Raw genomic sequence first — 56,463 nt, forward strand, 5'->3', positions numbered from 1 at the left:
TATGTTGTGCCGCCACGTAGATAGGGAGCTCGTCGCTCAGTCGTTTGTCGCCATAGTAATTGCTCATATTGTGGCCCGATTGCGTTATCAGTTGTCCATTGGCAGTTAGCTATGACTCAATTCTACAGGCAATCTACGGTTTTCATCCATCGCAAGGAAAAACCATGACGGCAATCGATACGGAAAGCGTGCTGGAGTTGGTGCGCGAGGTCGGCGCCGACCTGTGCGCCACCTTCTGGCGCAGTGCGCCGCTGGTGGACATGGACGCGGTGTGGACCGCCAACGAAACGCTGCGGCGTGCGCTGGCCGCACAGTATCCGCTGATCGCCTGGGCCGACGGCCAGCTCAGCGAAGAGTATGCGCAACGCGGCGAATACTGGATCGGCGACGCCATCGACGGCGCGGTGCAGTTCCTGCGCGCGATTCCCCAGTGGTGCATGTCGCTGACGCTGATGCGCGAAGGCGTGCCGGTGTTCACCGTCGTGTATGACGCCATGCATGACGAACTATTTCACGCGCTGTGGGGCCACGGCGCCTGGTACAACGGCCAGCCGATCCGCGTCAGCGCGCGGCAGCAGCAGGAACTGGTGGCGACCCGCAATCTCGGACCGACCTCGCTGCAACTGGCTTACGTGGCGTGTGGCCGGCTGGATGCGTTCTGGCAGGATGGCGCAGACGGTTACCTCAGCATCGGCGGCACGTTGCTGATCCAGGAGGCGGGCGGGGTGGCGACGCAGGCCGATGGCAGGCCATATCGCCTGACGTCGCCGAGTATCGTGGCGGCGCCACCGGTCCTGCATGCGTCCATGCTGCAACGCCTGCAAGACCGGAAGGCGGCGTAACACTACTGTTTGTTGCCGCCCTTGGCCGATTGCTCGGAAGCGACGCTGCGGTTTTTCTCCGCGTTGGCGCGGGCGGCGGACTGGCGGCTTTCACCGCCTTTGCGACCGATGGCCGCCATGTGTTCGCGGTCGCGGCTGACCGCCTCGCCGCCTTTCTGTCCGGCCCGGCGCGCTTCTTCCGAGTCAAACTCGTGCGCCGTGCCTTTCTGGTGCGCCGCTTGCCCGCCTTTGCTGGCGATGGCGCGCTGGGTGGCTTCGTCCATGGCGGCAAAGCCGCGCTTGGCCGTGCCCTTGGGTTTTTCGTTCGTCGTATTGTTGGCCATATAAACCTCCGTCAAATGGGAAAGAAACAGCAGCGTCCCTGCTGTTCTGTGTGGTTAGAGTTGCAAGGTTGACGGAAGTTCCAGTTAATGACGCAGTTGGCTGCCGGGTTGGAAGCGCGCCAGTTGTTCGGCGGCCTGGGCGGTCTGGCGGCTGGCTTCCTGCAGCAGGTCGTCGGCCATGGCGGTGGCCGAGCGCCGCACCGCCGGCATGCGGTCGGCAGCGGTCTGTGTGATCACCGCCTGGCAGCGGCTCATCACCTCGGACACGCCGCGCTGATAGTTGACTAAGGCCTGGCTACCGGGCGTGAACTGGGCGATGAGGGCGGAACCGAACTGGCCGGCGCCCTGGCTGGCTAGCACGCGTTCGGTGCGGGCGCCGGCTTCGGCGATCAGTTCGCGGCCTAGTTGGAGATTCAGCGCGCTTAGGCGATGCACGGTTTCAAACATGCATTGCGACATGCCGACATAGAGGTCGAGCACGTTGTCGATGTGGGAGCGGACTAGGGGATTGGGAAATTGGGAAAACATGGTGGTCCTCGGCGTGGTGGCGGTACTTGAATAGACGCCGAGGCGGGCGGAAGGTTCCGCAGTTTTATGGCGTCGCCACCTGCAGCACCAGCTTGCCGAAGTTTTTCCCTTCAAACAGCATGTTCAGCGCCTGCGGGAAGTTCTCCAGTCCCTGCACAATGTCTTCCTTGCTCTTGATTTTGCCGTCCTTCATCCAGCCGGCCAGCGCAGCGATGCCGATGTGGTAGCGGTCGGCGTAGTCGAACACCACGATGCCTTCCATGCGGGCGCGGTTGACCAGCAGCGCCAGGTAGTTGGATGGTCCCTTGACCGCCGTGGTGTTGTTGTACTGCGAGATGGCGCCGCAGATGACAATGCGCGCCTTCATGTTGATGCGGGTGAGCACGGTGTCGAGGATCTCGCCGCCGACGTTGTCGAAGTAGACGTCCACGCCTTGCGGGCAGTGCTGCTTGAGGCCGTCCTTGACCGAGTCGTTCTTGTAGTCGATGCAGGCGTCGAAGCCCAGCTCGTTGACGACGAAATCGCACTTTTCCTTGCCGCCGGCAATGCCGACCACGCGGCAGCCCAGCTGCTTGGCGACCTGGCCGACGGTCTGGCCGACCGCGCCGGCAGCGCCCGACACCACCACGGTATCGCCGGCTTTCGGCTGGCCCGACTCGATCAGGCCGAAGTAGGCGGTCATGCCTGGCATGCCGAGCGTGTTCAGGTAGGTGGTCAGCGGCGCCAGTTTCGGATCGACCTTGTGGAAGCCGGCCTGCTTGTCGTCGCCGGCGCCGGTCCAGTAGCGCTGCACGCCGGTGCCGCCCTGCACGTGGTCGCCCACCGCGTACTTCGGCGACTTCGATTCCACCACCACGCCGACGCCGCCGGCGCGCATCACCTCGCCAATAGCGACCGGGCGGATGTAGGATTTGCCTTCGTTCATCCAGCCGCGCATGGCCGGATCGAGCGACAGGTACAGCACTTTGATGCGGATTTCACCGTCGGCCAGTTCGCGCAGCGGTTCGGTCACTTGTTGCCAGTCGCTGTCCTTGACCATGCCTACCGGACGCGCAGCCAGGCGGAATTGCAGATTTGTCTCCATGGATTTTCTCCTTGTGTGGGGTGGGAATGACTATATCTCAAATTGCACGAGCGTGCTATTTTTGTCGTGAATGGCAAGGCATGCGACAATAGATCTCTTTTGTCCACATCTTCTACGGTAGTCATGAGTCATCCCGAATACATTTTGACACTCTCTTGCCTGGATCAGCGCGGAATCGTGCATCGCGTGTCGGGCTTCCTGGCCGAGCACGGCTGCAACATCATCGATTCAGCCCAGTTTGGCGATAGCGAATCGAAGCTGTTCTTCATGCGCGTGCATTTTTCGGCGGAAGACCGCAACATCAACGACGATTTGCTGCGCGCCGACTTCAGCCTGCTGGCTGCCGATATGAAGCTGGACTGGGAACTGCGCGACGCTCACTACAAGCCGCGCGTGATGCTGATGGTGTCGAAGATCGGCCACTGCCTGAACGACCTGCTGTTCCGCTACAAGAGCGGGCTGCTGCCGGTGGAAATTCCGGCCATCGTCTCGAATCACATGGACTTCTACCAGCTGGCCGCCAGCTACAATATTCCGTTCCATCATCTGCCGCTGGCGACCGGTGCGCCGGCCGAAGACAAGCTGGCGCAGGAAGCCAAGATTATCGACCTGATGAACACCCACAAGGTCGACCTGGTGGTGCTGGCGCGCTACATGCAGATCCTGTCGCCGGGCCTGTGCACCGCGTTGAAGGGCAAGGCGATCAATATCCACCATTCCTTCCTGCCGAGCTTCAAGGGCGCCAAGCCGTATGCGCAGGCGCATCACCGCGGCGTCAAGCTGATCGGCGCCACCGCGCACTTTGTTACCGGCGACCTGGACGAAGGTCCGATCATCGAGCAGGACGTCGAGCGCGTCGATCACTCGATGGATGCGGATACCTTGTCGGCGATCGGCCGCGATGTCGAGTGCGTGGTGCTGGCGCGTGCAGTGAAATGGTTTGTCGAACACCGCATTTTGCAAAACGGCGATAAAACCGTCGTCTTTAAGTAATAAGAGAATCGAATGGCACTCAAGGCAACAATCTATAAAGCAGAACTGTCGATTGCGGACATGGACCGCAATTACTACGAAACCCATCAACTGACGCTGGCCCGCCATCCGTCGGAAACCGACGAGCGCATGATGGTGCGCCTGGTGGCGTTTGCGATTCACGCGAACGAAGCGCTGACCTTCACCAAGGGCTTGTTCGACGTTGAAGAACCGGACCTGTGGCACAAGGACCTGACCGGCGCCATCGAGCTGTCGATTGAGGTCGGCCAACCGGACGAGAAAGTGATCCTGAAGGCCTGCGGCCGTTCGGAACACGTCTACGTGTACAGCTACGCCGCCACCAGTCACATCTGGTGGAAGGCGCTGGCCAACAAGGTCGAGCGCTGCAAGAACCTGACCGTGGTGGATCTGGACGCCGCCGCCACCGAGCAGCTGGGCAAGATGGCGCAGCGCACGATGCAGTTCCAGTGCACCATCCAGGACGGCCAGATCTGGCTGACCGACGGCACCGAGACCGTCGAAATCACCCGCGAAGTGCTGAAAGCCGAGCGCTAATTTCCCTTCACCACGGCGCCGCCCTTCATGACCCACTGGACTTGCTCCAGTGCGCGTACATCGTTGAGCGGCTGGCCGTCCACGGCGATCAGGTCGGCATACTTGCCGGCCTCGATGCTGCCGACCTTATCGCTCCATCCCAGTAAATCGGCGGCATTCACGGTGGCGGTGCGGATCGCCTGCGCCGGTGTCATGCCCAGCTTGACCAGCACGGCGAATTCGCGTGCGTTGAGGCCGTGCGGATAAACCGCAGCGTCGGTGCCGAAGGCGATCAGCACGCCGGCCTTGATGGCCTTGGCGATGTTGATGCGCGCCTGCGGGATCACCACCTTGGCTTTTTCCACCAGCGGTTTGGGCAGCCGCATCGCTTCGGCGTTCTCCAGCAGCCAGTCGCCCAGATAGAGCGTGGGCACCAGGTAGGTCTTGTGCTCCTTCATCAGCTTGATGCCTTCGTCGTCGATGTAAGAGCCGTGTTCGATCGAGTCGACTCCGGCCAGCACCGACAGCTTGATGCCATCGCCGCCGTGCGCGTGGGCCGCAGTCTTGCGACCGAGGCGGTGGGCGTCGCCGATGATGGCTTTCAATTCTTCCAGCGTGTATTGCGAGGTGCGCGGATCGTCGCCGAAGGACAGCACGCCGCCGGTGGCGCAGATCTTGATAACGTCGGCGCCGTACTTGATGTTGCGGCGCGTGACCTTGAGCGCTTCGTCGACACCGTCGGCGACGCCGAGTGCGCTGATGTTGTATTCAGGCGCGTGCCGGGTGTCGTCGCAATGGCCGCCGGTGATGCCGAGTGCGGGACCGGCGGCCAGGATGCGCGGGCCGGGGACGTCGCCGTCGTTGATGGCGTCGCGCAGGCCGATGTCGGCATAGCCGTAGGCGCCGAGGTCGCGGATGGTGGTGAAGCCGGCGCGCAGGGTGATGAGCGCGTTTTTAGCGCCGGTCAGGGTGATGCGCGGGACCGATTTGGCGATGAAGCCGTAGCCGGCGTCCTCGGCCCTGGCGGTGATGTGCGTGTGCGCGTCGATCAGGCCGGGCAGCAGGGTTTTGTTGCCGAGGTCGATGATGGTGGCGCCGGCCGGGATCGTCAACTGGCTGCCGGCGGCGGTGATGCGGTCGCCGCTGATCAGCACCACGGCGTTGTCGACCAGGGCGCCGCTGCGCACATCGACCATGTGGGCGGCTTTGATGGCAGTGATGGCGGGAGCGTCGGCGGCGAATGCGCTGGCGCTGGCGAGTAGCAGGATGAAAGAGGCGATTGCGTTCAAGTGTTTCTCCCTTCTCGTAATGTTTTATTGAGGAGAGCCAAACCACGCTCAGCACCTAGCGTACCCGGCAACGACAGCCAACGCTAGAATATTTTTTCATGGCCTCCCATGGTATGGCGCGCGCGGATTGGTGGCGAGTGGGTGTACGTGTATATCCTGCTGGAGTTCCAGACGCGGCCGGATAAGTGGATGGCTTTGCGGATGCAAGTGTATGTCGGCTTGCTGTACCAGGATCTGGTGGCGCAGCACCGCTTGAGCAAGCATGGCAAGTTGCCGCCGGTGCTGCCGATCGTGCTGTACCACGGTCGCCGCCCATGGCGCGCGGCGACCGAGCTTGCCAGATTGATGCTGGTGCCGCCGATAGGGCTGGAACGCTATCAGGCGAATCAGCAATATCTGCTGATCGACCGTCATCACGCTGGCGCGCGCGGCGATATCGTCAGCTTGTTATTTGGCTTACTGCAATCCAGGAGTGAGGTCGAGATGCGCGCTGCCATCGATGCATTGACGAAGCGTGTGCGTCAGCCAGATATGGCGGCTGTGCGGGAAAGCCTGATGAATTGGTTGCAGCTCACCTTGCAAGACGCTTCCAGCGACACTAGCATGAATGTGGAGGAGGGATTTGTCATGGAGATGGAGAGAAAATTCACGTTCAAAGAGATGTTTGATCCGCAAATGTTCGAGCGGCCACGCAAGGAGGGCCATGAACTTGGTTTGAAAGAAGGACGGGAAGAGGGGCGCCAGCAAGGCTTGCAAGAGGGCCTGCAGGAAGGCCGACAGGAAGGTCTTCAAGAAGGCCGTCTGGCTGGTGAGTTGCTTGCGTTGCGAGGATTGTTGCGTAACTTGTTGGCCGACGCGACGTTGCCGCCGGAAGCTGCGGCGAAAATAGGGACCGCCGATTCGCACCAGCTCAATGACTGGATCAAAGCCCTGTTTGGCGGCGCCAGCCCCCGGCAGTTGTTCGCCGAGGGCTGAGTGCTACAGGCTTAAACGCCCAGCAGCGATACCGACTTGGTGTTCAGGTAGGCTTCCAGCGCCTCCGGACCACCTTCCGAACCATAGCCCGAATCCTTCACGCCGCCAAACGGCATCTCGGCGCTCGGCGTGGCTGGCTGGTTGATCCACAGCATGCCGACTTCCACATTGTTCATCAACTGATGCGCGTTCTTGATCGAGCGGGTGAACGCATAACCAGCCAGGCCAAACGGCAGGCGGTTGGACTCGGCAATCGCCTCATCCAGCGTATCGAAACCGCGAATCGCCGCCACCGGACCAAACGGCTCGTCATTGAACACGCTGGCGTTCAGCGGCACGTCGGCCAGAATGGTCGGCGCGAAGAAGTTGCCTTCGTTGCCGATGCGCAGACCGCCAGTCGCCACATTGGCGCCCTTGGCGCGGGCATCTTCCACCAGCTGGGTCATGGCCGCCACGCGACGCGGATTGGCCAGCGGGCCCAGCGTCGTGCCTTCCACCAGGCCATTGCCCAGTTGCAGACGCTCGGCATGCGCCACCATCGCGCGGGTGAATTCTTCCTTGATGCTGTTATGCACCAGGAAGCGGGTCGGCGCGATGCACACCTGGCCGGCGTTGCGGAACTTGGCGCCGCCTGCCGCTTCGACCGCCAGCGCCACGTCGGCGTCTTCCGCCACGATCACCGGCGCATGGCCGCCCAGCTCCATGGTCACGCGCTTCATGTGCGCGCCAGCCAAGGCCGCCAGCTGCTTGCCGACCGGAGTCGAACCGGTGAAGGTCACTTTGCGGATCACTGGATGCGGAATCAGGTAGTTGGAAATTTCAGCCGGATCGCCAAACACCAGGCCCACCGTACCGGCCGGCACGCCGGCGTCGACGAAGCACTGGAACAGCGCCGCCGGCGAGGCCGGGGTTTCTTCCGGCGCCTTGCACAGGAAGGAGCAGCCGGTGGTCAGCGCGGCGGCCAGCTTGCGCACCACCTGGTTGATCGGGAAGTTCCATGGGGTGAACGCGGCCACCGGACCGACCGGCTCTTTCAATACCAGCTGTTGCGCCAGCGGATTACGCGACGGCACGATGCGGCCATACACGCGCATGCCTTCGGCCGCGAACCAGTCGATGATGTCGGCGCCGGCCATGGCTTCGGCGCGGGCCTGGGCCAGCGGCTTGCCTTGTTCCTGGGTCAGCAGGCGGGCGATCTGGTCGGCGCGTTCGCGCAGCAGGGCGGCGGCGCGGCGCAGCGTGGCGGTGCGCTCGAAAGCCGATACCTTGCGCCAGGCGTCAAAACCTTTTTGTGCTGCCGCCAGTGCGCGATCCAGGTCGGCAATGCTGGCATGCGCCACGGTGCCGATTTCCTTGCCGGTGGCCGGATTCAGCACGGGAATGGTCTTGCCGCCGGTGGCGTCGCTCCATTCGTTGGCGATCAGGAGGCGGACGTTAGGGTAGTTATTCGCGGTCATGAAAAATCTCCGTTGATGTATGGGAAGGGCGCCCGTAGCGACGCCCGAACACCCTCTACTTTGCCAGAAATTCGCAAAGCCCGTACGAGGGGCGGCCATGGCAAACCCGCCCGCTTGATACGGTTTTTCTTGAGCTTATTGGCAAACCGCAATATAATTTTCGTTATCCGAACTAAAGTTCGCATTCCGAATAAATGACTGCTGGTAAAATTCGCTATCCGAACTATTAATGAGGTAAAGCCGATGAAAGAACCAAGCGCTCCGGTCGACGCCAAGAACACTGTGCAATCACTGGCCAAGGGCTTCAAGGTATTGCAGGCGTTCACCGCGCAGGAACCGGAATTGACGATGGCCGAGGTGGCCCGCAAGGCCGGCCTGGACAACGCCACCGCGTTCCGTTTCCTGAACACGCTGGTCAGCCTGGGCTATGTGGACAAGGCCGAGAACAGCCGTATGTTCCGTCTGTCGCTGAAAGTATTGGATTTGGGTTTCCACGCGCTGGCCCGTTCTGACCTGCGGACGCGGGCCCGGCCGATCCTGCGCAGCCTGGTGGGCGAAGTCAACGAGGCCGCCTCGATCGGGGTGCTGGATGGCAGCAGCGTGCTGTATGCCGAGCGCGTGCAGGCCGGCCTGACGCAGCTGGGCGTCGATGTGCGCATCGGCAGCCGGGTGCCGGCGTATTCCAGCGCGGTGGGGCAGGTGATCCTGGCCTGGTTGCCGCGCGAGACGCAGATCAAGGTGCTGGACGGCCAGCCGCGTTTGCAACTGACGCCGACCACGCTGACCGACATGGACGCGTTGCTGGCGCGCTTGCAGCAGATCCGCAGCCTGGGTTACGCGCTGTCGAACCAGGAAACCGTCAGCGGCCTGTACGTGCTGGCGGCGCCGGTACTGGATATTGACGGCATGCCGGTGGCGGCATTGAGTGTGGCGGCGCCGGCGCATCGCAGCAGCTTGCAGCAGTTTGAAGAGAACACGGTACGCGCTGTACTGGACGCCGCGCAGCAGTTGTCGAAGTCGCTGCACGCCACCGGGGGGTATGCCGGAGACAACCTTTGAGCCAGTGACGCCAGGGCGTCGCCAGCCACGATGGGGAACGGGATCGCATGGACAGGTTCGGATATGGAGACACTGCACTCATCGTGACGATGGTGGTGCTCTACATCGCGCTGACCGCGTGGCTGACGGCCCGCTCGCGCAGCAAGGACAGCGGCGAATTCATGGTGGGCGCCCGCAGCACGCCGGCGGTGGTAGTGGGGATTTTGATGGTGTCGGAATTCGTCGGCGCCAAGTCCACCATCGGCACCGCGCAGGGCGCGTTTGAATCCGGCATGGCGGCGTCGTGGGCTGTGCTGAGCGCGGCGGTGGGTTTTCCGCTGTTCGGTTTTTTCCTGGCGCGCAAGCTGTACAACTCGGGCGAGTACACCATCTCCGGCGCGATCTTCCAGCGTTACGGCCGCTCGACGCAGTTGATCGTGTCGCTGATCATGATTTACGCGCTGCTGCTGGTCAACGTCGGCAACTACATCAGCGGCGCGGCGGCGATCGCCACGGTGTTGAAGATCAGCCTGCCGCTGGCGGCGCTGATCATCGCCGTGGTCAGCACGTTTTACTTTGCCCTGGGCGGCATGAAAAGCCTGGCCTACGTCAACCTGTGGCACAGCGGCGTCAAGTACCTGGGCGTGCTGATCGTGCTGGCGGTGGCGCTCAGCATGACCGGCGGCGTGGCGCCGATCCAGGCGGCGCTGCCGGCGTTTTATTTCACGTGGGATGGCACGCTGGGCGCGTCGACCATCGTGGCTTTTTTTATCGGCAATGTGGGGGCGATTTTTTCCACCCAGTACATCGTCCAGGCGGTGGCCTCGACCCGCAGCGCCGATGCGGCGCGCCACGCGACGTTTATCGCCGCCGGGCTGGCGATCCCGCTGGGCATCGCGCTGGGACTGATCGGCGTGGCGGCGCGCTACCTGTACCCGGACATGCAGAGTCTGTACGCGCTGCCGATTTTTATGCAGAGCATGAATGTGTTCCTGGCCGGGCTGGTGGCGGTGTCGCTGGTGGCGGCCATTTTTGCCGGCGTCAGCACGGTGGCGCTGGCGATCGCCTCGCTGGTGGTGCGCGACTTTTACGTGCCGTTCTGCCAGCCGGCGCCGGCGCAGGAATTCCGCGTCACCCGCTGGCTGGCGCTGGGCATTGGTTTTGTGCCGCTGTTGTTTGTGCTCTGCGCACCCGGCTTGATGAATTTGTCGTTTTTTACGCGCGCGTTGCGCTTATCGATTTCCGTCGTCGCCATCATCGGTTTGTACCTGCCTTTCTTTGGCGGCAACCGGGGTGCGACCTGTGGCCTGCTGGCCGCCACGGTAACCACTACCGTCTGGTATCTGCTGGGTGATCCCCATGGTATCGACAATATGTATATCGCGCTGGTGACCCCGGCGCTGGTGATTCTGGCCGAACGCCTGTTCGGCTGGCGTCGGCCCGCGCGTTGACAGCGCGGTAGGCCAGGCGTGTCGCATGTGGTGCGCCGCCCTGGGTTTTTGTCGCCTGGCGACTTCAATTGGAAACAAGCTATGAAACACACCAAACTCCTGATCGTGGGCGGCGCACTGCTGTCCATCGGCGGCAGCGCCGCCGCGCAATCCAACGTGGCCATGTACGGTATCGTGGACGTCGCGGTCACCCACGTTGACCACTTGCCGGCCGGCGCCAGCACCTATATGCGCAGCGGCGCCAAGGACGGCAACCGGCTGGGCTTCCGCGGCACCGAGGATCTGGGCGGCGGGACCAGCCTGATCTTCCAGCTGGAAGCCGGCTTCAACACCGATGACGGCACCGCCGGCCAGGCCGGCAGCCTGTTCAACCGCGCCGCCTGGGTCGGCATCAGCGACAAGACCTGGGGCAAGCTGACCGTCGGCCGCCAGTACGCGCCGTACTTCGACGCCCTCAATCCGCTCGGCCCGGTGCCGGTGGTGACCGGCGCGGCCGGCGATCACCCGGGGGATATCGACGGTTTCGATATCACCATCCGCAACAACAATTCGATCAAGTACACCTCGCCGACCTGGCATGGCGTGACGGCGGCGGTGATGGTGGCGGCCGGCGAACAGGCCGGTCACAGCGGCAGCGGCGGCACTTACAGCGCCTCGCTTAAATATGACGCCGGCCCATGGCATTCGGCGATGGGCTACCAGTTGCTGAAGAACGGCCCCAACCAGGCCAACTGGGATGCCAACTCGGCCAGCAGCTTTTCCAAGTCGGCCGTGAACGCCGGCTACCTGTCGGCCGCCGATGTGCAGTACGTCGCCGCCGGCACCCGCTACGAGCACGGCCCGCTGGGCGTCGGCGGTTCGGTCAGCAATGTGCAGTACCGCGCCAACGCCGCTTCGCTGTTCCGCGACACCGCCATCTTCAACACCGGCGCGCTGCTGGCGACCTGGCAAACCACCACGCCGTGGCTGCTGGGTGCAGGCATCACCTACACCAGCGCCAACAAGGCCAACGGCATCAGCGATGCGGCCAACTACCGCCAGTTCTCGCTGCAGCAAACCTACTGGTTCTCCAAGCGCAGCTCGATCTACATCATCGAAGCCACCCAGCGCGCCAATGGCCGCACGCTGGCTCTGGGCGGCGCCAGCCAGATCGACGCCGGCGCGACGGTCGGCGTGTCGCAATCGGGTACCTCGTCGGTGGGACCGAAGCAGACCCTGGTCGGCATCGGCCTGCGCCACTCGTTCTAAGCTACCGGGGAGGCCATGTGCCTCCCTGATTACAGCAGGTGAAAAACATGGCTCTATCTAGACGCAAATTTTTACTGGGCACGGCCACCGTGTCGGCCGCATGGGTGACCTGGAGCGCGGCGCCGGCCTGGGGGCTGACGCCGGTTCCGGCCGTGGCGCAGTTCATGCAGGTGTCGGCGCTGCTGGTCAACCACCGGCTGGATGCCGGCGTTGGCGCGCGGATGGCGGCCGCCGCGGCGGTCCGCTATCCGCAGTATGTGGAGCTGATGACGGCCATCATCGGCCGCGCGCAAGCCAAGCAAGCTAAAGAAGTGGAAGAGTTCTTCGACGACCTGCCCGAAGGTCCGCAGCGCGAATTCGCCCTGTGGGTGATCTTCGCCTGGTACACCGGCTGCGCTTCGCCGAAGAAGGATGCCGAAGTATTCGCCTACGAAACGGCGCTGACCTACCAGACCACGGCCGATGCGGTGGCGATTCCGTCCTACGGCTTCTCCGGTCCCAACCGCTGGGGCCGGCCGATCGTGCCGCTGTCGCCGATGCCGGTTTTCTGAAAGACTTATATGCCTATTTCTCATAGCGCCGACGTGGTGATCGTCGGTACCGGTGTCGTTGGTGTGGCGATCGCCGAAACCCTGCTGGACGCCGGCATCTCGGTGCAGATGCTGGAAGCCGGTCCGCGCGTCAGCCGCGCCGAGGTGGTGGAAAATTTCCGCAACCTGCCGCTGGCGCTGAAGGGCGATCCGTCGTCCTGCTATCCGCCGGCGCCGTGGGCGCCGCATCCGATGCCGGCCACCGAGGCGGCCGACGACGCCTATCTGCAACTGAGCGGCCCGGACCGCTACGCACAAACCTTCATCCGCTACGCTGGCGGCTCGACCTGGCACTGGGCCGGCACCTGCTGGCGTCTGACGCCGGACGATATGCGACTGCAAAGCAAGTATGGCGTCGGCCGCGACTGGGCCTTCGATTACCAGACGCTGGAGCCGTACTACGCCCGCACCGAGCACAAGCTGGGCATCTGCGGCCCGGCCGATCCGGCGCTGCAATGGCCGCCGGGCGGCGACGCCGCACTGCGCTCGAAGCCGTATCCGATGCCGCCGCTGCCGTTCGGTCCCGGCGAACAGCGCTTTACAGATGTGGTGAAGGGGCTCGGCTACAACAATATTCCTACCGCGCAGGCGCGCAACAGCGGCACCTCGTATGACGACCGCCCGGCATGCTGTGCCAATAACAACTGCGTGCCGGTCTGTCCGGTCGGCGCCAAGTACGATGCCGCCACCGCGCTGTCGCGGCTGGAGTCCAAGGGGGCGGTAATCACTGCCAACGCCGTGGTCTACCGCGTGGAAACCAATGCCGCCAACCGTATCGAGGCAGTGCATTATCTGGACCAGAACAAGCAGACCGTGCGCGTGACCGGCAAGCTGTTCGTGCTGGCCTGTAACGGTATCGAAACGCCGAAGCTGTTGCTGATGTCGAAGAACGACCGCAATCCGAACGGCCTGGCCAACAGCTCGGACCAGGTCGGCCGCAATATGATGGACCACCCGCAACTGACCATGACGCTGACGCTGGAAGAACCGTACTGGGCCGGCGTCGGCCCGGTGGTCAACAGCGGCATCATGGAAACGTCGCAAGGCGCGTTCCGTTCCGAGCACGCCGGCGCTTACTTCCGCTTTAATAATTTTGCGCGCAACCGCTTCGTCACCTTCAATGCGCTGAAGAAGGGCTTGGTCGGCAAGGCGCTCGACGCCGAGATCCGCCGCATGACCGCCTGCACCGCCGACGTAGTGCTGGCCCACGAAGTGCTGCCGAACGCCGACAACCGCCTGACGCTGTCCGACAAGAAGGACTGGCTGGGCTTGCCGAAGCCGGCGATTCATTACGATGTCGGCGATTATGTACGCAAATCGGCCGAGCAGTATTCGATCCCGATCGGCAAGCGCATTGCCGCCGCCATGGGCGCGACCGATATCAAGCTCAGCCCGAAATTCGCACAGAGCAAGCACATCATGGGCGGCACCATCATGGGCCTCGATGCGCACACTTCGGTGGTGGACGTGGATTGCCGTGCGCACGATCACGACAACCTGTTCCTGCCCGGTGGTGGCGCCATGGCCAGCACGGCTTGCGGCAATAGCACCATCACCATGGTATCGCTCGGCTTCAAGGCCGCCGACGCCATGGTGCGCCAGCTGAAGGGGGCATGATGCGTACGCTACTGATCATGATCGCCGCCGTGCTGGTCTGGCCGGCCGCCGCGCGGACGTTTGACGCTGCCACCGTGGAACGCGGCCGCTACCTCGCTACCGCTTCCGATTGCATGGCGTGCCACACGGCGCACCACGGCAAGGTACTGGCCGGCGGGCTGCTGCTGTCGTCGCCGGTGGGCGACATCGTCTCCACCAACATCACGCCGTCCAAGCAATACGGCATTGGCAACTATACCGAGCAGCAGTTCAGCGATGCACTGCGCAAGGGCATCCGCGCCGACGGCCAGCATCTGTATCCGGCCATGCCGTACTCCGCCTACGCGGTGATGACCGATGCCGACGTGCACGCGCTTTACGCCTACTTCATGCAGGCCGTGCCGGCAGTGGAGCAGGGCACCAAGCCCACCGCGCTGCCGTTCCCGATGAATATCCGCGCCTCGATGGGCGTCTGGAATGCGCTGTTCCTCGACCAGCAGCCGCTGAAGCCGGAACCGCAGCGTTCCGAGCAATGGCTGCGCGGCCGCTACCTGGCCGAAGGCGCGGCGCATTGCAGCGCCTGCCACACGCCACGCGGCCTGCTGATGCAGGAGAAGAAAGAGCTGTACCTGACCGGCGCCCAAGTCGGCCCATGGTACGCACCCAACATCACTTCGCACCCGGTCGCCGGCATCGGCAGCTGGAGCGAGGCGGAACTGGTGCAGTACCTGCGCACCGGCCGCGTGGAAGGCAAGGCGCAGGCGGCCGGCAGCATGGCCGAGGCGATTACCTTCAGCTTCAGCCGCCTCAGCGACGACGACCTGAAAGCCATCGCCGTCTACATCAAGGATCTGCCGCCGGTAGTCGGTGAGGAGGACGTGTCGCGCTTCAACCAGGGCAAGCCGGGCAATGCGCTGGCCAGCTTCCGGGGCAAGGGCTACAGCGAGAGTGTGAAAGGCCCACACCTGGGCGCGCAAGTGTTCTCGGCCAACTGCGCGTCGTGCCACGGAGCCAACGGCCAGGGCACGCCGGATGGCTACTATCCGAGCCTGTTCCACAACTCGGCCACGGTCGGCAGCAGCAACCTGCTGGCCACCATCCTGCTGGGCGTGAACCGCGAGACCGAGAACGGCCGTGTCTTCATGCCGCCTTTCGGCGACCAGCCGAATGCCGTCAACCATTTGTCGAACGATGAAATCGCCGCGCTGGCCAACTACATCCAGGTCAGCTACGGCGCCGGCGCGCCGGGCGTCAAGGCCGAGGACGTGGCGGTGATCCGCCAGGGCGGTCCGCAATCGCACCTGCTGTTGCTGGCGCGGCTGGGCATGGTCGTCGGCCTGCTGGTGCTGGCAGCGCTGATCATCGTCGTGCTGCGCCGCCGCAGCAAACAACACACAGGGGAATGAAATGAAGACCTATCCAATGTCGCGCCGTGGCGCGCTGAAGGCGGTGGGGGCGGTGATGTTGGCCGGAGTGGCCGGCCAGCTGCTGCTGAGCAGCCGCGCGCGGGCGGCGCTGTCGTCCGCCACACCGGGCCTGAACCTGTTCCTGGACGTGTCGCGCCAACTGACGGGCAAGCCGGAGCTGAACGTGGTGCTGGGGCAGGCGCTGTATCCGGCCTTGCAAACGGCCGTGACCGATCTCGACGCCACGCTGGCCAGGCTGCAAGCGCTGCTGGCCCAGGGCGAACCGATCGCCGCTGAACACAAGGCGGAGCTGGCGCTGAGCCAGGCCGTGTTGCAAGGCTGGTATCTGGGCGTGGTCGGCAAGGGCAAGAAAGCCGTCTGCATCACCTATGTGGACGCGCTGTCCAACCTGGCCGTGGCCGACACGCTGGTGCCGCCGAGCTACTCGTATGGACCATGCGGCACTTGGCAAGCCAAGCCGTAAGTCATTCTGAAGGAAATTTATGAACAACAATAATTCAGCCGATGTGGTCGTCATCGGCGGCGGCATCTGCGGTTCGCTGCTGGCGCGCAAGCTGGCGCTGGCCGGCAGTTCGGTGCTGATGCTGGAATCCGGTCCGCGCGTGCAGCGTGGCGAGCTGGTCGAGCGCTACCGCCATTCGGCGTTCAAGTCGGACTTCATGGCGCCGTATCCGTTTTCCGAGAAGGCGCCGCATCCGACCTTCACGCCGGAAGCCAATAAATACATCGAGCAAACCGGGCCGCACGCGTTCCAGGCGCAGTACATCCGCATGCTGGGCGGCACCAGCTGGCACTGGGCGGCGCAAATGTGGCGCAATCTGCCGAACGATTTCCGCATCCAGTCGGCGTATGGCGTCGGTAAGGACTGGCCGCTCAGCTACGATGAGCTGGAGCCTTACTACTACGAAGCGGAAGTGATTGCCGGCGTCGGCGGTTCGCCGGATACTGGTTCGCCGCGCAGCAAGCCGTTTCCGATGGACCGCGTGCCGGCCTCATACTTCCAGCAGCGGGTGACGGAGCGCCTCGCGCCCAAGTTCGACGTGCAGGATGACTGCACCGCGCGCAACAGCCGCAGCTTCGACGGCCGCCCGGCCTGCTGCGGCAACAATAACTGCATGCCGGTCTGTCCGATCGACGCGCAATACCACGGCGGCATTTCGGCCAGCAGCGCCGAGCAGGCCGGCGTGCAGATCGTGACCGAAGCCGTGGTCTACCAGTTTGAGCACGATGACAGCGGCGCCATCACCGCCGTCAACTACTACGACTGGAACAAGGTCAGCCACCGCGTCACCGGCAAGACCTTTGTGCTGGCCGCCAACGCTATCGAGTCGGCCAAGCTGCTGCTGATGTCGACCAGCGCCAAGTTCCCGAACGGCATGGCCAACAGCACCGGCAACGTCGGCCGCAACCTGTGTGACCACCCGGCGATCGGCCTCACCTTCGATATGGACGAGCCAGTCTGGCCCGGCCGTGGCCCGGTCAGCCCGTGCTCGATCGGACAATTCCGCGACGGCGCTTTCCGCGCCGAGCACGCAGCGTTCCGCATCGACATCTCCAACGCCTCGCAAGTGGCGTCGGTGACCAAGGAATTGATCGGCGAAGGCGTCTACGGCGTCAAGCTGGACGGCGCGATCCGCGACCGTGCCTCGCGCCGCGTCAGCATCAAGAACGCGCTGGAGCAGTTGCCAGACCCGAACAATCGCGTCACGCTCAGCAGCAAGAAAGATGCGCTGGGCCTGCCGACGCCGAGCATTTTCTGGAATATCGACGACTACGTCATCAAAGGCACGGAAGCCACGCGCCAGCGCTATGACGAGATCGCCAAGCAGCTGGGCGGCACCAACGTCAAGCACAGCAAGGCGGGCGCGTTCAGCAATCGCCAGCACATCACCGGCACGCTATCGATGGGCAAGGATGCCGCCACCAGCGTCACCGATCCATTCGGCCGCGCGCACGACCACGCCAACCTGTTTATGGTCGGCACCGGCGTGATGCCAACCGTGGGCACCTGCAACGTCACGCTGACGGCGGTGGCGCTGGCCCTGCGCACTGCGGACAAGATTCTGTCGGAGGTGCGCCATGGTTAAGCTGATTTCGTGGCTGATCGGCGCCACGCTGTTGGCCTCGACCGCGCGCGCGGCCGATAACGCGCAGATCGAACGCGGCAAGTATCTGGCCACCGCCGGTGACTGCGCCGCCTGCCACACGCAGGCGGGCAAGGCGCCGTTCAGCGGCGGCGTGGCGATTGCCAGCCCGCTGGGGACGATTTACTCGACCAACATCACGCCGTCTCACAAGAGCGGCATTGGCGCCTACACGGAAGCCGAGTTCAGCCGCGCGCTGCGTCACGGCGTGCGTGCCGACGGCAGCCAGCTGTACCCGGCCATGCCGTACACCGCCTACGCCAAGCTGAGCGATGAGGATGTCGCCGCGCTGTACGCTTACTTCATGTACGGCGTTGGCGGCGTGAACATCGCCGCGCCTAAGACGGAGCTGCCGTTCCCGTTCAGCATCCGCGCCTCGATGGGCGTATGGAACTGGCTGTTCCTCGACAAGCAACCGTTCGTGGCCGACAAGAGCAAGTCGGTTGAATGGAACCGCGGTGCTTATCTGGCGCAGGGCCTGGCGCATTGCACCACCTGCCATACGCCGCGTAATTTCCTGATGGCGGAAAAGCCTGAGCTGTACTTGCAAGGCGCGTCGCTGGGCACGTGGTATGCACCGGCCATCACGCCAGGCGTCAACGGCTGGGACCAGCAGGCGCTGGAGGACTACCTGCGCACTGGTCACGCGAAAAACGGCGCCACGGCGGCCGGTCCGATGCTGGAAGCGATCGACAAGAGTTTCTCCAAGATGGACCCGCAGGACATCCACGCGATGGCGGTCTACCTCGGCGATTTGCCTGGTGCGAAACATGCCGTGACGCCTGCCGCGCTGGTCCCACCCGTATCTGGCAGCGATATCGCCGAGATGGCGGGCAAGGCCAGCGCCGGTGAAGTCCTGTATCGCAGCAACTGCGCGGCCTGCCACCAGAACAATGGTGACGGCATGCGCGGCTTGCCGGCGTTGCGCAATCACGCGGTGCTGCGGCATGCGAATGCGGACAACGTCAGCATGGCGGTCCTGGAAGGCGTGTGGCCGGAAGAGGGGCAGGGCATGCCCGGCTTCTCGCACGAGCTGACCGACCAGCAGATCGCCGATGTGACCAATTACGTGATGAGCACTTTTGGCCCGGGCAAAGCCGGCACCGACGTCCGTCGCGTGGCGGCCTTGCGCCAGGGCGGTGAAGCGTCGCCGCTGTTGTGGCTGGCGCGTGGCGGCATGCTCGCCGGCGTGCTGGTGGTGGTCCTGTTCATCTTCTGGCGTCGTCGCAAGACGGCTTCGTCATCCTCGAACAAATAACCAAGGAATCATCATGAAGTGGTTTTACGATCTGAAAATCGCCCGGAAACTGATCCTGTCGTTTAGCGTGGTGCTGGTGTTGACTGGCGTTCTCGGCGCCACCACTATTAGCAGCATGGGCAAGCTGAACGTAGCGTCGCAACGGCTGTCGGAACAATCGCTGCCGAGCATGCGCTATATCCTGGCGCTCAAGGCCGCCGTCAACACCAAGCGCCGCTATGAAATGGAGCAACTGCTGAGCGACAATCCGGAGCACGTCGCCCGCTACGAGCAACTGGTCAGCCGCATGCTGACAAAGGTGGACAAGCTGCAAAGCCAGTACGAAGCGACCATTTCCACGCCCGAAGAGCACCAGTTACTGGACGAGTTTGCGCGCGTGCGCAAGGACTACGGCGTCGAGCGCCGCAAGATCAGCGAGTTCGCCCGCCAGGGGCACAAGGACGAGGCGATTGCACTGGCCACTGGCCGCTCGTTCGAGCTGATGAACCAGCAGGCCGATGTGATCGACAGGATCGCGCAGCGCACCCAGGAAAGCGGTGAAGCGGCGGCAGCGGAAGCGGCGCAGGCTTACCTGTCGGCGCGCAACCTGGTGATCGGCGTGCTGGCGGCGGATATCGTCATCGGATTGCTGCTGGCCATGTGGCTGGCGCGGATTGTGTCGGCGCCGTTGCAGCGCGCTGTCGTGGTGGCGCGCCAGGTGGCGGACGGCGATTTGACCGCCGATGTGCACGTGACGTCGTCCGACGAAACCGGCCAGTTGATGGCAGCGCTGCAGCACATGAACGGCAGCCTGCAACGCCTGGTCGGCCAGGTGCGCGGCAGTACCGATACGATTGCCACGGCCTCGACCCAGATCGCCGCCGGTAACCAGGATCTGTCGTCGCGCACCGAGCAACAGGCCAGTTCGCTGGAAGAGACGGCATCGTCGATGGAAGAGCTGACCTCGACCGTCAAGCAGAATGCCGATAACGCGCGCCAGGCCAATAGTCTGGCGCTGTCGGCGTCACAGATCGCCGTCAAGGGCGGTGATGTGGTGGGGCAGGTGGTGGGCACCATGGCGTCGATCAACGCCTCGTCGAAGAAGATTGTCGACATCATTTCGGTGATCGACGGCATCGCGTTCCAGACCAACATCCTGGCGCTGAACGCCGCCGTGGAAGCAGCGCGCGCCGGCGAGCAGGGCCGTGGCTTTGCGGTGGTCGCCACCGAAGTGCGCAACCTGGCGCAACGTTCGGCTGCCGCCGCCAAGGACATCAAGCAACTGATCGGCGATTCGGTGGAGAAGGTGGAAGCGGGCACGCTGCTGGTCGATCAGGCCGGTGTGACGATGGGCGAGATCGTCAGCAGCATCACGCGCGTGGCGGACATCATGAGCGAAATCACCGCCGCCAGCGAGGAGCAGAGCGCCGGCATCGAGCAGGTCAACCAGGCCATCACGCAGATGGATCAGGTGACCCAGCAGAACGCCGCGCTGGTCGAGGAAGCCGCTGCGGCGGCCGAGGCGATGCAGGAACAGGCCGGCGGCCTGAGCGAAATGATGAGTGTGTTCAAGCTCTCGGCGACGCCGTCTGCGCAGGCAAAACGCTACCCGATTGCATTGCAATAAGGGTAAGATGGAGGGATGCGAAAAACCCTCACCTCCATTCTTCTGCTGGCATCGTTCAGCGTCCATGCCGAGCCGCCGGCCGGCCAGAATGCCCTCGCAGGCCCGCAAGTGCGGGTCGACGTCGGTGGCCGCAAACTGAATCTGTATTGCACCGGCAAGGGATCGCCGACCGTGCTGTTCGAGGCCGATGCCGGCCGCGCCGGCTGGGACTGGTCGGCGGTGTTGCCGGAAGTGGCGGCGCGCACGCGGGCCTGCGTGTATGACCGCGCCGGCTTCGGCGCCAGCGATCCCATCATCCGCGCCTCGACCGTGGCGAATGCCAGCAAGGATTTGAATTTCCTGATCAAGAACGCCCATATGGAAGGGCCGTTTGTGCTGGTCGGCACCGGCTATGGCGCGCTGATCGCGCAGCAGTTCGCCTGGCGTTCACGCGGCGCGGTGACCGGCCTGGTGCTGGTGGCGCCGCTCAAGGAAGATGCGCTGCCGGCGGACCGCGCGGCCAAGCTGGATGCGGTGCTGGCCTGTCTGGCGACGGCGGAGCAGGGCAAGGTGGGCGACGGTTGCGCATATCCTGCTACCAGCATCAATGGCGAGATCGGACCGGCCCTGGCGTCGGCGCAAGCGGCGCAGGTGCGCAAGCTGACCTATTGGAAGGCGCGGGCGTCCGAGCTGGATAGTTTGGAGATCAGCGCCGGCCAGGTGCGCGCAGCGCGCAAGCCGTTTGGTGAGATGCCGGTGGTGGAGGTATCGCAGGAAGAACCGGCGGCGATTGCCGCCGCCGTGTTGCAGGTATTGGGCAAACTCAATCCTTAGAGCGGCGCGCCGCCCAGGCGTTTGATGGTGCCGGAACCCATGATGCTTTTGCTGATCTGCGGATCGCCGTAGTAGTTGATGTCGCCCGAACCGGCCACGCTCAGGTTCAGCGATTTCTTGGCCCAGACGGTGGCTTGGCCGGAGCCGCCGATGCTGACCACCGCATCGCGCGACTGCAACTGGCCGACCTGCACCCGGCCCGAGCCGCCGATCGACACTTGCAGGCGCTCGGTGTTGCCGGCCGCTTTCAGGTTGCCGCTGCCGCCCAGCGCAATCGCCACCGATTCGCTGTCCAGCTGGTCGACGCTGAACGAGCCGGAGCCGCCCACATCGATAGTAATGTGCTCACCGCGCAGCTTGTCGGCGGTGACGTTGCCTGAGCCGCCGATCGACAGCCGGTCCAGCGTGCGCGCCAGTACGATGATTTTCATGTTGCGGGTATCTACCCGCAGGTTGTTTTTCGCCGGACGGATGCGCAGGGTGCCGTTGTCCACCTTGGTTTCGATCAGCGGCTGGATGTTGTCGTCGGTTTCCACGATCACGCCTTCGGTGTTGCCGAGACGGATTTCGACGTCGCTGCCGACGCCGACTGTCAGCGCGTTGAAGTGGCCGACGTCGCGGTTCTGCTTGACGATCTTGCCACTGCCTTGAACCCGCTCACCGCCGCTCAGCCAGCTGAGCGGACCGGCCTGGACGGCCACAACAGGGGCGGCCAGCAGGCCGGCGGACAGTAACAGCGAAGGCAGAAAATGGCGGCGGTTCATATTGTTCTCCTGAAATTCGATTGGCTTAAGTCTGCATCCTACGCAGGTAGGCGGCCGTGTGTAACGCGCTTGCGACAGATTGCAGCCGGCGTGGCGCAGAATGCACAGCGCCGGGAATAGAGCGCGCATGAGGTATCATTCTGCCTATGCTTACTATAACCATCAAACAGGGCAAGGAAAAACGCCTACTGGCCGGCGATATCCTGATCTACGCTACCGCTATCGAGCGCGTCGACGGTCGCCCGCAAGAAAAGAACAAACCCGGTGGCACTGCCATCCTGCAAACCTCGTCGCGCCAGTTTCTGGCACGCGCCGCCTGGAATCCGTTATCCGAGGTGCGCGCCCGCGTCTGGAGCTACAAGGAAGATGAACCGGTCGATCACGCGATGATGAAACGCCGCGTGCGCGCCGCCATCGCCAAACGCGCCGCCGCCGTGCGCGCCGCCGCGCCGACCGATCTGGTGCCGGTGATACGCGGCGACGAAGACGGCTTGCCCGGCTTGCTGGTCGATAGCTGGGGCGGCACCAGCGGCTACCTGATCTGCCAGTTCCAGGCGGCCGGCGTCGATGCCTGGAAAGTGCCGATCGTGCAGGCCTTGCTGGCCGATACCGGCTGCCCGAATGTCTACGAGCGCTGCGATGATCTGATCCGCAAATCGGAAGGCTTGCCGATCTTTTACCGCGCGCTGGCTGGCGAGGAACCGCCGGATCACGTGCTGGTCACGGAAAAGGGTCAGCGCTTCAGCATGGATTTGCGCACCGGCTTTAAATATCCGAAGGTCCGCGCTTAAAAAGTTTCGGCGTTGCAAGTTTTTCTCTTATAATCATCCGGCATCCACGGAGATTTGAGCAGAGATGGAACACTACCAATCGTCGCAAATTCGTACCCTGAGCTACATCGAGAACGAAGACCATCCGGTCTTCGGCACGCTCGTCGAGCAGATTCTGCACCTGCTGAACTCCAAGCTGATTTTCAGCGACATCCTGATCCACCAGAACAGTCCATTGATGCTGCGCCAGCCGAAAGGGCTGGTCGCCGTCACCGACTCGCCGATCACGCGCGAGGAATTGCAGGAATTCTTTGAAGTGGTCGAGCCAAACTGGGCGGAGCGCATCCAGGACCGCGCCTTCGACCGCGCGGTCGATCTGCACACGGCCCGCATCCGCGCCAACTGCTTCAGCTTCCAGGGCCGCAAGCGGCTCGGTTGCGTGATCCGCCGCTTCCCGAAAGAGCCGATGCCGCTGGCCAAGCTGGGGCTGGGGGAGCACGAGCAGAACTTCGCCAAGCTGACCAGCGGGCTGGTGCTGATCATCGGCGACACCTGCCAGGGCAAGTCGACCACCATCGCGTCGATGCTGGACGAAATCAACAAGCACCGCTCCGGCCACATCATCACGATTGAAGATCCGGTCGAGACCCTGATCCCGCAGCGCCAGTGCGTGATCACCCAGCGCGAGGTGGGTTCCGACGGCGACGTCGAGAGTTTCTACCAGGGCGCGCTGGATGCGCTGCGCGAGCGGCCGGATGTGATCGTCATCGGCGAGATTCGCGACGCGCAAACGGCGCAGGAGGCGCTGGCGCTGTCGGAAGCCGGCCCGCTGGTGCTGGCCTCGCTGCACGCGCGTTCGACCGAGCTGGGCCTGCAGAAGATGCTGCGCCTGCTGGGCAATACGGAAGCGCAGGCGCAGGCCCTGGGCCATGCGCTGCGTGGCGTGCTGTGCCAGGCGCTGCTGCCGGCCGTGAAGGGCGAACGCTACTACCTTGCCACCGAGTGCCTGACCAATAATCCGCAGGTGACCGAGATGATCTCCAACGGCAAGGTGTCCAATCTGCGCATCTGGATGGAAGACCAGCCGGGCGAGGGCTGCCATACGATGAACACCTCGCTGCACGCGCTGCTGGCCGAAGGCAAGATCGCGGTGCAGGATGCGCGCAACGCCACTACCGACCGGATCGGTTTCGTCGAGCCGTAATCCTTAATCCAGCGGCACGGCACGGTAGCGGTTGACGTCGGTGGCGTTGACCGGCGGCGCGTTGTTGCCCCAGGCGCTGCGCAGGTAGGACACCAACTGCGCCACTTCCATATCGTTGAGCGTGTGCCCGAACGGCGGCATGCTGTACGGACGCGGGTTGCCCGCCGTGGCCGGTGCAAAGCCGCCATTCAGCACCATGCGGATCGGATTGACGGCGTTGGTCATGATCAGCGCTTGGTTGCCAGCCAGCGGCGGATAGGCGGGCGACTGGCCCTTGCCTTCGGCGCCATGGCACTCCGCACAATGCTTCTCATACAGTTTGGCGCCGGCGGCCAGGAAGGCGACTGCTTCGGGTGCACCTTCGCGCTCGAAGGGGGCGGGCTTGGCTTCGGCCGGCAGCGCTTTCAGGTAGGTGGCGATGGCGTTGATGTCGCCGTCATTCAGGTATTGCAGGCTTTCTTTCACCACTTCGGCCATCGGCCCAAATACTGCGGCGCGCGGCGAGACGCCGGTTTTCAACAGCGCCGCCAGATGGTCCTGTTGCCAGTCGCCGCGTGCGTTCAGTGCCGGTGCGTACCAGCCTTGTGCCGGGATCATGCCGCCGGACAGGCTTTCGCCTTCCGATGCGCCGAGCGGGTTGCGCGCGCTGTGGCAGGCGCTGCAATGTCCGAGTCCTTGCACCAGATAAGCGCCGCGATTCCAGTCCACTGATTGGTTGGTCTCCGGGCGGAACACTTCCGGCTTGAAGTACAGCACGCGCCAGGCGGCTAGCGAGATTTGCAGGCTGTACGGGAAACGCAGCTGGTGCGGCTGGTTGGCCTGGATCACGGCCGGTACGGTTTGCAGGTAGGCGTATAGGGCGTCGGCGTCGTCGCGCGTGATGCGGGTGTAGTTGGTGTAGGGGAAGGCCGGGTAGAGCAGGCGGCCGTCGCGCGATTGGCCGTGATGCAGGGCGCGCCAGAAGTCGTCGGTGGACCACATGCCGATGCCGGTGTTGCGGTCGGAAGTGATGTTGGGGGCAAAGACTGCGCCGAACGGTGTTTGCAGCGCGCGGCCGCCGGCGTACGGCTGGCCGCCGCGCGTGGTGTGGCAGGCCATGCAGTCGCCGGCTTTGGCGAGGTAGGCGCCACGGGCGATGCGCTCATCCGCCGTCAGTGAGGCGATGGCGGTGGAGGGCGGGCTGTCGGCTGCTCGGCGGAACTGCATGGCTAGCAGGACGGAGGCGACCACGGCGGCGATCAGCGCGGCGGCGATAACGGTATAAACGATTTTCCTCATTTGGCGCCTCCGCGTGGGCTGGCGCTCGGTGCCAGGGCGGCGGGAGCGGCGGCTGATGCGACCGTGCCAGGCGCCGACGCCGCTGGTGCGGGCGCGCCTCCGGCTGGTGGGAGGCTACCGCAGGCGAGTGGCAGCGGCAGAGGGATGCTGGCGGCGGGGCGGGCGGCGGCGTCTGGTGTTTGCTTGCTGAGCCAGGACGACACGGCGGCGACGTCGCTATCGCTCAATCGGGCGGCGATGGTGGCCATGCAGTCGGGCGCGGTGGCGCGGCGGCTCTTGTTCTTCCAGTTGCCGAACTGGGCATTGATGTAATCGCTGGGCAGTCCCAGCAGTCCGGGAATGGCCGGCTCAACGCCAGTCAGCGCCGCGCCATGGCAGCTGACGCAGGCTGGAATATTCTTCAGCGGATCGCCTTGCCGCACCAGCGCCTCACCGCGCGCCACTTGCGCCGCCGAAGCGTTGCTGCCGCTGCCGGGCGGTGGCGGCGGGTAGGGTGGATGCTGGGCGGCGAAGTATTCAGCAATCTCGCGCAGATAGGCATCGGACAGGTTGCCGACCATATACGTCATCATCGGATAATGCCGGTGGCCATCGCGAAAATGGCGCAACTGGTTGTATAGGTAGCCGGACGGCTTACCGGCGATGCGCGGAAAGTAAGCGTCGCCGCGCTCCTTGACGCTATGACAGGACAGGCAGGCGGCAATCCGCTGTTCCAGCGTATCGGCTGGTGGCAGCGGTGCGGCGGCGAGTGCGGCGGCGAAACCCAAGGCGGAAAAAATCGGCATACCCCTCCTGATGCAGGCGGCGCATGGCGGCCGCGTGTCTAGGATAACCCGGTTTTAGGTGGTTTTGGCAATTTGACAGCTTTGAGCGGGGGCAACTTATTACCCAGCCCCAGCCAGTGACGGTAAACCCGCAACGCCACCTGGGCATCATCGGCCGCATACAGGATCTGTTTTTCGTTCAGACGCGGCAAAGCCCAATTGGTGGTGGAAATCTTTTTCGATTTTTGCAGCTTGCGGCCGAAGAACTTGGCCACCGCCGTCTTGGCGCCCAGATCATTGCGTTGACCGGGTGTGCGCAGCGCGACCGACAGGTCGACCACGCCGGCGGTGCGGATATCCAGCTTGGCGTGCAGGCGCTTGACGTCGTCCGACAGGCCGAAACCGATCTTCAGCGGCAAAGGCCGTTCCAGAATCGCCAATAGCATGGCACGGATGTGCGGCTCGGTGCTGGCGCCGATCTGGAACAGATACGCCTTGTTATCGGTGGCGAACTGGATCAGGTGCGGTCCGGTGGAGGTTTCGCCCCGCGTAAAAGTCGGCTTGGATTCGGTATCGAAGCCGATGGCGTCGCTGGCCAGCAGGGCGTCGCGCGCGGCGACGGCCTGTTCCGGCGTCACCACCATGTGCACATCGGCGATGTGGATGCCGAGATACGGCGGCAGCTCTTCTTCTGCCGCCGCTGCCACGGGCTGATCGTCCAACTCAGCCAACTCAGCTCTTTTTGGCGAACTTCGCGGCCAGCTGGTTCAGCTTGTCAGCGTGCACGCGGGCAGCTTCCTCGGCGGCCTTGGCTTCGCGTTCGGCCTTCTTGCGGTCGGCTTCTTTCTTGAAACGCTCTTGCAGCACCTGGGTCGCGTGGGCGCGGTGGGTGTCGGTCACTTCGGCGCCAGGGGTACCGTCGAGGTCGTGACGGACCTTGGCTTTTTCCATGACTTTCAGATAGCGTAACGAACCGGTATGGATGCCCAGCGCCGTGCGCATGGTTTTGCGATCCAGATCGGGCATCACGGCCAGCAGCTGCTTGTCGATTCCAATGGCCAGAGGCAGGAAATCGCGGAAAGCAGGAAATTGGGTTTGCAGGTGTTTCAGCAGGCTGCGCGGGGTTTGAGCGGCAGGTGCCGGCGCGGAGACAGCAGTGGCTGGCTCAGTGGCCGGAGGCTGGGGGGTAAGACTAGTGTTCATCGACTTCATAGGTTAAGCAACAACCGTCAGCATATCATGCTGCCCAGCGGATTGCAGTGCCTTTTGGGCCACTGTAGCGAATTGCTCATGCTTAGGATGGCGTTAAGACCTCTTGCAAACGTGCGTAGGCGCCCTAAATTGTGTATAATGCTCGACGCACCAATGGCAGGACGGTGTGATTCAGCTTGGTACAGGATGCGATTCGGATGGTCTGACCAAGGGCTTTTAGCCCTTCTCATTTGCCCTTCTCATTCTTCCCTGAAAAGAGAAACAAGCCCGTTGCAGGATGCGGGCTTTTTTTATTCCGCAGAAAATCGTCAGCTAAATTACAACATTTCCACCCGTGCGCACCGTTCGCGGTCGGCGCGGGGTCTGCTTTTTTGTAATTTTCCGACGCATAGCATTGAGAGATTTCTAATGACAAAACCGAAAACTTTAACGTTGTCCGTCAAAAAGCCCGCCGCCCGCGCCAGCGCTGCGCCATTGGTGGTGCCGAAGACGACTCTATCTTACGTCATCGATAATGAAGAGGCAGCGAGCAAAGTTACGGTTGTTAAAAAGAAAACCCGTCTGAGCGCCGCTGCCGAAGCCGCCCAGGCCGACGTGCAGTCGGCCGAAGTGGCCGATGACGCGACCAAAGTCGCCAAGGTGGCGCGCAAGAGCGCGATTCCTGGCGCGGTGCCCGATGAAGCGCCGGCCGTGACCGTTAAAGTGGCGCCGAAATCCAAGCTGGTCAAGGCCAAGCTGGAACCGGCGCCGGTGGTCACCACCTCGGCGACCGCACCGTCGGTCAGCCAGGTAACCGATGCCGCGACGCTGGCGTCGATCGATACCTCGGGCTATCTGTTGCCGGGCGTTAAGGTTCCTGGCCGCCGTGGCCGCAAGCCATCCGAATTCACGCCGGAAAATGACGAAGTCGCGGCACTGAACGCGGTGGAGCGCGCCGAGCTGAAAGCCGTGTCGAAAGCACGCGAGCGCAAAGCCAAGGGCGGCGCTGACCTGCTGGGCCTGGATCCGAAAGCCTCGGCCGAGGAGCTGGAAAAACGCCGTACCCAGATCAAGAACCTGATCAATATGGGTAAAGAGCGCGGCTTCCTGACCTATGCCGAGATCAACGACCAGTTGCCGGAAAACATCATCGATCCGGAAGCGATCGAAGGAATCATCGCGACCTTCAACGACATGGGCATCGCCATCTACGAGCGCGCGCCGGATGCGGAAGCACTGTTGTTGAGTGACAACGTTGCCACCGTGACATCGGATGATGAAGTGGAAGCGGCTGCCGCCACGGCGCTGTCGACCGTCGATTCCGACTTCGGCCGTACCACCGACCCGGTCCGCATGTATATGCGTGAAATGGGCGCCGTGGCGCTGCTGACCCGCGAAGGCGAGATCGAGATCGCCAAGCGCATCGAAGAAGGCCTGAAGGACATGATCCAGGCGATTTCCGCCTGCCCGACCACCATTGCCGAAATCATCACGCTGGCCGACAAGATCTCGTCCGACGAAATGAAAGTGGACGACGTGGTTGACGGTTTTGTCGATCCGGACGACGCCGCGCCTGCGCCGGCCGTGGTTGCCACCGCGTCGTCGGATGACGACGAGGACGAGGAAGACGACGGCGAAGAAGAAGACGGCGACGTTGGTGGCGGCGCCGCCGGCTACTCGACCGAACAACTGGCGCAGCTGAAAATCGCCGCGCTGGACAAATTCGCCTTCATCTCGGCCCAATTCGAGAAAATGCGCAAGGCGTCGGGCGGCTATGCCTCCAAGGCGTATGTGACCGCGCAGGAATCCATTTCGGCCGAACTGCTGGGCATCCGCTTCACCGCCAAAGTGGTCGAGAAGCTGTGCGACACGCTGCGTGGCCAGATGGAAGAAGTGCGCTCGATCGAACGCGCCGTGCTGGACCTGTGCGTCAACCGTTGCGGCATGCCGCGCGCCCACTTCATCAAAGTCTTCCCGGGCAATGAGACGGACCTGGACTGGGTCGATGGCGAAGTCGATGCCGGCTATCCGTACAGCACCGTGCTGGGCCGTAACGTGCCGGCCGTGAAAGAGCTGCAACGCAAGATGATCGACCTGCAACTGCGCGTGGCGCTGCCGCTGGCCGACCTGCGCAAGATTAACAAGCAGATGGCCGCCGGCGAAAAACGTGCGCGCCAGGCCAAACGTGAAATGACGGTGGCCAACTTGCGTCTGGTGATTTCGATCGCCAAGAAGTACATCAACCGCGGTCTGCAATTCCTGGATCTGATCCAGGAAGGCAATATCGGCCTGCTGAAGGCGGTGGACAAGTTCGAATACCGTCGCGGCTACAAGTTCTCGACCTACGCGACCTGGTGGATTCGTCAGGCCATCACGCGTTCGATCGCCGACATGGCCCGTACCATCCGCGTGCCGGTGCACATGATCGAAACCATCAACAAGATGAACCGCATCTCGCGTCAGATCATGCAGGAAACCGGCAGCGAGCCGGACCTGGCGACCTTGGCGCTGAAGATGGAAATGCCGGAGAACAAAGTCCGCGAAATCATGAAGATCGCCAAAGAGCCGATCTCGATGGAAACGCCGATGGGCGAGGACGGCGATTCGCAACTGGGCGACTTCATCGAAGACAACACCACGCTGGCGCCGCTGGATGCCGCGCTGCACGCCTCGATGCGCAACGTCATCAAGGAAGTGCTGGATTCGCTGACCCCGCGCGAAGCCAAAGTGCTGCGCATGCGCTACGGCGTGGAAATGTCGAACGACCACACGCTGGAAGAAGTGGGCAAACAGTTTGACGTGACCCGTGAGCGTATCCGCCAGATCGAAGCCAAGGCGATGAGCAAACTGCGCCAGCCATCGCGTTCGGACAAGCTGAAAACTTTCCTGACCCAAAACTAAGGTTCAGTAAAGCAAGCAAAAAGGGAGGCCTCGTGCCTCCCTTTTTTTCGTGCTAATATTGCTAAATTAAAAACTTGTCCGGTTAGATAATGGATGAACCGCAATCGCTGAAGCCGCGTTACCGGACCATGTGGCTGGGCGTGCTGGCAGGGCTGGCGTCGATGACGCTGGCGTGGACCTTGCACCGGATGCTGGCGGCCAGCCAGCGCCTGCCCGGCGATACCGTCTTCACCGACCATTCCGACTCACTGATGTGGCTGCTGATACAGATTGTGGATCTGGCAGGCGGCGTGGCGGCTGGCATGGCGGCGGCGCACTGGTCGCAGCGCTGGTCGTGGCGGGCGGTGGGAGGCGTGCTGGCGGTGCTGGTGGTGAACGGGTTGATGGCGACGCCGTCTTCGCATGACGGTTTCCGTATGCTCATGTCGTTTCTCGCCAGTCCGGTGGGCCTGCTGCTGGGCGCCGGCTACTACCGCCATCGGGAGCGCACGCAGCCGGAGTTGCGTGTGGCGCCGACGCCCATCGATCACGCGCAGGTGCCGGACACGCCGTACAGCGATGCGGTTGTGGTGGTGGCGCTGTGTTTCGGCTATTTCATTCTCGGCTCGACCATCGCGGTGTTTTCCCACGGCAGCACGCAGCCGTTTTCCGATAACAGCCTGCTGGCGATCGTGGTGCTGGAGCTGATGCTCGGCGCCTGTGCGCTGGGCGTGCTGTATGCGCGCGGCTATCCGCTACGGACCTTGCTGCCGCGGCCATCCTGGAGCGGTGCGCTGATTGGCGCCGCCTTGTATATGTTGACGGTGGGCTGCAATGTGCTGTTCACCGGTTTTGCATCGGACGACCTGACGCAGCCGGTTCAACGCCTGCTGGAAGGGCAGCGTTCGATGAGCGCGTTGTTGTTGCTGTCGCTGGTCAATGGCGTGTATGAAGAAGTCTTTTTGATGGCCTTCCTGCAACGCGGCTTGCGCCGGCTGGGCGGCTCCAATGCGGTGGGCGTGGTGTTGCTGGTGCGGATGCTGTATCACACCTATCAGGGGCCGCTGGGCTTGCTGTTGGTAGCGGTCTTCGGCCTGGTGGTCGGCATCTATTACTGGCGCAGCGGCCGGCTGTTTCCGGTCATCGTCGCGCACATTGTGGCGGATGTGTCGGCGCTGGCGTCGTGATGTGCGTATAACTCAAGGAGCGTTATGAAAAAACTGTTGTTGATTTTGATGAGCCTGTCCGCCTCCGCCATGGCGCAGGATATCGTGCTCACCGGCCGGCTGGAATCTGCTACCTTGATACCGTTTGGTGTGGACAGCTGCAAATCGAAGAGCGGCAGCACGCCGAATGCCGATGGCAGCACGCGGGTGACGATCTCCAATGCCTGCGGCTGCGAGGACATCAAGCTGAAAGTGGAGCAGGTCTACGCCGGTTCCAGCGCCAAGCCGGGCGAGGTGGTGACCGTGCATGCCGATCTGGGCGAGTGGTGCAAACCGTCGCTGCCGGTGACGCGTGATCCGGTGCTGGTGCATACGCGGGGAGATGGCCTGTTCTACTGGTCGGCATTGACCAACAAGGATGGCGCGCTGTACTTCGAGCCGGCGCGCCTGGCGCTCAAAGGCGTCACGCCGCGCAAGGAACTGGCGCCACTGAATGCCTTGCCGGACATGCTGAAGCAATAAGGAGGTGATGATGGCCGACACCGGCGACTTGCACGGCAGCTGTTTATGCGGCGGCATACGCTATCGCGCCGCGCTGCCAGTATTCCACGCCAGCCACTGCTACTGCACCATGTGCCAGAAGCAGCACGGCGCTGGCGCCGGCTCGTACGCCAATGTCGCCAGCGCCGGCCTGGTGATCGAGCAGGGTGCGGAACTGATCACAGAATACGCCTCGTCCGACGATGGCCGCCGCGATTTCTGCCGCGTGTGCGGCTCCACCCTGTTCTGGCGCAGCACGCAGTCGCCCGACCGTATCGCCGTTACCCTCGGCACGCTGGAGCCGGAATACACCGGCCCGGTAAAACGCGAGCTGTTCGTCGAGACCAAGCCGGCGTGGCTGCCGCGTGCCTAGCGCTCACAGTCGCTCCGCCTTGCAAATAATATGCAGTGACGTGCCGGCGCCCACGCTGACCGTCAGCGTGCCGCCCAGCGCGCCAAGGCGTTGACGCATGGCGTTCAGCGCGGCCGCCTCCGCCGGGTAGGAGGCGCCGGGATGGCGGTCGCTGCCGAGGACGATGGCCAGCTGCGACGGGCACAAGCTCAGTTCCACCTGCAACCTCTGCGCACTGGTGCTCAGGTATTCGAGTCCGGTCTGGACGATATGAAACAAGGCGCTGATGGTCTGCTGCGACAGTACCGCGCGGTCGTCCAGCACCCGCAGCGCACATTGCAGGCCCTGACGCCGCGCCATCTGCTGCAACTGCCATTCGATGGCGGCGCTCAAGCCCAGTTCCAGCGTGGCCGGATGCAATTCATTGATGATGTTGCGCACGGCGTCGATACTGGCGTCCAGCGTCGCCAGCGCCTGCACCGCGCGTTCGTGCAGCAGCGGCTGCGTGGCGCCGGTGCGCGCGTGCAGCATGGCGATGTCCAGCTTGAGCGCCACCAGATTCTGGGCCAGGTTGTCGCGCATGCTGGACGCCAGGCGGCGGTGCTGGTTTTCAGTGGCGTCCTGCCGTTCGCCGGCGATCTGTTGCGACAGCAGCAGCGCGTCGGCCAGCGCGGTTTCCTTGCGCTGGCGCTCGGTGATGTCGAGGCTGCTGCCGATCAGCAGATAGGGCTGGCCCCCGGCGTCGTAGAGCGGGTGCTTGTAGGTCAGCATCAGCCGGGTCTCCTGCAGGCCGGCATGCCATAGAGGCACTTCCTCGACGACGGTTTCGCCGCGGTCGAAAGCCATGCGGTCGTACTGGTGATGCAGGCTGAGCTGCTCCGGTGGGAACAATCCGGCGCCATCATGGCCGGCGATATCTTCAAAACGCACGCCCCACATCGCTTCACATGCCGGGTTCATCATCACGACGCGCGAGGCGGCGTCCTTGACGAACAGCGGCTGGGGCATCATCGACACCACCTGGCGCACCTCCAGGCTAGTGATGGAGCCTTCCTTCAATCCGGTGAAAAGGCGCTTCAAGTCTGCATTGGGTGGCAAGTTCGGCAGGCGAGGCATAGTGTTTCATTTAGTAAATGTTTCGCCGATTGTAGTACGAAATTGTAAAATTGTCATGTAAAAATAGAAACACCCCGGCTAGCGGGGTGTTGGTAGCGTTACCGTGTTGTTTTTAGCCGGTATTGCGTAGTCCGGCTGCGACACCGTTGATCGACAGGTGAATGCCGCGGTGCACGCGTTCGTCGGCTTTGCTCTCCGACGACAGGGCGCGGTGGCGCTTGATCAGCTCAACTTGCAAGTGATTCAGCGGGTCCAGATACGCAAAGCGGTTCTGGATCGAGCGCGCCAGCAGCGGGTTGCCGGCCAGGCGTTCGCCGGCGCCGGTGATGCTTTGCAGGATCTCCAGCGTGTTGGCGTGCTCGTCGGTGATGCGCTTGAAGATGCGGTCGCGCAGTTCCTTGTCCTGCACCAGCTCGGCGTAACGCGAGGCGATTGCCAGATCGGTCTTGGCCAGCACCATGTCCATGTTGGACAGCAGCGTGGCGAACAGCGGCCAGTGCTTGAACATGGCTTGCAGCTGCGCCAGGCGCTCGGCCTGGTCGCCGTCGGCAATCCAGCCGCCGATGGCGCTGGCGAAACCGTACCAGCCCGGCAGCAGCAGACGGCACTGGCCCCACGAGAAGCCCCATGGAATCGCCCGCAAGTCTTCAATCCGCTTGGTCGACTTGCGCGAAGCAGGACGCGAACCGAGGTTCAGCTCGGCGATTTCGGCAATCGGCGTGGCGGTGAAGAAGTAGTCGGTGAAGCCCGGGGTTTCATAGACCAGATTGCGGTAGGCCTTGTAGGCGCGGTCCGAAATCTCGGCCATGATGGTCTCGAACTGATGCAGCTGCGTGCTGTGCGCGGCGTCTTCCGGCTGCGGCAGCAGGCTGGCTTCCAGCGTCGCGGCGACCAGCAGTTCCAGGTTGCGGCGGCCGATGTCCTTGTTGGAGAACTTGGACGCGATGATCTCGCCCTGTTCGGTCAGACGGATCTGGCCGTTGACGGTGCCATGCGGCTGCGCCAGGATGGCGTCGTACGATGGACCGCCGCCACGGCCGACCGTGCCGCCCCGGCCATGGAACAGGCGCAGCTTGACGCCGGCGTTTTCAAACACCTTGACCAGGTTGGTTTCGGCCTTGTACAGCTCCCAGTTGGAGGTGAGGAAGCCGCCGTCCTTGTTGGAGTCGGAGTAGCCCAGCATCACTTCCTGGATCTGGCCCTGCTTGGCGATCAGTTGCTTGACCAGCGGGATGGCCATCACGGCTTCCATGATGCCGGAGGCGCGTTGCAGGTCGGGGATGGTCTCGAACAGCGGGATCACCATCAGGTCCAGTTCCTGCTCGGCGATGCGCAGCAGGCCCAGTTCTTTTTGCAGCAGCAGCACTTCCAGCAGGTCGGACACGGTCTCGGTGTGCGAGATGATGTAGTTGCGGATCGCGCGCGCGCCGTAGCGGGCACGGATCTGGCGCGCCGCGCGCAGCACGCCCAGCTCCGATACGGTCTCGGCCGAGTAGTTGATGTACGGCGAATTCAGCAAACGCGGCTGCGCCAGTTCGCCCAGCAGCAGCGCGATCTTGGCGTCTTCGTCCAGCGCGGCGTAGTCGGCCTGCACACCCGAGGTGGAGAACAGTTCGGCCAGCACGCGCTCATGGATGTCGGACGACTGCCGCATGTCCAGCGAGGCCAGATGGAAGCCGAAGATGTCGGCCGCGCGCTTCAGCGTGGTCAGGCGCGGCTGCACCAGCACCGCGCCGTGGTTGGCGGTCAGCGAGTCGATCAGCACCTGCAGGTCGGCGGCGAATTCGGCGGCGCCGTTGTACGGCTCGGCGTGACCGACTTCCTTGCGCAGGATGTTGGTGGCGCCCAGTGCGCGCGCGGTCGAGGCCAGGCGGGCGTAAATGCCGATCAGCGCGCGGCGATACGGTTCATCGGCGCGGTGGTCGGAGGTGTCGGGCGACTGGTCGGCCAGCGCTTGCAGTTCCGGCGAGCAGGCCACCATCAGCGTCGAGATCGACAGTTCGGCGCCCAGCGTGTGCGCTTCCTCTAAATAGAAGTCGAGGATGGTGGTGGCCTGGCGCGTCAGGGCGTGCGACATGGTGTCGCCATTGACGTTGGGATTGCCGTCGCGGTCGCCGCCGATCCAGCTGCCCATCTGCACATACGGTGCGTTGATCGCCTGCGGCTGCTCATCGTTGCCGTAGTGGTGGGCGATGTCCTGCTCGATGTCATCGTACAACCCCGGCAGTTCGCGCAGGAAGGTGATGCGGTAGTAGGACAGGGCGTTTTCGATTTCGTCGGCCACGGTCAGCTTGGAGTAGCGCAGCATGCGGGTCTGCCACAGCGTGGCGATGCGCGCTTTCAGCAGGTGCATATTGGCGGCCGCTTCCTTCGGCGTCAGCGGCAGGTCGCGTTCGGCCAGCAGGCGCGCGATGTCGTGCTCGGCGTCGAGGATGGACTTGCGCTGCACTTCGGTCGGGTGGGCGGTCAGCACCGGCGAGATCAGCGCCTCCTGGAAGAAGGTGGACACGGTCTCCTGGCTGACGCCGGCTTCCTTCAGCTTGCACAGCGCGTAGTTGACGCTGCCTTGCTGCGGCTTCGAGCCGGCCAGCAGGTGGGCGCGGCGGCGGCGGATGTGGTGCTGGTCTTCGGCGATATTGGCCAGGTGCGAGAAGTACGAGAAGGCGCGCACCACCGAAATGGTTTGCTCCTTGGTCAGGATCTTCAGCATGCCGTCCAGCTCTTTGGCGGCGCCGGCGTCGGCTTCGCGGCGGAAGCGCACGGCGGTCTGGCGAATGGTCTCGACCACGGCGTAGACTTCCTCGCCCTCCTGGTCGCGCAAGACGTCGCCCAGCAGGCGGCCTAGCAAGCGTATGTCTTCCTTCAATGGCGCGTCTTTGTCGGCGCCCGGTTGTTCAGCAACGTGTTCGTTCAATGCACTAGATGGATTGGCCATGTGTTTTAAGTCACGAAAGGTGAAATATGTCGGTGCGTAGGCTTATGGCCCGGTTCTGCAAGAAGGTGAGCATGCTAAAATTTGTGATCTTAAACACGCGCGTGGTACTGGCTTGCGCCGGTTAGCGTCAGCTACAGCGAAAGAACTGGTTTTGAAAACATCCGAATTGGTACAAAACTCCCCGTCCAGATTGGTCATTGCGTCGCGGGAGAGCCGCCTCGCCATGTGGCAAGCCGAACACGTCCGCGATCGCTTGACATTATTATATCCGCAGTGCGATGTCAAAATTGTCGGAATGACGACCCGTGGCGATCAAATTCTGGATCGCACGTTGTCGAAGGTGGGGGGCAAGGGCCTGTTTGTGAAAGAACTTGAAGTGGCGATGGCCGAAGGCCGCGCCGATCTGGCCGTGCACTGCCTGAAAGACATGCCGATGGAGTTGCCTGAAGGCTTCGCCATGGCGGCGGTGATGGAGCGCGAAGATGCGCGCGACGCCTTTGTTTCCATCGATTACGCTTCCCTCGATGAACTGCCGCCCGGCGCGATGGTCGGCACCAGCAGCCTGCGCCGCCAGGCGCTGATCGCCGCCCGTTATCCGCAGCTGGTGATCAAGCCGCTGCGTGGCAATCTGGATACACGTCTGGCCAAGCTGGACCGTGGCGAGTACGCCGCCATCATCCTGGCCGCCGCCGGCCTCAAGCGCCTGGGCCTGGCCGAGCGCATCCGTTCGCTGCTGTCGCCGGAGACCAGTTTGCCGGCGCCGGGGCAGGGTACGCTGGCGATTGAAATTCCCGAACGCGACGATGGCCTCGACCTGGTCGCACTGCTGGCGCCGCTGCATCATGCACACAGTGCGCTGGTGTCGATCGCCGAGCGCAAGGTGTCGCAAGTGTTTGGCGGCAGCTGCCAGATTCCGCTGGCGTCCTACGCCACCATCGACGGCGATCAGATGCACCTGCGCGCCATGGTGGCGACGCCGGACGGCACGCGCATGATCAGCGCCGAAGCGCGCGGCCCGGCCGCCGACGCCGAAGCGCTAGGCCTGCAAGTGGCTGAGCTGCTGCGGGTGCAGGACGCCGAAGGCATCCTGGCCGCCTGCCTGAGCGAAGCGGCGCAAGCCGACGACGATGCGCGCTCGGCCGAGCTGGCCGCCAGCGCCGCCGGCAAGTCGGCCGTCTGATCTGAGGATGGCCGGCGCCGTCGTCATCACCCGTCCTCTGGCGCAAGCCGAGCCGTTGGCCGCCCGCGTGGCGGCCCTGGGCCGTACGGTCGAAGTGCTGCCGTTGCTGGATATCGCACCGCTGGCCGACCAGCGGCAGCTGCAAGCCACGCTGGCCCGGCTGGCGGACTATGCGCTGGTGGCCTTCGTCTCGCCCAACGCCATCGATGCCGCGTTCGCGCATATACAACAGTGGCCGCACGGCGTGACGCTGGCGGTGGTGGGCGAGGGCAGCCGCACCGCGCTGGCCGCGCATGGCGTCACGCCGGACCGCTACCGCATCGTCTGCCCGGCCGACAATGTTCCGAGCGACTCCGAACATCTGCTGCAAGCGCTGGACCTGGCGGCCCTGAAAGGCCAGCCGGTGCTGATCATCCGCGGCGAAAGCGGCCGCGAACTGATGGGCGACGGCTTGCGCGCCGCCGGGGCGCTGGTAGATGTGGTGCCGGCCTACCGCCGTTCGGTGCCGCCGCTGACAGCCGAACTGGCCGCCACGCTGCGCCGTTTGCTGGCGCAGCAAAACGACTGGATCATTACCAGCTCCGAGGCTTTACGCGGCCTGTGCGGCATCCTGGCCAAGTTGGACTTGCAGCACCCTGACGCGATGCAGCACAATAGCGTTGTAGCTATGCAACAGCAGCATCTGATCGTGCCCCACGCCCGAATTGCCGAAACGGCAAATAATTTAGGATTTTCCAAGCTGACGCTTACAGGATCAGGCGACGAACGCCTGCTGGCCGCGTTACAATCATGCCTATGAACGATTTGCCTACTTTACCTGACCCAGCCGTCTCGTCCGCCAAAGCCAACGAGATCCCGCCTGCGGCCACGCCGCCAACGCAGTCTGAACCGAGCCTGCTCGAAACCCTGCAGCAGCCGCAAATGCTGTCGGTGGGGATCCTTGTGCTGGCGATCCTGCTGGCCGGCCAGGCCTGGTATTCGCATGCGCGGGTGAGCAAGCTGCGCGAGGAAGTGGCGATGCGCCTGCAAAAAGGCGACGCCGTCAATGCCGACACCGGCAGCCAGGTGCACAGCGTGCAGGAGAGTACCAAGGAGCTGCAAGCCAAGGTCGCGCTGCTGGAAAGCAAGCAGCAGGAAGCGCAGAGCCAGCAACTGGCGCTGGAGCAGCTGTATCAGGATCTGTCGAAAAACCGCGACGAGTGGGCGCTGACCGAGATCGAGCAAGTGCTGTCGACCGCGTCGCAGCAGCTGCAACTGGCCGGCAACGTGCCGGGCGCGCTGATCGCGCTGCAGAATGCCGACCGCAGCCTGTCGCGTTCCGACAAGCCGCAATTCATCACCATTCGTCGCGCCATCGCGCGCGACACCGACAAGCTGAAAGCGCTGCCGAGCGTGGATTCGGTCGGCGTCGCGCTGCGCCTGGACAATGCGATTGCACAGATCGATACGCTGCCGATGCTGTCGGACGAAAAACAGGCGCCGCCGGCGCCGGCTGAAAAGAAAGTCAAGACCAAGGTCGTGCACGGCAAGGATGGCAAATCGGTGGTGGTCGAACAGACCACCAGCCCATGGCTGCAAGCCTTGCAGGACGGCTGGAACGGCTGGAGCAGCGAAATGTGGAGCGACATGCGCGATCTGGTGCGGGTGCGCAATGTGAACACGCCGGACGCGCTGATGCTGTCGCCGACCCAGGCCTACTTCATGCGCGAAAACCTCAAGCTGCGTTTGCTGAATGCGCGCATGGCGCTGTTGTCGCGTAATGAAGCCGCTTTCCGTGCCGACCTGATCGCGGCGCAGGACGCGCTGGTCAAGTATTTCGACACCCGCGCCCGTTCCACCCAGACCGTGCAGGCATTGCTGCGCCAGGTGCAGAGCAGCAATCTCGCGATTGAGATGCCGACCCTGGCCGACAGCCTGAACGCGGTGCGCAACTACAAAGCGAAGCCATAGTCATGCGTTTATTTCTCTGGTTAGTCGCCATGATGGCCGCCGCCATCGGTATTGCCGTGACGGCGCGCTTCAATCCGGGCAATGTGGTGCTGTTCTATCCGCCGCACCGGATCGACCTGTCGCTGAACTTCTTCGTGGTGCTGGAGCTGGCGCTGTTCGTCTTCCTGTACATCGTGATCCGCGCCTTCCGAGCGACCGTCAAGATGCCGGGCAAGGTCGCCGCCTACCGCCAGCAAAAGCGCGAGCGCGATGGCAACAAGGGCCTGCGCGAAGCGCTGAAGGCGCTGTTTGAAGGCCGTTTCGGCCATGCCGAGAAAGCCGCGCTGCGCGCTTCCGAATTGCCGGAAAACGTCGGCGTCGCATCGCTGATCGGCGCCCGCGCCGCGCACCGCATGCGCCAGTCGGCTCGCCGCGACCAGTGGCTGAACAAGCTGGTGGACGACAATGCGATGAAAACCGCGCGCCTGATGACCATGACCGAACTGCTGGTCGACGACCATCAGCCGGAAGCGGCGCTGGAAGCCGTGCGCGAACTGAACGCCAGCGGCACGCGTCACATTCACGCCTTGCAGATGTCGCTGAAAGCGCAGCAGCAGGCCAAGAACTGGCCGGAAGTGCTGCGCCTGGTACGCTCGCTGGACAAGCACCGCGCGCTGCATCCTGCCCTGTCGTCGCGTCTGCGTGAGCTGGCGTATGACGATTTGCTGTCCGATGCGTCGCACGATGCTGAATCGCTGCAGCGTGTCTGGAGCACGGTGCCGACGGTCGATCGCATCAAGCCATACGTGGCGTGCCGCGCCGCCGCCGCGCTGAATGCGCGTGGCCTGCATGACGAGGCGCGTCTGGTGGCGGAAGAATCGCTGGCCGCCGATTGGGACGACCGCGTGGTGCGCACCTACCGCGAAGCCGCCGCGCCGGCTGGTTCGGCGGCATTGCTGATGCAGATCGAGCATTGCGAGAACTGGGCCAACGCCCGTCCGACCGACGCCGAACTGGCGTTGACGCTGGGTTCGCTGTGCCTGAAGCAGAAACTGTGGGGCAAGGCGCAGCGCTATCTGGAGCAAGCCTTGTCGGACGCCTCCGACCCGCGCATGGTGCGCGAATCGCACCTGAAGCTGGCACAACTGCACGAAGCGCTGGGACAAGACGAAGAAGCCGCCAACCACTACCGCCAGTGCGCACTGGCGACGATCCTCTAAACAGAAGGCCGGTCATCACCGGCCTTTTTTTCGTCCGGATATTTTTTTTGTGTTGTCCGGGGTCTTAACTCCAAATTTAGGCAGGGTCGGAGTCGGCTGGGTAGCCTTCGATTTTCCAGCGCAGCATGCCGCCGGCCAGGTTGGCGACTTTGCTGAAGCCAGCCTTGGTCAGCAGCACGCTGGCCTGCGCCGAGCGCACCCCGGAGCGGCATACGGCAACAATCGGCTGGTCGCGGTCGAACTCGTCCATGCGGCCGGTTAGCTCCGACAGCGGCACCAGCGTGGCGCCATGCAGGTGGCCCAGCCGGTCGATGAATTCCGGCGCTTCGCGCACATCGACGATCTGCACCTTGCTCAACCGTTCCAGCAAGGCCATCGGCTCGATTTCCCACACGCCGCTAAAGCGCAAGGTCAGCGGCGCCCAGTCCGGGGTGTCGGTCGGCGCATCGCCTTCCGGCTTGCCGCAGCGCAGGTTGGCCGGCACAGCCACCGCAATCAGCTTCGGATGCGGCAGGTTGAGGTTGTTCATGTGGCCGGTGAAATCGCCGACATCGACATCGCCACCCAGCCGTGGGTTGTAGCGCCGCTCCTCCGCCACGCTGGTGACGGTGATGCCGCGATAGTCGTGGGCCGGATAGAGCAAACAGGCGCCCGGCAGGCTGAGAATCTGCTCATGCACCGAGGCGAACAGCTGCTGCGGACTGCCTTGCTGGAAGTCGGTGCGGCCGCAGCCGCGTATCAGCAGGCTGTCGCCGGTGAAGGCCATGCTTTCGTCGTCCAGCACATAGGTCAGGCAGCCGCTGGTGTGGCCGGGCGTGGCGCGCACCGTCAGGTAGCGCGAACCGAAGGTGATGCGGTCGCCGTGTTGCAGGGGCGTATCGGCCTCGGCGGCGCCGGACGCGGCGGAGACGGCAATGCGGCTGCCGCTGCGCTGGCGCAGGCGCCAGGCGCCGGTGACATGGTCGGCGTGGACGTGGGTGTCCAGCGTGGCCAGCAGCGTCAGGCCCAGTTCGTGCACCAGTGCCAGGTCGCGCGGCACCTGTTCGTAGACGGGGTCGATCAGCACGGCTTCGCCGCCATCACCCAGCAGATAGGTGTAGGTGGAGGAGGTGGGATCGAACAGTTGGCGGAAGATCATCATGCGTTATCCGAATAAGGAGAGCCATTATCATAACAAATACCCAACGGTGTTGCGTCGCACAAGCAGTCTGTACTTGGATATAATGACGCGGTTAAACACAGCCTGTAAACAGAGGAAAATCCATGAGCTTGAACAACGTGCCTTCCGGTAAAGACGTGCCTAACGACTTCAACGTCGTCATCGAAATCCCGATGAACGCTGATCCGATCAAATATGAAGTCGACAAAGAGTCGGGCGCGATCTTCGTTGACCGCTTTATGGGTACCGCGATGCACTACCCATGCAACTACGGCTACGTGCCGAACACCCTGTCGGCTGATGGCGATCCGGTCGATGTGCTGGTCATTACCCCGTTCCCGCTGTTCCCAGGCGTGGTGGTGCGCTGCCGTCCAATCGGCGTGCTGAAAATGACCGACGAAGCCGGTGAAGACGCCAAAGTACTGGCCGTACCGGTCGACAAGGTGCTGTCGATCTACAGCCACTGGCAGAAGCCGGAAGATATCAACGAACTGCGCCTGCGCCAGATCCAGCACTTCTTCGAGCACTACAAAGACCTGGAAAAAGGCAAATGGGTCAAGATCGAAGGCTGGCATGGTCCAGAAGCCGCCAAGGAAGAAATCCTGGCCGGCGTCGCCAACTACCAGAAACAGCCAGCAGCCTGAGTTTTAGACTCTGCTGAGCGAAAAAAAAAGCCCCTCATTCAGAATGAGGGGCTTTTTTCGTTGTTGCGTACAGATTACAGCGCGATATCAGGCACTTTTTTCACCACGCCTGGCGCAGCGTCCGGCGTGGCGCCGGCAACAAAGCCTTCCAGGCTAGGCGAGGCGATGGTCAACTGCAGGGTTTCCGCAGTGGCAGCCCATTCCGCCGCCAGCAAGTCTGGATGCTCATTCAGCTTTTTGCCGTACGACGGCACGATTTCGCGAATCTTTTCCTGCCAGGCAGCGCTCTTGATCTGCTCAGGGAACACTTTTTCCAGCAGCGACAGCATGATCGCCGGCGAGGTCGAGCCGCCTGGCGATGCGCCCAGCAAGGCCGACACCGAGCGGTCTTCCGACACCACGACTTCGGTACCCAGCTTCAGCACGCCACCTTTGTCAGGCATGTTCTTGATGATCTGCACGCGCTGGCCGGCTTGCCACAGGCGCCAGTCTTCGTCCTTCGCTTCCGGCATGTAGTGGCGCAGTGCATTCATCTTGTCTTCGCGCGACAGCTCCAGTTGCTGCGCCAGATACTTGACCAATGCAAATTCATGCGCGCCGACTTGCAGCTGCGGAATGATATTCGACGGCGTGGTGGCCTTGGCGATATCAAAATACGAGCCGTTCTTGAGGAATTTGGTCGACCAGGTAGCGAACGGTCCGAACAGCAGCACAGTTTTGCCATCCAGCACGCGGGTATCCAGGTGCGGCACCGACATCGGTGGCGAACCGGTATCCGCCAGGCCGTAGACCTTGGCCAGGTGGCGCGAAGTAATCGCTGGATTGTCCGTCACCAGGAACTCGCCGCCGACCGGGAAGCCGCCATATTGCTTGGCTTCCGGAATGCCCGACAATTGCAGCAGCGGCAGCGCGGCACCGCCGGCGCCGATAAAGATGTGGCGCGCGTCAATCGTCTGGATCTTGGACTTGTCCTTGATGTCGAACGCCGATACGCGCCACGAGCCATCGTCGTTGCGGGTGATCGAGCGCACTTCAAAGCCGGTGGTGATCTTGCTGCCGTTTTTGCTCAGGTGCTGGTAGAACTGGCGGGTGATCGAGCCCAGGTTGACGTCGGTGCCGAGCGGCGAGCGGGTCGCGGTGACCATCTCGTCCGGCTTGCGGCCTTCCATCATGATCGGCACCCATTCCTTGATTTTCACCGGATCGGTGGTCATTTCCATGCCGGCGAACAGCGGCGAGGCTTTCAGCGCGGCGACGCGCTTGGTGATGAACTCGCGGTTCTCCGGACCGAACACCAGGTTCATGTGCGGCGTCGAGTTGATGAATTCACGCGGATTGCCCAGTACGCCTTTGCGTACCTGGTGCGACCAGAACTGGCGCGAGATCTGGAAGTTCTCGTTGATGCCGATTGCCTGGGTAATATGCACGACGCCTTTGTCGTCCATCGGGGTGTAGTTCAGTTCGCAGAGCGCGGAGTGACCGGTGCCGGCGTTGTTCCAGCCGTTGGAGCTTTCTTCTGCAACCTTGTCCAGGCGTTCGAATACTTCGAAGGTCCATTTTGGTTCCAGCTCGGTCAGATAGGTGCCGAGCGTGGCGCTCATGATGCCGCCGCCGATCAGCAGCACGTCAACCGAACGGTCGGCCTTGGCGGCGCGGAATTGGCCGCCGAAGAAAATCGAGTAACCGCCCCATACGGCCGCAGCGCCGACAGCGGCGCCGATAAACTGGCGCCGGGAGAAACGCTTGCCACTGGGATTCTTGTTATCTGCTTGAGTCATGGGGATTTACCTTCCTGAGAAATATTGAAAGTGATAGGCACTTTTCGGCCCTTGTCCCCGTGGTTTTGCGTGCATACCTCAGCTATCCGTCACGGCGGATAGCTGAAAGTATATTCACAAACCTTGTTCTTATGTTGAGTACGTCGTGCGCGGTCAGGCTTGGCGGGCTTGCGCTGGCTGGTCTTCGAGGTTGGCTTCGGCTTCTGCCTCGGCTTCACGGCGCAGGCGCGACATGTATTGCGGCGTGATGCCCAGATAGGACGCAATCGCGCGTTGCGAAATACGTGCTTCCAGGCCTGGATACTCTTCGCGGAACGCCGTCAGGCGCTCTTGTGCCGACGTCTCGCCGCTATTATAAGCGCGCTGGGCCATGCTTTGCAGGCCGGCCATGGCGATATTCAGATGGTAGTTCTGCATGACCTCGTGCTGTGCGCGCAGGTCGGAAGCGGTCTTCCAGTCCAGCGTGAAGCCGTGGATCGGCGTCTCGGCGATCAGGAACTGCACCGCCGGCTGGCCACTTTCCCCGCTGATCAGGTCGGTCAGGGTGGTGGCCGATTCGCCTTCGCGGTAGAAGCGCAGCGTGACTTCCACGCCTTCGCGATTGAAGAAACCACTGCGCGCCACGCCGCTGGCCAGCCAGTGCACCTGCGTGGCCGGCGTACCGGCCCGTTGCAGGTATTCGCCTTTGCGTACATGAAACGGCTTGGCGATGCCCGCCAGGATATTGGTTACATGGTTGTACGCGTCTTCGCTGACGTCAATCCGCTTCATCGTGGCGGATTTGAAGCGGTTACGTTGTTTTATAAAATCTGCATTCATGCTGTCTTTGCCACGTTCCTAGAAAACTTTCCAAGGGGGCTCAAAGTATAGGCCCGATAGAAATTGCTGTGAAGCAAACTGGATTCATTCGCGGCTATTTTACTCCCTTACGTAAATTCCCGTACATTTTTAAGCCAGCATGCAAGCTGCGGCACCCCCAAGACGCCGCAGCATGGCCTTGATTTAGCCGCGGCCACGCACGAATTGCAGGGCGGTTTCAGCCACGCGCGCGCCCAGATGTTCGGCCGTGCGCAGGTCGGCCAGCGGTGGCGCCACGTCCGCGCCCTGGTTGGCATTCGACTGCGCCGCCGCACCGAGGAAGAAGCCGAGACGGTTCAAGTCTTCTTCCGAACCGGTGCTGGAGTTGTTGCCCGGTGGCAGACCCAGGCTGATCCAGTGCATGCCGTGTTGGGCGGCGAAGATGGCGATCTGCTGCAAGCTGGCCAGCTTGTCGCCGGAGCGCGAGGCCGAGTTGGTGAAGCCGGCCGCCAGCTTGTTGCGCCAGGTGCCGCCGGCCGCATACACGGTGCGCGAGGTGGCATCCTGGAAGGCTTTGAATTGCGCCGACGGGCCGCCCATGTAGGTCGGGGCGCCGAAGATGATGGCGTCGGCCTGTTCCAGTTCCGCCCACGGCGCTTCGACGCCATCGACGGGATACAGGCGCGCGGTCACGCCTTCGACGCGGGCGGCGCCAATGCTGACTGCTTCGGCCTGGCGCGCGGTGTGGCCGTAACCCGAGTGGTACACCACGGCGACGATTGCTTTGGTCATTTTGCTACTCCTGAAGTGATTGGTGATCCGCCAGCATAGAACGCAGCCGCCAATGTTGTTATGCCTGATACGGGGGGTAACTTCTCTGCCGTAAGTCGTAGGGCAGGGCTGACCTCGTCCAGGAATTCGATGCGGCGCTCGGCGGCCAGGCGGCCAGGCAATTCGCGTTCGAACTCGGCGCGATAGTGGCGCGGCAGGTGGTGCTGCAGGAAGTACTCGCGGTCGCAGCTCCAGGTTTCATATACCACCAGCGTGTTGGGATCGTTCTGAGAGCGATGCAGCGTGCAATTCAGAAAATCCGGCTCGCGCGACATATCCGTCAGCACCTGGCGCACGCCCGCTTCCAGCTCGGCGTAGCGTTCCGGCTTGGCCGGCAGGTGCACAATAAAAGTAAGGCGATTTTGTGAGGTCATGATGGGCTCCCTGGAATCAGGCTGCGAAGCCGCCGTCGATCAGCAGGTCGGCGCCGGTGACGAAGGCTGCTTCCGGACCGGCCAGGTAGGCCACCATGGCGGCGACTTCATCGGCGTGGCCGTGGCGTGGAATGGCCATCATGCCGTGCAGGGTGGCGGCGAAGTCGCCGGTGGCTGGATTCATCTCGGTATCGATCGGGCCAGGTGCGACGTTGTTGACGGTGATGCCACGGGCGCCGAGGTCACGCGCCATGCCTTTGACCAGGCCGGTCAGCGCGGCTTTGCTCATGGCGTAGGCGGCGCCACCAGCGAACGGCATGCGCACGGCGTTGGTGCTGCCGATGTTGATGATGCGGCCGCCGTCGGTCATGTGGGCAGCGGCGGCTTTGCTGGCGACGAACACGGCGCGCACATTGACCGCCACGGTTTTGTCGAAATCTTCCAGCGAGAACTGGTCGACTGGGCCCATCAGCAGCACGCCGGCGCTGTTCAGCAGGATGTCCAGGCGGCCGAAGCGGGCGGCGACGGCGTCGATGGCCTTGGTCAGTGCGACGGCATCGGTGGCGTCGGCTTTGACGGCGATGGCGTTGCCGCCGTCGGCTTTGATTTCCGCAACTAGCGCGTCGGCCGCGCTGGCCGACGAGGCGTAACCGATTGCTACCGTTGCGCCTTCACGTGCCAGGCGGCGGGCGCTTGCTGCGCCGATGCCACGCGAACCACCGTTGATGAAAGCGACTTTACCGTTCAGATTGGTGCTCATGATGTGTTCCTTTTGGGAGTGTTTGGTTGATGAACACAGTATGGGCGTCTGATTACGGTGGCGGTAGTCATGAATAATCGTATTCATTTTCAACCATTGGTATCAAGTGCGGCCGCGCGCCACTCGTCAGGGGAGGCGCGCCGGCACCGTCAGTCGTTGGCGGCTTTGAAGGGGATGTGCTCGGACAACTCGTCGATGTAATCGTTCATGGCGGCGGTTTCCTGGGCCAGGAAATCGGCGATGGCGTCGGCGAAGCGGCGGTCGGCCACCCAGTGCGCTGACCAGGTCGGCGTTGGCACCAGCCCGCGTGACATCTTGTGCACGCCTTGCGCGCCGCCCTCAAAGCGGGCGATGCCGTGCTGGATGCAGTAGTCGATCGACTGCACGTAGCAGGTTTCGAAATGCAGGCCGGAGACGAATTCCTGCGTGCCCCAGTAGCGGCCGTACATGATGTTGCCGCCGACCAGGTTCAGCGCCACCGCCACCGGCTGTTCGCCGCGCCTGGCCAGCACGATCATCAGGCTGTCCGGCGTTTCCGCCAGCAGGCGCTGGAAAAAGGCCAGCGACAGATAGGGCTTGGAGAAGTGCGCCTGGTAGGTCGATACATAGCACTGGTAGAAGAAGCGCAGCACGTCGTCGGTGATGGCGCGGCCGGCCAGGTGTTCGAAATGGATGCCGGCGTCCTGCACGCGGCGGCGGTCCTGGCGCAGTTTTTTGCGCTTGTCCATTTTCATGGTGGCGAGGAAGGCGTCGAAGTCGGCGTAGTCCTGGTTCTCCCAGTGGAACTGCACGCCTTCGCGCAGCATGTAGCCGGCGTCGGCCAGCGCCTGCTTGTCCTGCTCGTCGGGGAACAGGATGTGCAGCGACGAGGTTTCCAGCTGCTGCGCCAGTTGCAGTGCGGCGCGCGCCAGCAATTGGCGGTCCTCCGCCGTGTGGGCCAGCAATCGGCTGCCGGTCACCGGCGTGAAAGGCACCGCCGACAGCAGCTTGGGGTAGTAGGGGATGCCGTTGCGGTGGAAGGCGTCGGCCCAGGCGTGGTCGAACACGTATTCGCCGCGGCTGTGCTCCTTCAGATAGAGCGGCATGGCGGCCTGCAGCATGCCGTCCCGGTACAGCACCAGGTAGCGCGGCGACCAGCCGGTGCGGTCCGAGGCGCATTGCGTTTCGTGCAGCGCGTGCAGAAAGGTGTAGCTCAGCGTGGGATTGTCGCCAGCCAGCGCCTGCCACTGCGCCGGGTCGACCTCCGCCAATGAGTCTATGATCGTAAACTCTGCTTCTGCCACACTATCTCCTTCCACGTTGATGTGCCAGTCTAGCGCATGCGGGCGCGCTTTGCCCGTGCGATAATCGGATTTTGCGTACGCGAAAGACCCAACATGGCTTCGAATTTCTTCAATCTGTACACCCACGATTTCGCCCGCGTCGCGGTAGCCGCGCCGGTGTGCCGCATTGCCGATCCTGCCTACAACGCCGAACAGACCATCGCGCTGGCCGAACAGGCCGCTGCGCAAGGCGCGGCGCTGGTGGCGTTTCCCGAGCTGGGTCTGGCCGCCTATACTTGCGACGACCTGTTCCATCAGCGCGCCTTGCTGGACGGCGTGCTGGACGGCCTGGCGGCGATTCTCGACGCTTCCACCGAATGGAAGATGGCGGTGGTGGTCGGCGCGCCGCTGCGGGTGGAACATCAGCTGTACAACTGCGCGGTGGTGATCGCAAACGGCCAGATCCAGGGTGTGGTGCCGAAAAGCTATCTGCCCAACTACGGCGAATTCTACGAAGCGCGCCAGTTCAGCAGCGGCGATTACGCTGTCGCCACCGAGATCGATTTGCTGGGTGAACGCGTGCAGTTCGGCTCCGGCCTGCTGTTTGAAGTGGCCGACCTGCCGCTCCTCAAGTTCCACGTCGAGATTTGCGAGGACGTCTGGGTGCCGGTGCCGCCGTCGTCGTTCGCGGCGCTGGCCGGCGCCACCGTGCTGGTCAACCTGTCGGCGTCGAATGCGCTGGTGGGCAAGGCCAACTACCGCAACCAGCTGGTCGGCCAGCAAGCGGCGCGCTGCATCGCCGCCTACCTGTACACCTCTGCCGGCGGCGGCGAGTCCAGCACCGACATGGCGTGGGACGGGCAGGGCGTGATCTTTGAAAACGGCGAGCTGCTGGCCGAGGCCAAACGCTTTGTCGACGAACCGTCGCTGACCTTTGCCGATATCGATCTGGAGCGCCTGTCGCGCGAACGCATGCGCATGAATACCTTCGCGCAATCGGTGCAGCGCCACGCGGCGGAGGTTGGCAAGTTCCGCACCGTGTTCTTCCCGCTGGAACTCGAACGCGACCAGCCGCTGGCGCTGAAGCGCTGCATCGAACGCTTCCCGTACGTGCCGGCCGATGCGCGCCGCCGCGACGAGCGCTGCAACGAGGTCTACCACATCCAGGTGCAGGCGCTGGCGCAGCGCCTGACTACCAGCGGCCTGAAAAAAGTGGTGATCGGCATTTCCGGTGGGCTCGATTCGACCCACGCGCTGCTGGTCTGCGCGCGCGTGATGGACAAATTGAAACTGCCGCGCACCAACATCCTGGCCTACACCATGCCGGGCTTCGCCACCAGCGAACGCACGCTGAAGCAGGCGCATGCGTTGATGAAGCTGGTCGGCTGCACGGCGCAGGAAATCGACATCCGCCCAAGCTGCATCCAGATGCTGAAGGATCTGAACCACCCGTACTCGGAGGGCAAGGAACAGTACGACATCACCTTTGAAAACGTCCAGGCCGGCGAGCGCACCAACCACCTGTTCCGCCTGGCCAACCACCACGGCGGGCTGGTGATCGGCACCGGCGATCTGAGCGAGCTGGCGCTGGGCTGGTGTACCTACGGCGTGGGCGACCATATGTCGCACTACAACGTCAACGCCAGCGTGCCGAAGACCTTGATCTCGCACCTGGTGCGCTGGGTGGCCGAGTCCGGCGTTATCGGCCGCAACGATGCGCAGGTGCTGCTGGACATCCTTGGCACCGAGATCAGTCCCGAGCTGGTGCCCGGCACCGCCGACGGCCAGCCGGAGCAGCGCACGGAAAGCACCATCGGCCCGTACGAGCTGCAAGACTTCAACCTGTATTACGTGCTGCGCTTCGGCTTCAATCCGTCCAAGGTGGCGTTCCTGTCGCACACGGCGTGGAAGGACAAGGAGCAGGGCCGCTGGCCGGATGGTGACCACGTCACGCGCAACCAGTACGACCTGGCGGCGATCGCGAAGAACCTCGGCATCTTCCTCGACCGCTTCTTCCGCACCAGCCAGTTCAAGCGCAGCTGCGTGCCGAATGCACCGAAGGTGGGCAGCGGCGGTTCGCTGTCGCCGCGCGGCGATTGGCGCGCACCAAGCGATGCGCAAAGCGTTGTTTGGATGGAAGAACTACGCGCCATTCCGGTGCATGTGTAAAGAATAAGCTTATGTACATGGACAGCACGCGAGGGTCGATTACAATACAATCAAAGCATGCAGTCTATGGCCTGAAGATTTTCGATTTGGATATAAGGAGAAGTCATGAAACAGATTACCGCAGTGATCAAGCCGTTCAAGCTGGACGAGGTGCGTGAGGCACTGGCTGAGGTCAACGTTACGGGTTTGACCGTCACCGAGGTGAAAGGCTTTGGCCGCCAGAAGGGCCATACCGAACTGTATCGCGGCGCTGAATACGTGGTCGACTTCCTGCCAAAAGTGAAAGTCGAAGTGGTAGTCGATGACGGCGTGGCCGAACAGGTGGTGGACGCCATCATCAAGGCGGCCCGCACCGGCAAGATCGGCGACGGCAAAATCTTTGTGCAAAACGTCGAGCAGGTGATCCGCATCCGCACCGGCGAGACGGGACCGGACGCTGTGTAAAACGCTTTCCATCTTGTTTGAAATGCCGGCTTAGCCGGCATTTTTTTTGCGACTCACTTCCGATGTGGAAGCGCTACCCAATTTTGCCGATTTGCTCAGGTGCAAAATAAAATCTATATTGACAGCGTTTTCTAAGAATTTTCCCTTGTTACCTCTTGTTTAGCGAGTGAGGTTAAACAGCGACACTGAATCTGGAACTATTTGTTCGGTGATCGCATTAATGTTAGCTTGCATATACCGGCACCCGAGGCTGGATAAAAAAAATGAGGGAGACACACTTTGATCACGCTACAGACGACGGCCATTGCCATGGCCGTGCCCCAACTTGTCCTGACTCCAGCGCAGCGCACCGCCGCTTATTCGCGCACCAATGAAAACGTTGTCATCCCCGCGCCATTTTAAGGAGATGACATGAGCAACAATGACCTGCATGGCGGCCAGATCCGCCGGATCGTCATCGTCGGTGGCGGCACCGCCGGCTGGATGACGGCCGCCCCGCTGGCCCAGCGCCTGGCGCGCCATCCCACCCAGCCGTGCGAAGTGATCCTGGTGGAATCGCCCGAGATCGGCACCATCGGTGTCGGCGAAGCGACCCTGCCGACCATCCGCGTCTACAACGAAGCGCTGGGGCTGGATAACGCCGACTTTATCGCCAAGACCCAGGCCAGCTTCAAGCTGGGCATCGAATTCAAGGATTGGGGCCACATCGGCAACCGCTTCTTCCACGCCTTTGGCGACTTCGGTCCGCCGCTGGCCGGCTTCGCCGCGCACCAGCACTGGCTGCGGCTGGCGCAGTCGTTCAACAACATGCCCGACATTGAGAACTGGTCGATGCCGTCGGTGATGGCGCGTCATGGCAAGTTCGTGCCGCCGAACGAGGAAACGCCGGGCATGACCGACGCCTATTCCTACGGCTTCCATTTCGACGCCAGCCTGTACGCCAGGTATCTGCGCGACTATGCCGTAACGCGCGGCGTCGAGCGCATCGAGGGCATGATCGTCGATGTCGAGCAGCATGCGGAGAGCGGCTTCGTCACCGCCGTCAAGCTGCGCGACGGCCGCCGCGTCGAAGGCGACCTGTTCATCGACTGCTCGGGCTTCCGTGGTCTACTGATCGAAGGCACGCTGAAGGCGGGCTACGAAGACTGGAGCGAATACCTGCCGTGCAACAGCGCGCTGGCGGTGCCGTGCGCGTCGGTCGAACAGCTGACGCCGTTTACCCGTTCGACCGCCCGGGAGGCCGGCTGGCTGTGGCGCATCCCGCTGCAGCACCGCACCGGCAACGGTTACGTGTACAGCAACGGCTTCACCAGCGACGAGAAGGCGCGCCGCGTGCTGCTCGATGGTCTCGACGGCGCCGCGCTGGACGAGCCGCGCCAACTGCGCTTCGTCACTGGTCGCCGCCGCAAATCGTGGGTCAAGAATGTGGTGGCGATCGGTTTGTCGGCCGGCTTCATCGAGCCGCTGGAATCGACCAGCATCAACCTGATCGAAACGGCGGTGGGCAAGCTGCTGGAACTGTTCCCGGAACGCGATTGCAACCCGGCGCTGGCCAACGAATTCAATCGCGTGATGGGCCTGCGCTACGAATCGGTGCGCGACTTCATCGTGCTGCACTACAAGCTGACCAAGCGCGACGACTCGGATTTCTGGCGCTACTGCGCCGACATGGCGATCCCGGATTCGCTGCGCCACCAGATCGAACTGTTCCGCGAGACGGGACGGGTGGCGATCGTCGATCGCGCCGGCTTCGCCGAACCGTCGTTCGTGGCCATGATGATGGGCCTGGGCGTGGTGCCGAAGCGTTACGACCCGCTGGTTGAGCGGATCGACATCCGCGCGGTGCACGGTCACTTCGCCGAGCTGCGCGGCATGATCGCGCAAGCCGTTACCCAGATGCCGGATCACGGCGCCTATGTTGCCGCGCAAGCGGCCGCGGGCGCCGCACCTAATCACAAACTTATGGAGGCATGAACTATCCATCGAGCACTTGCATTACGACTTCTGACACATAAAAACCACCTATAAAGGGGAGACAAATTGAGAAAATTACAGAAAACTGCGATCGCCGCCGCAGTCGCACAGGTTGTTGTGCTGCACGCCAGTCCGGTGTGGGCCCAAACGGCAGAGCCGGCCGTCACCGGTCCGGTAGTGGTGGTGAGCGGCCAGCGCGCCGCCCTGCAATCCGCCCAAAAACTCAAACAGGATTCTGACGAGGTCGTCGACTCGATCGTCGCCGAAGACATCGGCAAGCTGCCGGACCGTTCGGTCACCGAGGTGCTGCAACGTATCGCCGGCGTGACCATCGACCGCAATATGGCGGGCGACCCGAATCGCCAATCGGTCGAAGGTTCCGGCGTCTCCGTGCGCGGCCTGACCTACGTGCGTTCGGAAATCAACGGCCGCGACGCGTTCTCGGCCGGTGGCGGCCGCTCGCTCGGTTTCTCCGACGTGGCGCCGGAACTGATGGCCGGCGTGGATGTCTACAAGAATCCGTCGGCCGAACAGGTGGAAGGCGCTGTCGCCGGCCTGGTCAATCTGCGCACCGCCATGCCGTTCGACTTCAAAGGCTTCAAGGGCACGGCGGGTGTGTCGGAATCGTATTCCACGCTGCGCAAGGGCAAACCATCGCCGACCGCCACCGTGCTGCTGTCGAACCGCTGGAACACCGACATCGGCGAGATCGGCGCCCTGATCGACTTCGCCCATGCCAAGAGCCCGAGCCGTTCTGACGGCGTCGGCGTCGATCCGTATTTCCCGCACGTGAACTCGACCGATCCGGCGCTGTACGACCGCACCAAGACGCAATGGATACCGCTGGGCGTCGGCTATCGCTCGCAGGAATTCGACCGCACCCGCCGTGGCGACTATGCCGCCTTCCAGTGGCGGCCGAACAAGGACCTGACCGCCGGCCTGACCTACTTCAAGACCCGCTACAAGGAAGACCTGGACGAGCACGTCGTGGCGTCGTCCGAGGACAAGTGGTACCAGCAGGTGGCCAGTTCCAACTCGGTGTTCGATAAAAACGGCGCCTTCCAGAGCGGCACCATCTCGAACCCGACATATGGCGGTTCGCCGTTCAACAGTTCGCAGCGTATCAACACGCGCGAATCGACCACCCGCGACATCTCGCTGAACGTGCAGTGGCGCGTGTCGCCGGCGCTGACCTGGACCAATGACTTCCAGCACGTGCGCTCAACCACCGAGGGCTTCGACGCCGACGTCTCGACCGGCTTCATCCTGCCGAACCAGACCATGGACATGACCGGCAAGGTGCCGCAGATCGGCCTCGGCTCGGCGGCCTACATGGCCGATCCGAAGAACTACTACTGGGCCTACACCCAGGAAGCGCTGGACCGCGCCACGGCCACCCAGAAAGCCTGGAAATCCGACGTCAAGTACTCGTTCGACGATCCGGTACTGCGCGACATCCGCTTCGGCGTGCGCATGGCCAACCGCGAAGGCGACAACAACAAGGCGCAGAAATTCTACAACTGGCAGGCGATTACCTTCCCGTGGATGGAGGGCTGGCAGATCAACGGCGTGGCACGCCTGAGCGACCCGCGCTTTGCCGGCGGCGCTTCGCTGCAGACGATCGACAACTTCTTCGGCGGCAAATACAACCTGCCACCGATGCTGTTCGCCGATTCGGCCACGGTGCGCGGCTTCCCTGACCAATGGAGCAAGATCCACGCTTACCACGATGTGCTGTGCGCGGAAAAAGGCTCGACCTGCGATCCATGGAAACCGGCCACGTTCAACGACCCGGCCGCCACCAACACGCAGACCGAGAAGACCCGCGCCGCCTACACGCAGCTGCGCTTCGGCTGGGATGACCTGAAGTTCCCGATCGACGGTAACCTCGGCATCCGCTACGTGCGCACCCAGGGCGCCGGCAGCGGTTATGTTGCCTACACGCCGCCGTCCACACCATCGGTCGGCACCGGCGTCAACGTCACCGGCCTGGACAAGCTGATCAATATCCCGGCGTTTGCGCAATCGCAGTCGTTCACCAATTCGTATGGCAACTGGCTGCCGAGCCTGAACCTGCGCATGAAGGCCAGCGACCAGCTGCAATTCCGCTTTGCAGCGGCGAAGGCGATGTCGCGGCCTGACTTCAACCAGCTTCAGGTGCAGACCACGCTGAGCGCCTCGCACCTGCAGACGGTTACCCGCGACGCCGCCGGCAACACCACCGGCGTGGCGTTCAACGGCACCAGCCTGACCGGCACCAGCGACGGCAATCCGATGCTGAAGCCGATCACCTCGACCAACGTCGACCTGACCGCCGAGTGGTACTTCGCCAAGGCCGGTTCGCTGACGTTCTCGGCGTTCAACAAGGACCTGAAGGACATCATCGTCACCAAGAACTATGCGTACACGGCGAACGATGTGACCGGCAAGCCGCAAACCTTCGTGGTCACCGGTCCGGTCAACGGCGCCAAGGGCTTTGCCCGCGGTTTCGAAATCGCCCACCAGCAGTACTACGATTTCGTGCCGGATTGGCTGCGCGGCATCGGCACCCAGGCCAGCTGGACCTACGTGCAGAGCGAGCGCACGCTGAAAGATCCGGTGTACGAAGCATGGTGCTCGGGTAACGATGCGTCGTCCAACTTCAACCTGAGCATCAACGGTTGCGATACCGACGCGCGCGCATTCGGCAAGACGCCGCTGCCGGGCCTGTCCCGTCACACGGTCAACCTGGCGCTGATGTACGAGCAGCACGGCCTGTCGCTGCGGGTGGCTTACAACTGGCGTTCGCGTTACCTGCTGGGTGTGAACCAGTGGGGCAGCCGTGGCAACAACGGCCTGAACACGAACCCGACCGCCAGCTCGTTCCTGATCCCGACCACCAACAACGACCAGGCCTTCGGTCTGCCGTTGTACCAGGCGGCGTATGGTCAGGTGGATGCGTCGATCTTCTATGACTTCACGGACAAGTTCCGCGTTGGTCTGGAAGGCACCAACCTGGGCAATGCGTACACGCGCCAGATCATGGAGCAGCACTCGGGTGACTTCACCCGCCAGGTGTTCATGAGCGGCCCGCGTTACACCTTGCTGGCGCAGTACTCGTTCTAAGCGGGATTAATGGTGGCTTCGGAGGTGCAGGTCGAACTTCCAGGTCACCAGCCGCAGAATCGCGATGAAGGCGGCGCTGGCCCACAGCGCCGCATCATCGGACACCACGTCGGCGTATTGCAGGCCGATGTAGAGCCAGGTGCCGAAGAAGGCACAGATGGCGTAAGGCTTACCGTCACGCAGCACCATCGGCACTTCGTTGCAGACGATGTCGCGCAGCACGCCGCCGAAGATACCAGTGATCACGCCCATCATCGAGGCGATGAAGATCGGCATATGGGCCGCTTGCGCCTGCGCCACGCCGGCCACGGCAAACAGGCCGAGACCGACCGCGTCGGCCACCACAATCACTCGTTCGGAAATGATTTGCTTGACGGTGCGCATCAGCGGCGTCGCCACCAAGGTCAGCACGAAGATCAGGATCACGTATTCCTGGTGCATGACCCAGAACAGCGGCCGCTTGTCGAGCAGGATGTCGCGCAGCGTCCCGCCGCCGAACGCGGCGATGAAGGCCACGGTGAACACGCCGACGATGTCCATGCGCTTGCGGCGCGCCTCCACAAATCCTGATAGCGCGCCAACCAGGATCGCCATGATTTCAATGATGGTGATCAGCGAGACGTGAACCGGGACGTGCTTCATGTAGGCGTATGGACAAGGTTGCAATGCACGTAGGCTAA

51 protein-coding genes (1 of these 51 cut by a window edge) are annotated in these 56,463 nt (G+C 63.0%); 30 read left to right on the plus strand and 21 right to left on the minus strand.

The features are described from left to right. Positions 1–67 carry the beginning of a helix-turn-helix domain-containing protein gene (locus GTP69_RS13295; protein WP_161055344.1) on the minus strand. 719 nt of this gene lie to the left of the window's left edge, so only the first 67 of its 786 coding nucleotides appear in the window; the start codon lies at positions 65–67; its stop codon lies beyond the left edge, outside the window. Positions 68–164: 97 nt separating this feature from the next. Between GTP69_RS13295 and GTP69_RS13300 the strand changes: the two genes are divergently transcribed. After that, the gene (locus GTP69_RS13300) at positions 165–842 is read left to right on the plus strand and encodes an inositol monophosphatase family protein (protein WP_161055345.1); all 678 of its coding nucleotides are present in this window, start codon (positions 165–167) and stop codon (positions 840–842) included. Positions 843–844: 2 nt separating this feature from the next. Here GTP69_RS13300 and GTP69_RS13305 read toward each other — a convergent pair whose 3' ends face one another. From GTP69_RS13305 to GTP69_RS13315, 3 genes are all read right to left on the minus strand, one after another. After that, positions 845–1,165 (minus strand): KGG domain-containing protein, encoded by a 321-nt coding sequence (locus GTP69_RS13305; protein WP_161055346.1) that lies wholly within the window; start codon positions 1,163–1,165, stop codon positions 845–847. 84 nt (positions 1,166–1,249) lie between these two features. After that, positions 1,250–1,693, minus strand: coding sequence for a TIGR01841 family phasin (gene phaP, locus GTP69_RS13310; RefSeq protein ID WP_161055347.1), 444 nt, complete (start codon positions 1,691–1,693; stop codon positions 1,250–1,252). Between the two features lie 64 nt (positions 1,694–1,757). Next, positions 1,758–2,777, minus strand: coding sequence for an NADP-dependent oxidoreductase (locus tag GTP69_RS13315; protein WP_161055348.1), 1,020 nt, complete (start codon positions 2,775–2,777; stop codon positions 1,758–1,760). Positions 2,778–2,900: 123 nt separating this feature from the next. On the opposite strand from GTP69_RS13315, the gene purU reads away from it, so the two are divergent. Next, positions 2,901–3,770 (plus strand): formyltetrahydrofolate deformylase, encoded by an 870-nt coding sequence (gene purU, locus GTP69_RS13320; RefSeq protein ID WP_161055349.1) that lies wholly within the window; start codon positions 2,901–2,903, stop codon positions 3,768–3,770. Positions 3,771–3,782: 12 nt separating this feature from the next. Then, positions 3,783–4,325 (plus strand): YaeQ family protein, encoded by a 543-nt coding sequence (locus GTP69_RS13325; RefSeq protein ID WP_110848569.1) that lies wholly within the window; start codon positions 3,783–3,785, stop codon positions 4,323–4,325. Here the strand turns inward: GTP69_RS13325 and GTP69_RS13330 are convergent. Further along, positions 4,322–5,593 (minus strand): Xaa-Pro dipeptidase, encoded by a 1,272-nt coding sequence (locus GTP69_RS13330; RefSeq protein WP_202424404.1) that lies wholly within the window; start codon positions 5,591–5,593, stop codon positions 4,322–4,324. The two genes, GTP69_RS13325 and GTP69_RS13330, sit on opposite strands and share 4 nt — an antisense overlap. 108 nt (positions 5,594–5,701) lie before the next feature. Here GTP69_RS13330 and GTP69_RS13335 point away from each other — a divergent pair, with 108 nt between their 5' ends. After that, complete coding sequence (locus tag GTP69_RS13335) at positions 5,702–6,568, plus strand: Rpn family recombination-promoting nuclease/putative transposase (protein WP_267874590.1); 867 nt, start codon at positions 5,702–5,704, stop codon at positions 6,566–6,568. Between the two features lie 11 nt (positions 6,569–6,579). On the opposite strand, the gene GTP69_RS13340 is transcribed toward GTP69_RS13335, so the two are convergent. Beyond that, the gene (locus GTP69_RS13340) at positions 6,580–8,025 is read right to left on the minus strand and encodes an NAD-dependent succinate-semialdehyde dehydrogenase (RefSeq protein WP_161055351.1); all 1,446 of its coding nucleotides are present in this window, start codon (positions 8,023–8,025) and stop codon (positions 6,580–6,582) included. A 243-nt stretch (positions 8,026–8,268) separates the two neighbouring features. Here GTP69_RS13340 and GTP69_RS13345 point away from each other — a divergent pair, with 243 nt between their 5' ends. The 11 genes from GTP69_RS13345 (at position 8,269) to GTP69_RS13395 (ending at position 21,196) form a co-directional block, all read left to right on the plus strand. Continuing rightward, the gene (locus tag GTP69_RS13345) at positions 8,269–9,084 is read left to right on the plus strand and encodes an IclR family transcriptional regulator (RefSeq protein WP_161055352.1); all 816 of its coding nucleotides are present in this window, start codon (positions 8,269–8,271) and stop codon (positions 9,082–9,084) included. Between the two features lie 47 nt (positions 9,085–9,131). After that, the gene (locus GTP69_RS13350; RefSeq protein WP_161055353.1) at positions 9,132–10,514 is read left to right on the plus strand and encodes a sodium:solute symporter family protein; all 1,383 of its coding nucleotides are present in this window, start codon (positions 9,132–9,134) and stop codon (positions 10,512–10,514) included. 81 nt (positions 10,515–10,595) lie between these two features. Then, positions 10,596–11,762, plus strand: coding sequence for a porin (locus GTP69_RS13355; protein ID WP_161055354.1), 1,167 nt, complete (start codon positions 10,596–10,598; stop codon positions 11,760–11,762). Positions 11,763–11,809: 47 nt separating this feature from the next. After that, positions 11,810–12,313, plus strand: coding sequence for a sugar dehydrogenase complex small subunit (locus tag GTP69_RS13360; RefSeq protein ID WP_161055355.1), 504 nt, complete (start codon positions 11,810–11,812; stop codon positions 12,311–12,313). Positions 12,314–12,322: 9 nt separating this feature from the next. Beyond that, complete coding sequence (locus GTP69_RS13365; RefSeq protein ID WP_161055356.1) at positions 12,323–13,969, plus strand: GMC family oxidoreductase; 1,647 nt, start codon at positions 12,323–12,325, stop codon at positions 13,967–13,969. Further along, positions 13,966–15,354 carry a cytochrome c gene (locus GTP69_RS13370; protein WP_161055357.1) on the plus strand — a complete coding sequence of 463 codons (1,389 nt, stop codon included), beginning with the start codon at positions 13,966–13,968 and terminating at the stop codon, positions 15,352–15,354. The genes GTP69_RS13365 and GTP69_RS13370 overlap by 4 nt, the downstream gene beginning before the upstream one ends. A 1-nt stretch (position 15,355) precedes the next feature. Next, positions 15,356–15,838, plus strand: a complete 483-nt coding sequence (locus GTP69_RS13375) for a sugar dehydrogenase complex small subunit (RefSeq protein WP_161055358.1) — start codon at positions 15,356–15,358, stop codon at positions 15,836–15,838. A 19-nt stretch (positions 15,839–15,857) separates the two neighbouring features. Continuing rightward, positions 15,858–17,462, plus strand: a complete 1,605-nt coding sequence (locus tag GTP69_RS13380; protein ID WP_161055359.1) for a GMC family oxidoreductase — start codon at positions 15,858–15,860, stop codon at positions 17,460–17,462. After that, the gene (locus GTP69_RS13385) at positions 17,455–18,777 is read left to right on the plus strand and encodes a cytochrome c (RefSeq protein ID WP_161055360.1); all 1,323 of its coding nucleotides are present in this window, start codon (positions 17,455–17,457) and stop codon (positions 18,775–18,777) included. Before GTP69_RS13380 ends, GTP69_RS13385 begins: the two co-directional genes overlap by 8 nt. A gap of 13 nt (positions 18,778–18,790) precedes the next feature. Further along, entirely contained in the window at positions 18,791–20,383 is a 1,593-nt protein-coding gene (locus GTP69_RS13390) for a methyl-accepting chemotaxis protein (RefSeq protein ID WP_161055361.1), read from the plus strand. 15 nt (positions 20,384–20,398) lie between these two features. Next, entirely contained in the window at positions 20,399–21,196 is a 798-nt protein-coding gene (locus GTP69_RS13395; RefSeq protein ID WP_161055362.1) for an alpha/beta fold hydrolase, read from the plus strand. On the opposite strand, the gene GTP69_RS13400 is transcribed toward GTP69_RS13395, so the two are convergent. Beyond that, positions 21,193–21,960, minus strand: a complete 768-nt coding sequence (locus GTP69_RS13400; RefSeq protein WP_110848565.1) for a head GIN domain-containing protein — start codon at positions 21,958–21,960, stop codon at positions 21,193–21,195. The genes GTP69_RS13395 and GTP69_RS13400 overlap by 4 nt on opposite strands. Positions 21,961–22,106: 146 nt before the next feature. Between GTP69_RS13400 and GTP69_RS13405 the strand changes: the two genes are divergently transcribed. After that, positions 22,107–22,751, plus strand: a complete 645-nt coding sequence (locus GTP69_RS13405) for a class I SAM-dependent rRNA methyltransferase (RefSeq protein WP_161047312.1) — start codon at positions 22,107–22,109, stop codon at positions 22,749–22,751. A gap of 64 nt (positions 22,752–22,815) precedes the next feature. Further along, positions 22,816–23,934 carry a type IV pilus twitching motility protein PilT gene (locus GTP69_RS13410; protein ID WP_161055364.1) on the plus strand — a complete coding sequence of 373 codons (1,119 nt, stop codon included), beginning with the start codon at positions 22,816–22,818 and terminating at the stop codon, positions 23,932–23,934. 3 nt (positions 23,935–23,937) lie between these two features. Here the strand turns inward: GTP69_RS13410 and GTP69_RS13415 are convergent, their stop codons facing one another. From GTP69_RS13415 to GTP69_RS13430, 4 genes are read right to left on the minus strand one after another with little or no spacing between them, the layout of a single operon-like run. Then, on the minus strand, positions 23,938–25,212 hold the full coding sequence (locus tag GTP69_RS13415) for a cytochrome c (RefSeq protein WP_161055365.1): 1,275 nt from the start codon (positions 25,210–25,212) through the stop codon (positions 23,938–23,940). Further along, complete coding sequence (locus GTP69_RS13420) at positions 25,209–25,997, minus strand: c-type cytochrome (RefSeq protein WP_161055366.1); 789 nt, start codon at positions 25,995–25,997, stop codon at positions 25,209–25,211. The genes GTP69_RS13415 and GTP69_RS13420 overlap by 4 nt, the downstream gene beginning before the upstream one ends. Before the next feature lie 38 nt (positions 25,998–26,035). Then, positions 26,036–26,683 carry a 3'-5' exonuclease gene (locus GTP69_RS13425; protein ID WP_169113527.1) on the minus strand — a complete coding sequence of 216 codons (648 nt, stop codon included), beginning with the start codon at positions 26,681–26,683 and terminating at the stop codon, positions 26,036–26,038. Positions 26,684–26,708: 25 nt separating this feature from the next. Next, positions 26,709–27,188 carry a ProQ/FINO family protein gene (locus tag GTP69_RS13430; RefSeq protein WP_161055367.1) on the minus strand — a complete coding sequence of 160 codons (480 nt, stop codon included), beginning with the start codon at positions 27,186–27,188 and terminating at the stop codon, positions 26,709–26,711. A gap of 408 nt (positions 27,189–27,596) precedes the next feature. On the opposite strand from GTP69_RS13430, the gene rpoD reads away from it, so the two are divergent. The 4 genes from rpoD to GTP69_RS13450 all read left to right on the plus strand — a co-directional run bounded on the left by rpoD (position 27,597) and on the right by GTP69_RS13450 (position 32,126). Then, a complete protein-coding gene (gene rpoD / locus GTP69_RS13435; protein WP_161055368.1) occupies positions 27,597–30,068 on the plus strand; it encodes an RNA polymerase sigma factor RpoD in 2,472 nt (823 codons plus the stop codon). Positions 30,069–30,157: 89 nt separating this feature from the next. Beyond that, positions 30,158–31,234 (plus strand): CPBP family intramembrane glutamic endopeptidase, encoded by a 1,077-nt coding sequence (locus tag GTP69_RS13440; RefSeq protein WP_161055369.1) that lies wholly within the window; start codon positions 30,158–30,160, stop codon positions 31,232–31,234. A gap of 24 nt (positions 31,235–31,258) precedes the next feature. After that, positions 31,259–31,735, plus strand: a complete 477-nt coding sequence (locus GTP69_RS13445; protein ID WP_161055370.1) for a hypothetical protein — start codon at positions 31,259–31,261, stop codon at positions 31,733–31,735. A gap of 7 nt (positions 31,736–31,742) precedes the next feature. Then, positions 31,743–32,126: a GFA family protein gene (locus GTP69_RS13450; protein ID WP_161055371.1), complete on the plus strand. Its 384-nt coding sequence runs from the start codon at positions 31,743–31,745 to the stop codon at positions 32,124–32,126. 3 nt (positions 32,127–32,129) lie between these two features. Here the strand turns inward: GTP69_RS13450 and GTP69_RS13455 are convergent, their stop codons facing one another. Beyond that, positions 32,130–33,185, minus strand: a complete 1,056-nt coding sequence (locus GTP69_RS13455) for a PAS domain-containing sensor histidine kinase (RefSeq protein ID WP_161055372.1) — start codon at positions 33,183–33,185, stop codon at positions 32,130–32,132. A gap of 148 nt (positions 33,186–33,333) precedes the next feature. After that, the gene (gene ppc, locus GTP69_RS13460; protein ID WP_161055373.1) at positions 33,334–36,156 is read right to left on the minus strand and encodes a phosphoenolpyruvate carboxylase; all 2,823 of its coding nucleotides are present in this window, start codon (positions 36,154–36,156) and stop codon (positions 33,334–33,336) included. 166 nt (positions 36,157–36,322) lie between these two features. Between ppc and hemC the strand changes: the two genes are divergently transcribed. The 4 genes from hemC to GTP69_RS13480 are packed head-to-tail and all read left to right on the plus strand — an operon-like array spanning position 36,323 to position 40,485. Beyond that, positions 36,323–37,336 carry a hydroxymethylbilane synthase gene (gene hemC, locus GTP69_RS13465; RefSeq protein ID WP_161055420.1) on the plus strand — a complete coding sequence of 338 codons (1,014 nt, stop codon included), beginning with the start codon at positions 36,323–36,325 and terminating at the stop codon, positions 37,334–37,336. A 7-nt stretch (positions 37,337–37,343) separates the two neighbouring features. Continuing rightward, the gene (locus GTP69_RS13470; RefSeq protein WP_161055374.1) at positions 37,344–38,135 is read left to right on the plus strand and encodes a uroporphyrinogen-III synthase; all 792 of its coding nucleotides are present in this window, start codon (positions 37,344–37,346) and stop codon (positions 38,133–38,135) included. After that, complete coding sequence (locus GTP69_RS13475; protein ID WP_161055375.1) at positions 38,132–39,286, plus strand: uroporphyrinogen-III C-methyltransferase; 1,155 nt, start codon at positions 38,132–38,134, stop codon at positions 39,284–39,286. The genes GTP69_RS13470 and GTP69_RS13475 overlap by 4 nt, the downstream gene beginning before the upstream one ends. A 2-nt stretch (positions 39,287–39,288) precedes the next feature. Then, entirely contained in the window at positions 39,289–40,485 is a 1,197-nt protein-coding gene (locus GTP69_RS13480) for a heme biosynthesis protein HemY (RefSeq protein ID WP_161055376.1), read from the plus strand. A gap of 76 nt (positions 40,486–40,561) precedes the next feature. Here the strand turns inward: GTP69_RS13480 and GTP69_RS13485 are convergent, their stop codons facing one another. Beyond that, positions 40,562–41,623, minus strand: a complete 1,062-nt coding sequence (locus tag GTP69_RS13485; protein WP_161055421.1) for an MBL fold metallo-hydrolase — start codon at positions 41,621–41,623, stop codon at positions 40,562–40,564. Positions 41,624–41,748: 125 nt separating this feature from the next. Between GTP69_RS13485 and ppa the strand changes: the two genes are divergently transcribed. Further along, positions 41,749–42,288, plus strand: coding sequence for an inorganic diphosphatase (ppa, locus tag GTP69_RS13490; protein ID WP_161055377.1), 540 nt, complete (start codon positions 41,749–41,751; stop codon positions 42,286–42,288). A gap of 74 nt (positions 42,289–42,362) precedes the next feature. On the opposite strand, the gene mqo is transcribed toward ppa, so the two are convergent. The 6 genes from mqo to GTP69_RS13520 all read right to left on the minus strand — a co-directional run bounded on the left by mqo (position 42,363) and on the right by GTP69_RS13520 (position 48,112). Next, complete coding sequence (gene mqo, locus GTP69_RS13495) at positions 42,363–44,066, minus strand: malate dehydrogenase (quinone) (protein ID WP_161055378.1); 1,704 nt, start codon at positions 44,064–44,066, stop codon at positions 42,363–42,365. A gap of 153 nt (positions 44,067–44,219) precedes the next feature. Next, the gene (locus GTP69_RS13500) at positions 44,220–44,885 is read right to left on the minus strand and encodes a Crp/Fnr family transcriptional regulator (RefSeq protein ID WP_229260929.1); all 666 of its coding nucleotides are present in this window, start codon (positions 44,883–44,885) and stop codon (positions 44,220–44,222) included. A 183-nt stretch (positions 44,886–45,068) separates the two neighbouring features. Further along, complete coding sequence (locus tag GTP69_RS13505) at positions 45,069–45,656, minus strand: flavodoxin family protein (protein ID WP_161055379.1); 588 nt, start codon at positions 45,654–45,656, stop codon at positions 45,069–45,071. Further along, complete coding sequence (locus GTP69_RS13510; protein WP_161055380.1) at positions 45,653–46,069, minus strand: putative quinol monooxygenase; 417 nt, start codon at positions 46,067–46,069, stop codon at positions 45,653–45,655. Before GTP69_RS13510 ends, GTP69_RS13505 begins: the two co-directional genes overlap by 4 nt. A 16-nt stretch (positions 46,070–46,085) precedes the next feature. Further along, a complete protein-coding gene (locus GTP69_RS13515; RefSeq protein ID WP_161055381.1) occupies positions 46,086–46,829 on the minus strand; it encodes an SDR family oxidoreductase in 744 nt (247 codons plus the stop codon). A gap of 149 nt (positions 46,830–46,978) precedes the next feature. After that, positions 46,979–48,112 carry a GNAT family N-acetyltransferase gene (locus tag GTP69_RS13520; protein WP_161055382.1) on the minus strand — a complete coding sequence of 378 codons (1,134 nt, stop codon included), beginning with the start codon at positions 48,110–48,112 and terminating at the stop codon, positions 46,979–46,981. 93 nt (positions 48,113–48,205) lie between these two features. Between GTP69_RS13520 and GTP69_RS13525 the strand changes: the two genes are divergently transcribed. The 4 genes from GTP69_RS13525 (at position 48,206) to GTP69_RS13540 (ending at position 55,783) form a co-directional block, all read left to right on the plus strand. Continuing rightward, on the plus strand, positions 48,206–50,260 hold the full coding sequence (locus tag GTP69_RS13525; RefSeq protein ID WP_161055383.1) for an NAD(+) synthase: 2,055 nt from the start codon (positions 48,206–48,208) through the stop codon (positions 50,258–50,260). 105 nt (positions 50,261–50,365) lie between these two features. Beyond that, complete coding sequence (locus GTP69_RS13530; protein WP_019922031.1) at positions 50,366–50,704, plus strand: P-II family nitrogen regulator; 339 nt, start codon at positions 50,366–50,368, stop codon at positions 50,702–50,704. 411 nt (positions 50,705–51,115) lie between these two features. Beyond that, positions 51,116–52,678: a tryptophan halogenase family protein gene (locus tag GTP69_RS13535; protein ID WP_161055384.1), complete on the plus strand. Its 1,563-nt coding sequence runs from the start codon at positions 51,116–51,118 to the stop codon at positions 52,676–52,678. A gap of 66 nt (positions 52,679–52,744) precedes the next feature. Continuing rightward, a complete protein-coding gene (locus tag GTP69_RS13540; protein WP_161055385.1) occupies positions 52,745–55,783 on the plus strand; it encodes a TonB-dependent receptor in 3,039 nt (1,012 codons plus the stop codon). A 6-nt stretch (positions 55,784–55,789) separates the two neighbouring features. Here the strand turns inward: GTP69_RS13540 and GTP69_RS13545 are convergent, their stop codons facing one another. Further along, complete coding sequence (locus tag GTP69_RS13545; RefSeq protein WP_161055386.1) at positions 55,790–56,425, minus strand: trimeric intracellular cation channel family protein; 636 nt, start codon at positions 56,423–56,425, stop codon at positions 55,790–55,792. Between the last annotated feature and the right edge of the window lie 38 nt (positions 56,426–56,463).

This window comes from Duganella levis (genome assembly GCF_009857605.1).
GTDB lineage: Bacteria > Pseudomonadota > Gammaproteobacteria > Burkholderiales > Burkholderiaceae_D > Rugamonas > Rugamonas levis.

Excerpts from the sequence above, each read along its gene's own strand:
- GTP69_RS13300 (WP_161055345.1), top strand. The coding sequence starts at position 165 with ATGACGGCAATCGATACGGAAAGCGTGCTGGAGTTGGTGCGCGAGGTC.
- GTP69_RS13305 (WP_161055346.1), bottom strand. The coding sequence starts at position 1,165 with ATGGCCAACAATACGACGAACGAAAAACCCAAGGGCACGGCCAAGCGC.
- phaP (WP_161055347.1), bottom strand. The coding sequence starts at position 1,693 with ATGTTTTCCCAATTTCCCAATCCCCTAGTCCGCTCCCACATCGACAAC.
- GTP69_RS13315 (WP_161055348.1), bottom strand. The coding sequence starts at position 2,777 with ATGGAGACAAATCTGCAATTCCGCCTGGCTGCGCGTCCGGTAGGCATG.
- purU (WP_161055349.1), top strand. The coding sequence starts at position 2,901 with ATGAGTCATCCCGAATACATTTTGACACTCTCTTGCCTGGATCAGCGC.
- GTP69_RS13325 (WP_110848569.1), top strand. The coding sequence starts at position 3,783 with ATGGCACTCAAGGCAACAATCTATAAAGCAGAACTGTCGATTGCGGAC.
- GTP69_RS13335 (WP_267874590.1), top strand. The coding sequence starts at position 5,702 with ATGGTATGGCGCGCGCGGATTGGTGGCGAGTGGGTGTACGTGTATATC.
- GTP69_RS13340 (WP_161055351.1), bottom strand. The coding sequence starts at position 8,025 with ATGACCGCGAATAACTACCCTAACGTCCGCCTCCTGATCGCCAACGAA.
- GTP69_RS13345 (WP_161055352.1), top strand. The coding sequence starts at position 8,269 with ATGAAAGAACCAAGCGCTCCGGTCGACGCCAAGAACACTGTGCAATCA.
- GTP69_RS13350 (WP_161055353.1), top strand. The coding sequence starts at position 9,132 with ATGGACAGGTTCGGATATGGAGACACTGCACTCATCGTGACGATGGTG.
- GTP69_RS13355 (WP_161055354.1), top strand. The coding sequence starts at position 10,596 with ATGAAACACACCAAACTCCTGATCGTGGGCGGCGCACTGCTGTCCATC.
- GTP69_RS13360 (WP_161055355.1), top strand. The coding sequence starts at position 11,810 with ATGGCTCTATCTAGACGCAAATTTTTACTGGGCACGGCCACCGTGTCG.
- GTP69_RS13365 (WP_161055356.1), top strand. The coding sequence starts at position 12,323 with ATGCCTATTTCTCATAGCGCCGACGTGGTGATCGTCGGTACCGGTGTC.
- GTP69_RS13370 (WP_161055357.1), top strand. The coding sequence starts at position 13,966 with ATGATGCGTACGCTACTGATCATGATCGCCGCCGTGCTGGTCTGGCCG.
- GTP69_RS13375 (WP_161055358.1), top strand. The coding sequence starts at position 15,356 with ATGAAGACCTATCCAATGTCGCGCCGTGGCGCGCTGAAGGCGGTGGGG.
- GTP69_RS13380 (WP_161055359.1), top strand. The coding sequence starts at position 15,858 with ATGAACAACAATAATTCAGCCGATGTGGTCGTCATCGGCGGCGGCATC.
- GTP69_RS13385 (WP_161055360.1), top strand. The coding sequence starts at position 17,455 with ATGGTTAAGCTGATTTCGTGGCTGATCGGCGCCACGCTGTTGGCCTCG.
- GTP69_RS13390 (WP_161055361.1), top strand. The coding sequence starts at position 18,791 with ATGAAGTGGTTTTACGATCTGAAAATCGCCCGGAAACTGATCCTGTCG.
- GTP69_RS13395 (WP_161055362.1), top strand. The coding sequence starts at position 20,399 with ATGCGAAAAACCCTCACCTCCATTCTTCTGCTGGCATCGTTCAGCGTC.
- GTP69_RS13400 (WP_110848565.1), bottom strand. The coding sequence starts at position 21,960 with ATGAACCGCCGCCATTTTCTGCCTTCGCTGTTACTGTCCGCCGGCCTG.
- GTP69_RS13405 (WP_161047312.1), top strand. The coding sequence starts at position 22,107 with ATGCTTACTATAACCATCAAACAGGGCAAGGAAAAACGCCTACTGGCC.
- GTP69_RS13410 (WP_161055364.1), top strand. The coding sequence starts at position 22,816 with ATGGAACACTACCAATCGTCGCAAATTCGTACCCTGAGCTACATCGAG.
- GTP69_RS13415 (WP_161055365.1), bottom strand. The coding sequence starts at position 25,212 with ATGAGGAAAATCGTTTATACCGTTATCGCCGCCGCGCTGATCGCCGCC.
- GTP69_RS13420 (WP_161055366.1), bottom strand. The coding sequence starts at position 25,997 with ATGCCGATTTTTTCCGCCTTGGGTTTCGCCGCCGCACTCGCCGCCGCA.
- GTP69_RS13430 (WP_161055367.1), bottom strand. The coding sequence starts at position 27,188 with ATGAAGTCGATGAACACTAGTCTTACCCCCCAGCCTCCGGCCACTGAG.
- rpoD (WP_161055368.1), top strand. The coding sequence starts at position 27,597 with ATGACAAAACCGAAAACTTTAACGTTGTCCGTCAAAAAGCCCGCCGCC.
- GTP69_RS13440 (WP_161055369.1), top strand. The coding sequence starts at position 30,158 with ATGGATGAACCGCAATCGCTGAAGCCGCGTTACCGGACCATGTGGCTG.
- GTP69_RS13445 (WP_161055370.1), top strand. The coding sequence starts at position 31,259 with ATGAAAAAACTGTTGTTGATTTTGATGAGCCTGTCCGCCTCCGCCATG.
- GTP69_RS13450 (WP_161055371.1), top strand. The coding sequence starts at position 31,743 with ATGATGGCCGACACCGGCGACTTGCACGGCAGCTGTTTATGCGGCGGC.
- ppc (WP_161055373.1), bottom strand. The coding sequence starts at position 36,156 with ATGGCCAATCCATCTAGTGCATTGAACGAACACGTTGCTGAACAACCG.
- GTP69_RS13470 (WP_161055374.1), top strand. The coding sequence starts at position 37,344 with ATGGCCGGCGCCGTCGTCATCACCCGTCCTCTGGCGCAAGCCGAGCCG.
- GTP69_RS13475 (WP_161055375.1), top strand. The coding sequence starts at position 38,132 with ATGAACGATTTGCCTACTTTACCTGACCCAGCCGTCTCGTCCGCCAAA.
- GTP69_RS13480 (WP_161055376.1), top strand. The coding sequence starts at position 39,289 with ATGCGTTTATTTCTCTGGTTAGTCGCCATGATGGCCGCCGCCATCGGT.
- GTP69_RS13485 (WP_161055421.1), bottom strand. The coding sequence starts at position 41,623 with ATGATCTTCCGCCAACTGTTCGATCCCACCTCCTCCACCTACACCTAT.
- ppa (WP_161055377.1), top strand. The coding sequence starts at position 41,749 with ATGAGCTTGAACAACGTGCCTTCCGGTAAAGACGTGCCTAACGACTTC.
- mqo (WP_161055378.1), bottom strand. The coding sequence starts at position 44,066 with ATGACTCAAGCAGATAACAAGAATCCCAGTGGCAAGCGTTTCTCCCGG.
- GTP69_RS13500 (WP_229260929.1), bottom strand. The coding sequence starts at position 44,885 with ATGAATGCAGATTTTATAAAACAACGTAACCGCTTCAAATCCGCCACG.
- GTP69_RS13505 (WP_161055379.1), bottom strand. The coding sequence starts at position 45,656 with ATGACCAAAGCAATCGTCGCCGTGGTGTACCACTCGGGTTACGGCCAC.
- GTP69_RS13510 (WP_161055380.1), bottom strand. The coding sequence starts at position 46,069 with ATGACCTCACAAAATCGCCTTACTTTTATTGTGCACCTGCCGGCCAAG.
- GTP69_RS13515 (WP_161055381.1), bottom strand. The coding sequence starts at position 46,829 with ATGAGCACCAATCTGAACGGTAAAGTCGCTTTCATCAACGGTGGTTCG.
- GTP69_RS13525 (WP_161055383.1), top strand. The coding sequence starts at position 48,206 with ATGGCTTCGAATTTCTTCAATCTGTACACCCACGATTTCGCCCGCGTC.
- GTP69_RS13530 (WP_019922031.1), top strand. The coding sequence starts at position 50,366 with ATGAAACAGATTACCGCAGTGATCAAGCCGTTCAAGCTGGACGAGGTG.
- GTP69_RS13535 (WP_161055384.1), top strand. The coding sequence starts at position 51,116 with ATGAGCAACAATGACCTGCATGGCGGCCAGATCCGCCGGATCGTCATC.
- GTP69_RS13545 (WP_161055386.1), bottom strand. The coding sequence starts at position 56,425 with ATGAAGCACGTCCCGGTTCACGTCTCGCTGATCACCATCATTGAAATC.